The sequence below is a fragment of the Nostoc sp. genome (assembly GCF_036917755.1).
Classification (GTDB): Bacteria; Cyanobacteriota; Cyanobacteriia; order Cyanobacteriales; family Nostocaceae; genus Nostoc.
In genome coordinates, this window is sequence record NZ_JBALFC010000089.1 from 56,473 (window position 1) to 105,044 (window position 48,572).

The window sequence follows — 48,572 nt, forward strand, 5'->3', positions numbered from 1 at the left end:
TTATGAAAATTTTGTTGGTAGAGGATGACGTATTACTGAGTACAGCACTAACAGATTTGTTGAGTGCAAATCGTTATACTATCGACATAGCAAGCAATGGACAAGCTGGATTAGAACTAGCGATATCGGCTGAATATGAGTTGATTTTACTGGACTGGCTAATTCCGAAACTGGATGGTATTAGCTTGTGTCGGCAACTACGATCGCAAGGCTACCATAAACCCATTCTGTTGCTAACAGAGAAAAATTCCAATGCAGATATTATTGCGGGGTTAGATGCCGGAGCGGATGATTACGTTATCAAACCATTTGACCCCAAAGCATTACTAGCAAGAATTCGCTCTTTATTACGACGCAATGCACCAATCTCATCATCCAGGTTAACTTGGGGAAATCTTAGTTTAGATGCAAGTGCCGGCAGAGTAACTTGTAATAAGCAGGAAATTCCCCTCACAGCAACAGAATACAAACTGCTGGAATTGTTTTTGCAAAATCGAGATCGGATCTTTAGTCGTGCAGTGATTCTAGATCGGCTTTGGGGATTTGATGATGCACCGACTGAAAATGCAGTGACGACTCATATTAAAGACTTGCGAAAGAAACTGAAAACAGCAGGTCTAGCAGAAGAATTTCTAGAAACCGTATATGGTATGGGCTATCGCATCAAGCCTGCACCTAATCGCTCCATCTCTGCTGGGGAAAGGAATCAAGATGGTAAGAAAAAACCCGGCCCCAAAGATATGACTTCTGTAAATCGGGTGCTGGAGAGATTCCGTAATTCGTTTGTTGGACAGGTTGGAGTATTGGAGCAGGCAAAAACTGCACTCTTAGCAGGGAATTTAAATCAAGATTTACAGCAGCAGGCATTGCATGAAGCCCATAAGCTAGCAGGCTCGATGGGGTCGTTCGGTTATCCAGAGGGTTCCCGGCTAGCAGGGAAAATAGAGTATTTGCTGCTTGAAAATTCCTCGCTATCTCTAGATCAAATCTCTGATTTGTCGCAACTGGTAACAGCATTACAGCAAGAGTTAACTAAGCCTACTGTCACTGACACCGCTCCAAGCGTCCTGATAAACCAAACTTATCGTTTGTTGGTTATCGATGATGATGCGATGCTGACGGAGCAGTTGCAGGTAGAAGCCGACTCATGGGGAATCAGGATGAAGGTTGCACCAAACTTAGCAACAGCCCGATCGCTTTTTTCTTTAGCAACTCCTGATGCTGTTTTACTGGATTTAAGTTTTCCTGGAACAGAGGAAGACGGATTAATATTATTGAGCGAGATCGTAGAGCGATCGCCAAATATCCCAGTGATTGTTTTTACAGGACGAGATACCCTTGCAGATCGACTGGCAGTATCGCGTTTAGGAGCTAAACAATTTTTGCATAAGCCTGCCACAACCGAGCAGATTTTTCAAGCGATCGCTCGTGTCCTACTTCAACCTCAAACTTCAGAAGCCAAAGTTTTAATCGTAGACGATGACCCTGTAATGCTGGCTGGATTATCAGCGTTGCTAACTCCTTGGGGGCTGGAAGTAACAACCCTCTCCCAATCACAACAATTTTGGAAGGTGCTGATTGCAACGTCTCCAAACTTAGTAGTACTAGATTTAGAAATGCCAATAGTTAACGGCTTAGAGTTGTGCCAAGTCGTGCGCCAGGATGCCCAGTGGGGAGATTTACCTATTTTAGTAGTTACAGCCCATACTGATGCAGAATCCCTTCAGCAAGCTTTTGCTGCCGGAGCGGATGATTTTATCAGCAAGCCAGTGCTAGGGCCAGAACTTGTGACACGGGTACTGAGCCGGATTCAAAGAACGCGCTGGCGCTCTCAGGCAGGGAAAAACAAAGCATGATCAGAAATTATCAGCAATTATTAGCCTACGGTGTTGCTATTGGCTCAAGTGCGATCGCCCTGCTACTATCACTCTGGCTAGAACCGTTTATATCTCTAACCATTGGTGCATTTTTCTACATAGCTATCATTGTGAGTACTTGGTATGGAGGCTTTCGACCAGGGATCGTTACAGTTGTCCTTTCGACACTGGCAATTGATTATTTGTTTATGCTGCCGCGATATGAATTCTGGATCAATCAACCACAAAAATTATTGCGGCTCAGTATCTTCTTACTGGTTGCCTTGGTGATTAACCTGGTTACTAGTAATCTTCAGCACAGCAGACAAAAGATTAAACAACTTAGCCAAAAATTGGCTCAGGAAAATGCCGAGCAACTGCGGATAACTCTTGACGAACGCAAACAAGTACAAGGAACGGTGCAACAGCAATTTGAGCAACAGCGCTTAGTGATGGAGATGACCCAGCGCATTCGGCGATCGCTCAACTTACAAGATATCTTGCAAACCACTGTCGATGAAGTACGGCAGTTTCTGGAGTGCGATCGCGTGACTATCTTCCAATTTTATCCAGGTTGGGGTGGAACAATTGTTGTTGAGTCTGTTGTACCAGAATGGATGGCTCTTTTACCACTCCAGATTCATGACCCTTGCATTGGTGAAGAGAACGTCGAACCCTTCAAACAAGGCTTAGTCACTGCGAAAACTGATATTTATACTGCTGGAATTAGTCCCTGTCACGTTGAATTTTTAGAAAGTCTCCAGGTGAGGGCAAATCTGGTTGTTCCCGTTTCATTAGGAGATGAATTATGGGGATTATTGGCAGCTCATCAATGTGCGGCTCCTCGTGAGTGGCAATCTTCAGAAATTGCTCTGTTGCGGCAGTTAGGGGCGCAGGTAAGCATTGCTATCCAGCAAGCAGCTTTGTTTGAACAGGTACATACTGAACTGACAGAGCGCAAACAGGCAGAAATTGCCCTGCAACAACTAAATGCCGAACTTGAGCAACGGGTGCAAGAACGCACTGCACAACTGACAGAGACGAATGATCGCCTGCGAAAAACAGTGATCGAGCAGCAACAAACCCAACTCACACTTTTAGAACAAGCGCATCAGTTGGAGCTTCAGGCTATAATCACCCGAAATATGGCGGAAGGTATTTGCTTAGTCAGAGCTGATAATGGAGTTATTGTCTATGCCAATCCTAAATTTGAGCAGATGTTTGGCTATGATTCTGGTGAACTCAATGGTCAGCACGTTTCGATTGTGAACTATGCCAGCGAATCGTTAACTGCTGAAAATGTAAATCAAGCCATTGTGTCTGCCGTCTTACAAAATAGTGAAGCCACATATCAAGTGCAGAATGTTAAAAAAGATGGTACACCATTTTGGTGTAGTGCGACGACTTCTGTATTAAGACACCCCGACTACGGCGACGTTCTGGTTGCGGTTCACCAAGATATCACTCTCGCCAAAGGCATCGAAGACGCTTTACGCCAGAGCGAAGAAAAGTTTCGTCAATTGGCCGAAAACATCCAAGCAGTATTTTGGATCAAAGATATTTGCAATCAGCAAGTTCTATATGTGAGCAATGCCTATGAAACCATCTGGCAAAGAAGTTGTGAGAGCTTATATCATAACTATTCAAATTGGTTAGATGCAATTCACCCAGAAGATCGCCAGCGCGTCGAAATTGAATTCATTGAAAAGTTCAGAACAGGGCAATACGATAAAAAATATCGCATTATCCGCCCTGATGGTTCAATCCGTTGGATTCGCGATCGCGCCTTTCCGATCAAAAATGAACTAGGAAAGTTAGTTCGGATTGCTGGTATTGCCGAAGACATCACTGAACTACAGCAGATTGATCTAATCAAGAATGAGTTTATTGGCATCGTTAGTCACGAACTCCGCACTCCCTTAACTGCAATTCGCGCCGCACTGGGCTTACTACAAACTGGTATCTACGACAAAAAACCAGACAAATTCAAGCGGATGATTGAGATTGCAGCCATCGACAGCGATCGCTTAGTGCGTCTTGTCAATGATATTCTTGATTTGGAACGCTTAGAATCGGATCGAACTGTCTTAGAAAAAACCATCTGCAAGGCGGCTGATTTAATTCAACAAGCAGTAGCGGGAGTGCAAGCGATCGCCAATCAGCAAAATATTACCTTTAAGATCCACCCTAGCAATGCTCAAGTTTGGGCGGCTGCTGATGCCATTGTTCAAACACTCACCAATTTATTAGGTAATGCGATTAAATTCTCACCTGCCGATTCTACTATTACTCTGAGTGTCCAACAGCAAACAGATCGCGTACTGTTCCAGATTACGGATCAAGGACGAGGTATCCCAGCAGAGAAGTTAGAAGCAATCTTTGGACGATTTCAGCAAGTAGATGTCTCTGATTCTCGCACCAAAGGCGGCACGGGCTTGGGATTGGCAATCTGTCGTAGTATTATTAATCAGCACGGTGGGCAAATCTGGGCTGAAAGTACCGTTAGTGTCGGCAGCACGTTTTTCTTCACTCTGCCATTGCCACCAGAGGAAATAAAATGACTACCAGACTAGTATTAATTGTGGATGATGAAGAACGAATCCGCGAATTAGTACAAGCTTGTTTAGAAGACTTGGGAGGATGGGACACCCTGACAGCTGCATCAGGGTCAGAAGGATTAAAAATCGCCCAGACAGAACCCATTGATGCCATTCTGCTTGATGTGTCTATGCCTGACATGGATGGCTTTGCAGTATACGAAAAACTTCAGGCAAATTCCGTAACCCAAGCAATACCAGTAATTATGTTAACAGCGAAAGTCCAAGGGAGCGATCGCGCCCGTTTCGCCCAGATGGGAATTGCCGGAGTGATTACCAAACCCTTTGAACCCACCTCTATTTGCGAGGAAGTTACTCACATTCTGGGGTGGGACGATTAATTTTGAAGTTTTGTGACAAAATCTATATCTTTAGGACTTACTATTGACATAAAAGACTAAGTATAAGCTTTTTGAAAAACCAGATCATTCGTAGGGGCAATTCATGAATTGCCCCTACCATGCGGGTCTATTTACCATCAATGAATGATTTCTAATAAGCCTGAAACGACATATAGGAATCCACTTTGATTTTTGTTCGCTCAGCGTGGCGTAGCCATACTTACTTGCGTAGGAAGGCGATAGGCAAGAAGGCTTTTTAACTCATCCCCCGGCTTGAAGCCGGGGGGAAATCGAAGTCATTAGTCATTAGTCATTAGTACCAATGACCAATGACTAATGACTAAATCGGCGGGCGGCTATTCCTCCCACCCAAGAATGTTGGGATGGGATTCCCGCCGATTTTCGTTGAGTTGTACGGAGTTTTTTCAAAAATCAAATATGAGTCCTATATTTACGTTAATTAACAACATGATTTTTTTGGACAGTGTCTAAGTCCTAATGTTTATTAGTTTTTTCTTTAAGTCAGCGAGAAATATGCGTTCTGAAAACGATTGATATTGCTAAAAAACTATATTTGTTCAGGTTCACATTTTTAACTTCAAACCTTTTGATCCAGTTACCCTCCCTGCTCAGGTTGTTACACTGCTGGGTTTGTATCTTACTTCACTAATGGATTAGTGAACGCGGTCTAAATACGCTTGGGTTAAGATCCCCCCGCCTGCGGCGACCCCCTTAAAAAGGGGGTAAAAGAGGGTTAAAAGCCCTCCTTTTTAAGGGGGGTTTGGAGGATCTTCAAAAGATTAAAACGTGAACCGAACCGTATTGAACGTGGTCTTCCCTAATTATTTTTTCTTTGTAAAAAACTAGAATCCTCACCAAATCTTTAGATTTAGCGATTATTTTTTGAAAGTCTCAATTTAATTGTGACTAGCGCTTAAAGAATCTCACAGGTGTAAGAAGATGAACAAGAGAAGTTTTGCAACTATAGACGGCAATGAGGCTGTTGCCCAAGTCGTCTATCGACTGAATGAAGTCATTGTTTACTCGATTACTTCTTCTTCACCAATGGCTGAGTGGGCGGACACTTGGGCTAATGAAGGTAAACGTAATATTTGGGGTAGTGTTCCCTCGGTGGTACAGATGCAGAGTGAAGGAGGTGTTGCTGGTAATGTACATGATGCTTTGCAAACTGGTTCACTGACAACCACATTTACAGCATCGCAGGGGTTATTGTTGATGCTCCCCAATATGTACAAAATTGCCAGAGAATTCACACCTACAGTTTTTCATATAGCAGTGCGATCGCTAGCCGCGCAAGCTTTCTCTATTTTCGGCGACCACAGTGATCTTATGGCAGCACGTGATACTGGTTTTGCCATGTTGTGTGCCGCATCAGTACAAGAAGCACAAGACTTTGCTTTAATCGCAACACGGGCAACTTTAGAATCACGATTACCCTTTCTGCATTTTTTTGATGGCTTTCGTACCTCCCTTGAAATTAACCAAGTAGAGACTTTAACAGATGATGACTTGCGAGAATTCACTCCTAATGAATTAGTATTCGCACATCGGTCACGCGCCCTCACTTCCAATAAATCTGTTTTGCGCGGTAGAACAAAAAACCTTGATGTTTACTACCAAGCCAGGAAAATTGTCAATCCTTACTATTTAGCTTGTCCAGACATCACCCAGAAAGTCATGGATGAATTTGCTGCAATGACTGGGCGACAGTACCAACTATTTGAATACCACGGCGACCCAGAAGCAGAACAAGTTATTGTGCTGATGGGTTCCGGTTGCGAAGCTGTACATGAAATAGTAAATTACCTAAACACCAGTGATCAGAAAGTGGGCGTTTTGAAAGTCAAACTATATCGCCCTTATGATGCCAAACGCTTTGTCGCTGCTTTGCCAGAAACTACCCGTAGCATCGCAGTTTTAGATTGCATCAAAGAACCAGGCGCATCTGGTGAACCATTGTATTTAGATGTAGTCGCTGCTATCCATGAGTCATGGGGAGTCGGGGAGCAGAGGAGCAAAGGAGCAGAGGTAAAATTAGGGTTAGATTCTCTCTTACCTCTGCGCTCCTCTCCCCCTAAAATTATTGGTGGTCGTTACGGTTTATCTTCTAAAGAATTCACGCCAGCTATGATTAAAGCGATCTTTGAAAACCTAGCTGCTACTCAACGAAAAAAGAGAGTAACGCAGGGCAAACGCATCTAAATATTGACGAGTCCTGTGTTTAGTAGTTCACCAACCCAAAATTGCCGGGTGGAGGCAGGCTTTTGAACAGCGAAGCAGAGGAGCAGAAAAGAGGCAAATATCCAGTCTTTTTTCCTCTGCTCCTCTGCTGACAACCAAGCAAAGTTGACTTGACAGACTACTAGAGTGCGTTGATGATGTAGTCAATGTAGGAGTTGATCTCAAGTCCAGGATCACCTGTTAAACCATGATTAGCCTTGATATACTTGAGCGCTTCAACATACCAACTGGGAACCAATTCAAAGCTGCTGTGCATTTCAGCTAGACCTGCCAACATGTAATCATCAGCAGGACCCGTACCCCCTGCAATCAGACAGTATTGAATTATCCGCACATAATAGCCGATGTCGCGTAAGCACTTAGCTTTGCCCCGACCATCAGAGGCATAGTTGTTGCCTTGCATAGTGGTGGTATATGGGAACTTTTGGTAGACTGCATTCGCAGCACCTTCAGCCAACTGTTGAGCTTTCAAACCCAGATCCTTTGCTGCTTCCAGGTCTGCGGTAGCCAAGCGCAGGCGACCAAATGCAACTTGAAGTTCGACGTTGCCTAAGTAACGACCTTGAGAATCAGCAGATCCAACCGCTTCAGTCAATTGTGTTTTCATTTAAATGATATTTTCCTAGTGTTTCAGAAAAGTTTTAATTGGACAAAGCTTTAGCGCCAAAGAGCTTTAGCTGGAACGTCTGCTTGAAAAGGTGACAAGCACTTGAGAATTTTGTCTGAAAAAATGTGTGTGAGCCTACAGACTGTTAGCCTACTGCTGCTGCCGCCCGATCAAAGTAGCTGGATAATTCAGCCATCAAAGAGCTACAGTCACCTGGTTGGATATTGTTACGATCATTGGCGATCGCAATGGCAGCTTCCTTCATTTTGATGATGCTGATTCCTGTGGAAGGCCCAGGAACACCCAAAGCCAAATAAGTTTCACGCAGACCATTCAAACAGCGATCGTCCAGAACGCTGGAATCTCCCAGGAACATCGCATAGGTGACATAGCGCAGGATGATGTCCATATCGCGCATACAGGCAGAAACCCGACGGTTGGTGTAAGCATTTCCACCAGGAGCAATCAACTGGGGCTGCTCTGCAAACAATGCACGAGCTGCATTGGTGACGATCGCTGAAGAGTTACTTGTAATACGGTTCACAACATCGGTGCGCTTCGCACCATCTTTAACCACAGCCAACAAAGCATCAATTTGCTCGTTACTGACTAACTGACCCCGAGTATCCGCCTGGGAAACAACCTTGGTAAAGGCATCTAACATTAATCCAGTCTCCTAAATTTGTTCAATTGAGTAAAGTTATGTCTCAAAACTGAGAGGTTCAGTCTTTGTAATCTGTTTGTACAATGCAGTAAGAAGCATTTTTATGAAAAATTATTGATACCTTTCGCATCAATGAGAGTTTAAGGTAATTGCACTAATGTCTGCGAAGGTGCAGAAAAAGGAAACAAATTCAGCTTGGAAACTGGGTTTCGGACAGAGAACTCAGCAGTTCATCTCCTACCCTTAGCTACAATTTTTGTTTCATTGATACTATTCTTTACACTCGAATTATTTCAAAAATGTTACGTTTGCCATCAATTTCTGGCTGACTCTGGCGATCGCGCCCGTTTCGCCCAGATGGGAATTGCCGGAGTGATTACCAAACCCTTTGAACCCACCTCTATTTGCGAGGAAGTTACTCACATTCTGGGGTGGGACGATTAAAGTAATTCGTAATTCGTAATTCGTAATTCAGTTTTGCAACAGGGATTTAGCGACACCGGAGCTAAACCCCCAGAATTTGTTAATTTTTAAGATTTGTAACAAAATCTCTATCTTTATTAGTTTTTTATTTTTGTAATTTATCTTTTTTGGTTATAGATAAAAATCTTTTATACCACAGGAATGGTATATGAAATGAAATGAATATGCTAGAGGAGGTAAATATAACCGACAAAACGATATTGCTCATTGATGATGAACTGAATGTACGTGAGATAGTAAAATTTTGCCTCCAAGATTTAGCTGGTTGGAATGTGGTGACAGCAGATTCTCCATTAGAAGGATTGCAGAATGCAATACGCCATAGTCCTGATGCAATTGTATTAGATATCTCAATCCGTGATGTGGATAGTTTTGAGTTGATGAATAAACTAAAAAATAATCCAGAAACTCAAATTATTCCTGTAGTCCTGCTCAGTGCTAAAGCGCGGTGGTTAGATTCGCAAATTCTGCGACAGTATCAAGTTGCAGGTGTAATCCTCAAACCCTTTAATCCAGTTACCCTACCTGCTCAAGTTGCTCAATTGCTGGGTTGGGATTTTACTTCACTAATGGATTAGACAACAAGAGCGATGCCTGCGGTTCTTGCTAGCCTACGCTAATTAAGTTTTGTTAACTACTTTCATATCTTTATTAGTTCTTTATTTTATGTTTATAAATTAAAGCTGTTGATAGTGAAGCCAAGAGCAAATTACCTGTTTGTGTTTAACTTTTTTAATAAAACAACAATTCTATGACAAACTGCCCTTGCTGTTCAAACCAAATGCTTCGTCACATTCGCTTACAACAAACCTACTGGTTCTGTCGCCACTGCTGGCAAGAGATGCCTAACCTGATTCTGAAAGAAAACAATCTGAAACACGATAAATTGCAAGTATTTAGCCAGTTAGAATTGAGAATTCACAGCGTCATGACATCATCAAGTTACCAAAAAGCACGCTTTCAAAATTAACCAAACCTTTCAATCAGTTACAGTTAGCTAGATAAGTCGCAGAAGCTGCCACAAGTTGCCCAAGAAGGATTCAAGTCAGTACTTAACCTGCGATCGCCCGATGAGCAAGGCTTTCTGAGTAGTGAACAAGCTGGAGATGTCTAGTACAAGTAGGGCTTGCAAAATTAGGTAGTGGGGTAGTGGTAAATATATATTGTCATTTCGAGTTTAAGAAAGCGAAACGTACTCTTGTAAATCAAGTTTAATTAATCATTGGTATCCGTGATGAATTTATTTCAATCTAATCAGTTAGAGTTTGCCTGGTGGGTAGAAATTAACACCAATGTTCCGCGCTGTATTTATTACTTTGGCCCTTTTGATAGTGAAAAAGAGGCACAACTTTATAAAAGTGGCTACATTGAAGACTTATATCAGGAACAAGCCAGGGATATCGTTGCACTAGTCAAACAATGTCAGCCTGATGTCCTGACGATTTTTCAGGAGAAACTAGAAGTCTTACCAGGCATGTGCGATTAACCTAAGAAGAGGAATTTTAAAAATGTTTCATAAAATCTTGGTAGCAATAAATGATACTGAAATTGGTCAGCAGGTGTTTAAAGAAACCTTGTCTTTAGCAACAGCAACTAATGCTGAGTTGTTGTTGCTACATATTATCTCACCTGTCGAGGATGGAGAACTAAATCTTTTCAGCCTACAAACAGATAGTATTTATGGAAGTTTTCATACTCGTGGTGTGGAATACTATGTCAGGCAATGGGAAGCTTTAAAGAAACATGGAATTGAGTTTTTGACATTGCTAACTAATCAAGCGATCGCCCAAAATGTCAATGCGGAATTTGTTCAGGAAATTGGCGCTCCTGGTCCCTTGATTTGTGAAATTGCTCAGACTTGGAAAGCTGACTTAATTATCATTGGTCGTCGTGGTCTAAGTGGAATAAATGAGTTTTTGCTGGGTAGTGTTAGTAATTACGTCCTGCATCATGCCTCATGCTCAGTCTTAACAATACAAAGAAAAATTCCTGTTACTAAAAACGTAACTTCTCAATAAGTACTGGTAAAGCTAATAAAGAACTTACTCGTTCATGAAATACTTTCTTTGAGACGAGCAAGCAAATCTAACTACTCGTAGCATTGTTTATCAGGAAGGTCAGGCAATTTTTGACAAATGGCGATCGCATATTCAACGTCCAACTTTTATGGACAGCAGTTTGAATTTAGCTTACTATTTAGCTCTGCGCCGCCATGATTTACGCCTCCTGCAAACAGCTTTGATGCCTTGGGGCATATCCTCTTTAGGTCGGATTGAAGCACGAGTTTTACCTAACTTAGATGCTGTAATTGCGACATTGGCAGCAATTTGTCAGGCACCAGATGGAGGGTTGTGGAATGGTCGAAAAGTGGCAGATTGCAAATTGACGCAGTGCTTCCATGTAAAACAGATGCCAACAAGAAAAAGTATTCTCTAGGTCATATTTCCACAGGGAACTATTGAATTATCCTGATATTAGGCAAGTAGTGTAAATTTAATCATGACCACAAGCATAGCCATTGCAGAAAAAATTACCACCCTTCGCCAAGTTGAGGAAAAACTGGGATTAAGACTAAGTGGTGATAGTCAATTTTTTACCGAATGGATGGCAGATTTACCAGCATTAAGTGAAGCAGAGCAGACAAGATTGGAGCAAGTTAGACAAAACTATCTGTACCAAATCTCAGATGGAAGTCTTTTAGAAGAAACTGTCAAAATGGTCGTGCTGTCACCATTACTTGAACTTGCAGGCTTCTATCAAGCACCCTACAGATTTAAAACCGAGGTATCCGTCGATATTGTTGCACAAGGAGATAATGATGAGATTTTACGGGGCAGAATTGATGTTTTAGTTTTGCAAGGTAAATTATGGATTATCCTAATTGAGTCAAAAAAGACGACTTTTGATTTAGAATTAGCGATTCCCCAGACATTAGCTTACATGGCGATTCATCCCAACCCAGAACAACCTCTGTATGGCATGATAGCCAATGGTAGCAGCTATTTGTTTGTCAAAACCTTGGGTAAACAGTATGGTATTTCCGATCTATTTGCAACCCGATCCCAATATCTTAACAATTTATCTGGAGTTTTAAGAATCCTCAAGCATTTGGGTAGAATTATTACAGAATCTTAAGTTACTGCCAGCAGAGTTACATTAATGTAACGCCTAAGATTAGTAGTACTCCGACAACACTTGATGGAAGTGAGTAATTCCATATTCAATGTCTGCAAGCTGAAGTACACCATAAGCTTTGGAATCAACACTCGCTTGTAGTGAGCGCACCACCCTAAAGTCTTCATTTAGCACCCGCTCAAATTCAGGTCGAAAGTCATCGTGGTTGTAAGTAAATGTTTCAATCTGTGCTTTTGTTTGATAAATAAAAACCTCAAACTTAGTTATTGATACTATTTTTAACAAGGAGATTTTAAATATACAAAGGACGCAAATATTATGGATGTAAAAGAACGAAATTGGAATTACTTGACTAACCATTTGCTCAATTGGCATGGAATTTGGACGCGATATACACCAGAAGGTGATGTCAAAGAATCGTTTCAAAGTCTGAGAAGTTTTAAAAGCAATCCAGAAAAGACTAAGATCGCTCATACTAATACTTATATTTATGCAAATGGCGAAAATAAGCAAGAGAGTTGGGAATTTAATTTTCTGTCAAATAGCTTATCTAATGGACTTTTTCACCCATCACGCGAGACGATGCGAGGATATTTCTTTGCTGACGGTCATGCTAGTTGGGCAACAGTGAAGTTAAAACCCAACTCGGTTTTTGGTATAGAATTATTCTTTCGATACGAAGATTTACGTCATAGTGTAGGTATTGTTTACGACGAGAGGGTAAATTTATTTCATACAGCAAATATTCGTGAAGATTGTAATGGATTACCTAGTAAATATTGGTCAGATGAATTAAATCAATTACCAGAACGGGATTTTAGTGGTAATTGGCAAGGGATATCTATGACTATTACTCCAAATCTAAAGATTTCCGAACCAATAGTAACTCAATTTAATTGGCATAGATCAGGGCATAAATATTACTATTTACCTGACGGTGTTTCTGTTAATTGTCCTAGTTCAATCAGTATAGGCACTCCCTTTTCTCTAATCGCCAATTGGTTGATTAATAATTACGAAATGTATCAACTAATTGCTAATTATGATGAATTGGGAGTATTTTCTTCGCTGACCCTTGAAACATTCCTGATATCCAATGTTTAATATTTTGCTCCACTAACATCTAATCAGTAGAGCTTAGGTGATTTCTCAAAATAATTTTACCGATTAGGAGGGTGAACAGCCATTTTGCCCTACGGTGGAATGATTTTGTCTGGTAATTTTTATTCTGGAAATCACCTAATTTCCTATTGGCTCAGGACTTACGCAACTGGCACACTGCGATCGCCCACATCCTCTGCTTTGAGACGAAAGCTTCTCAAGATTCCTCGAATAGACGATCGCCTTTATCTAACCGATAAGCGATTTGATAGGTTTGTGCTTGCGATCGCATTGTGGGAGAATGGGCTGCTAAATACCGAGCAGCAGCAACTAATACATGAATCCCAGCAGGAGTGTCACCTAATAGGGAATACTGACGAAAAGCCGCTTCTATTTCTTGAATTACATGAAAATCACGGTTTTCTCTGAGCATCATTTTCCCTAGCATCGCCATCAGTTTTTCAGGCTTGCCACCACTATATAAATAATTCGCCACTAATTGACCTGTCTGGTTAACTTGCTGTTGACGATTTAATAAATCGGGTAGCTGCTGGAGTAATTCTTCGGGATTTGAAACGGAGTTTTTGGGTTCTGTCAGTCGTGCTGGTGGTACATTCAAAAAACGATTCAAATAGACACTCATCGCCGCATCAAACACACCTCTGAGTAGTTCGACTGTTGGGACTCGTCGTAATCCTTGATTCACGGCGTTAGCAAAAGTAAATGGATGATGTGCTGAATTCCAATCTCCAAAGTCATTGTTAGTATGAAAACGAGCTACACGCAGTGCTGCTGTATAAGTAACTACACTTGACAACTGTTCTTCTGTACAACCAGCTTGTAGGGCATTCAGTAGCGAGTCGGCGATCGCTTGTGGGTCTTCACCTAATAAAATTGGTACTAATTGATCCGAATTTGACCAAGTTCCTCGTTGAGATTTTCCCGCACTTAAAACAGTAGGTAATTGCTTAAAAGCCGACTCCAATATTGCCACCAAGTCTACAGGGTAGCGCCAGGAATTAGATTCTTCCATACGCGATGCACTAGCTAAACCCGAAACTAAGCTAGCCAGAACAGATTCTGCTGCTTGCCAACCGACAACATCAAGTGCTTCTAGTGCTTTGTTAATAAAATCAAGGGTATGCCCAATGTCGAGATAACGATGATCTGTAGCCGATGAAAACAGCATATCTGCAACTTGCTTTAAATTAGCCCCTGAGCGAATCGCAGATACGAGACATCTTTGTGCGGCTTCACTATCTCGTACCTCAATAAACTGGCAAAACCAGCTTTTAAGAGTCGGAAAATCAACTGTCGAGTTAGGTAATGGCTGAACGACAAACAGAGGCGGCGCACCGGCACTATCATTAGCTACTGCCGAAAGTCCGTGGAATAAAGCACGGGGTTTGTCTTCTTCATCCAAATAAGGTAGTAGATTGATCATGCAGGTATGGATAGTTAAACCTGTACTCCAACCTGTTTTGTTGTAACGAGTGCCAAACTTTAGCCCGATTTGAAATGGTTCAGCCGGATTTACTCCTATATCTAACAGTGCGATCGTTGATTTAGCAATCACTAAGGAAATACTCTGCTCTAAACCATCTTCAAGGCGTTGGCGTTGGTGAGCATCAAGATTAACTGGTGGCGCTAAATTCACCCAAACTTCACCATCACGGATTTCCACAGGAAATGCCGGGACATCATCTGCCCAAGAGTCGAAGGTTCCACCACTAGCAATATCGAAGCGGGCATAATGCCAAGGACAGGTAACAATACCATCTTTGCAAGTGCTACCTTGTAGCGGAAAACCCATGTGGGGACAACGGTTATCAATTGCATAAACTTTATTATCTGAGTAAAACAAAACAATAGTATGTTTTTCCCTGTGGACTAACAAACTGCCTGCTGCCTGAACATCTGTAAGTTGAGCAACACGGGTATAATTGCCTTTATCGGTTGTTTCTTTAAATATTTGAGTCATTTTATTTACACACGAGTAAATATCAAAAGCCTTACTTCTACTCTGGCAAAATTTTTCTTTCTTAGACCATTTGTACAATACTAATTTTTGTTAATAATATCTGAAGCTACTGAGTACTATTAGGACTATAAAGTGCATGACCGAATACTGACGAGTGATGTCGGGGGTTTTCGGGTGTAGTACTGTTGTTCACCCAAAGGCAGGGGGGAGAGCGTTGGTTGCTGTTGGGAGTTGTCAGGGGGATTTCTACAAAGCTTTGAGCAATAGCACTTAGATTAGTCATCTTTTGCGATCGCTGATATTACTTTAAAGGCGTAACGACATATCGGAGTAATTTAGAATAAATCCTAAGTATCCGATTGTCCATAAGTTTCGCAGTCTGATTGACGGTAGCAACCGATTACTGGTCAAGTAATTCAGTTGTCTGAGGACACCGTATCTAGACCCTGCCGCCTACGACGTGACGACTTACCTTGCAGGAGATGCTTTTGGTCTAACCATCCCATTGAAACGGCTGACTCCAAGCTATGACCTAACTCTGCAAGGAATGACCGAGTTCTTTCTACCAATATTCGATGCACTTCTTCCTTTTTCATAAACCGAGTTATGACAGAATCATCACCCCGATATTTGATACAGTTCCCGGCGTTGTAATCTGCTTGTAATACCACCCCATCAAAAGTGAAGAATTGATCTCCCAGACGTTTTCCTAGTAACGTACCATTGCGATGATCAACCTGTAAGGTATAAGCAGCATTTACTAACGTAACTTTTCCACCTTTACGGATAGAAATTTCATCCAAGGCTTTTTTTCGGATGCTCTTGATGATTGTATTTTTGTCAACACCCCAGGCTTGCAGCGAACCATATTTGTTCCATAACTCTGAACGCAACTCACCCAATACAGTAGCTAACTTAACCAATTCCAATGGAGTTTCACCAACAGAGTAAGCAATTCTAGTAACTGTGTATTCAGAAGTCTTGTTTGCTTTTCTTGGTGACATTAGTTTAAGTTATCGTGGGGGAGTATTCACTCCAAAGTAATTTTCCACAACCCGTCTAGCGGATTTGACTGTTGGAATTGACTATCACTGCTGCCGAGCCAATTATTGTCATACACCAACCCAACACTGAATATACTATTTACAGGATATTGCCCTAGTTTTCCAAAACCTTCAATATTCTTTGAGTCAGTAATTACCTGCTGGTTCAACTGTATGGTTGTTTGGTTGCCGTCGTCAAAGTAAATTGTGGCTCGTCTGTTGTGAAAGCGCACTTGAACTTTGTAGACACCACCAGTTGCATAATAGTAAGCTTTGGCAGGCAGCTTTTGACCATCAATATTTTGTCCTTTGAACTCAACTGCCACAGCAGGCGTGCCTAGCAGTAACAGGACTGGCAGGACTAAGCCTAAAACTTTCATTGCTAGTAACAAACACTTTCAATCAAACTACTTTCTACTTTAAAACATAAAACTAATTTGTGGGTTATTAGCCAATACGCTTGGTGTTAAGGCTAAAACTCTTTGTGAAAGTCAATTTTTTTAACGAACCACAGAGGCGCAGAGAACACAGAGAGAAGGAAGAAATGCTTAACTGAACTGTATTGGGTTATTAGCGATCGCTTGGCTTAAATTGCGAATTATAATAGCAACGCTGTTTTTTTGAGCCAGGAGTTGGGGTATCTACAACTGTAGTACTAGCTCCTGACACCTAACATTTGTCTTTTAACAAGAGTATGGCCAGATTGAACATCAAACCAGTGAATATCCTCAAGGGGCAATGCTAATGTAATATCCTCGCCACTCCAATTTTGGTCTGTTGGCAACAAAGCACGTACCGTAATCGCTTCGGTTTGTGAATCCTCGATTCTAACACTAACCAAATAGTGCATACCCAAGTTTTCCACTAAAAACACTCGCCCTTGGATAGTCTGGGTATCACCTGGTTGAGCAATGCGGACATCTTCTGGGCGGATTCCCAGAACAATCTGGGGTGGTACAGTTGGTATATCTGGGAGAAGCACTTGGAAGTTACCCAGGAGCGCATATTGTCCGCTACAAGGTAAAGTCAGCAAATTCATTTGCGGACTACCAACAAATCCAGCCACAAATAGATTAGCTGGATGGTTATAGATGCGCTCAGGTGGGTCAAGTTGCTGAACATAACCATCGTTGAGCAATGCAACTTTTGTGGAGAGCGTCATCGCTTCTGTTTGGTCGTGAGTGACGTAGACAACTGGCACTTTTTGGGCTGCAAAAATTTGCTTGATATCGGCTCGGACTCTTTCCCGCAGTAGTGCATCCAGGTTACTTAAAGGTTCATCCAGCAGGTACACATCGGCATTACGCACCAAAGCACGTCCGACAGCAACCCTCTGCCGTTGACCTCCAGACATTTGTCCAGGCTTGCGGTTCATTAACTCTGCTAATCCTAAAACTTCTGCCACTTCTGCCACTCGCTGTTTAATTTCTGTAGGTGGTACTTTTTTCAGCTTGAGTCCAGAAGCGAGGTTTTCGTACACCGTCATGTGAGGATAGAGTGCATAGCTTTGAAATACCATTGCAATGTTGCGATCGGCTGCTCGCTTATAGGTGACATCCACATCTCCAATCTTGATCTGACCGCGAGTAGGTTCTTCAAGTCCCGCAATCATTCGGAGGACGGTGGATTTGCCACAGCCAGAAGGGCCAAGTAAAGTGAGAAACTCATCGTTATCTACAGTTAAGCTAACGTCTTTGACAGGGACAACTTTCGGATTATAGGTTTTGTTTAAGTTTTTGAGTTCGAGTTTAGCCATTTTGATTTTTATCCTTTGACAGCACCAGCAGTAAGACCTTGAACAATCCGGCGCTGGAAAAACAAAACTAATAAAATCAGGGGTAACGTCCCGACGACAGTAGCAGCCGCGATCGGCCCGTAGGGAATTTCATATATTGTCGCACCACCCAACTGAGCAGCAGCAACGGGAATTGTCTTCAACTCTTCACGGGTCATAAAGGTGAGAGCGAAAATAAACTCGTTCCAAGCAAAAATAAAGGTGAGAATTCCAGTAGTCACCAAGGCGGGAAGAGTCATGGGTAGTACGATTTGCCATAGTAGTTGAAATGTGTTGTAACCATCGACCCTAGCAGAATCTTCCAAATCTTTTGGTAATTGTTGGAAAAAGCTTTTAAGTACTAAAATTGTTAGCGGCAAATTGATTGCAGTATAGGGTATAATCAGCGCCAAATAATTGTTACCCAATCTCAGCGCCTGGATAATTTCTAATAGTCCTAAGAACAACAGAATTCCCGGAAATAAGGTAACGACTAGAATGCTGGCAAGGATAACTCGTTCACCCCAAGGGCGTAACCGTGCCAGAGCATAAGCCGCAGGTGCGCCGATCGCTAAGGCTACAGCTGTGGAAGTAATCGACACAAAGGCACTGTTGAAGATGTAGCGCCAAAATGGACGACGGGTAAATAACTCAATGTAGTGATTGAAAGTGAATCGTGTGGGGAAATAGACAGTCGGAACGGCGGCAATATCATCATTCACTTTAAAGGAGGTCAGCAATTGCCATAAGGCTGGCGCTAGGCTGAATAGTACTATTAATGTAACTATTATGGGCAGCAAGATTTTTAAGAGAGAAAACTTGGTTCCCCCTGTTCGTCTTGGAGTCGTTGGAACTACTTGTGGAGTTAGACTCATGGGTTAAATGGTTCCTGATGTTTTGGCACGGTATTTGTTCAGCAAGAAACTAGCGATCGCTACCGCAGCAATCAATATTAAAAATGTCACTACTACAAGAGCTGCTCCATAACCAAAATCTAAGTAGCGCATCACCGTGGAGTAAATGTACAATGACACCACTTCCGTAGCGCCACCAGGTCCACCCCCAGTCATCACAGCAATCAAGTCGAAAATCCCGAAAGCTTGAGCAAACCGAAATAGCACTGCAATTAAGATTTGCGGCAGCAGCAGTGGTAGGGTAATATTGCGGAAGCTTTGCCAAGCAGTTGCCCCATCGACCGAGTAAGCTTCATAGAGGTCTTGTGATATCGATTGCAACCCAGCTAGCAACAGGATACTGATAAAGGGCGTAGTTTTCCAAACATCAGCAAAAACCAGTGCGCTCATCGCCAGCGTTGGATCTCCTAACCAGTTAATCCCAGTCTCAATCAGCCCCAACCGCCGTAGAATATCGTTCACAACCCCAAACTGATCGTTAAAAATCCAAGCCCACGCCAGACCAATCAGAGAGGTAGGCAAAGCCCAAGGTATAATCGCGATTGTACGTACTATACCTCGCCCAAAAAACGCCTGATTGAGAACTAGCGCAACCCCCAGTCCTAGCAGCAGTTCTGAGATTACTGATGCTGTTGTGAACACGCTCGTCGCCCACAAACTCTGCCAAAAACGACCATCCCCCGCCATCCGCACATAATTGTCCAAACCAGAGAATACGGGTTGTAGCTCTGTTCCCAGATTTCTAGTAAATACGCTTAACCAAAAGGCTCGTAAAATCGGGTAGGCAAATACAAACAACAGCAGCAGCAATGCAGGTGTTAGTAAGATCCAGGCTGTCTGTTGTTCCCGACTTCTGAGTGTATATAAATTAGTCATTAGTCATTTGTTATGGGGCATTGGGCATTGGGCATGGGGCATGGGGCATTGGGCATTGGGCATTGGGCATTGGGCATGGGGCATGGGGCATGGGGCATTGGGCATTGGGCATGGGGCATTGGGCGTTGGGCATTGGGCATGGGGCATGGGGCATGGGGCATTTATCTTAGTTATTTCCCCCTCATCTCCCTCATCTCCCTCATCTCCTTGCCCCCAAAAGTCGGCGCGTTTCAGCAGCAGCAGCTTGCATTGCTCGTTCAGAATTCATCCGACCGGATAATGCGGCGCTGAGATAACGCTGTAAAATATCTGATGTCTGAGCATATTGGGCGATCGGCGGACGTAAAACTGCATTGTCCACAACCTCCAATAACTGCGGATAGTGAGGGTATTTAGCAACAATCTCTGGGTCTGTAAACAAATCCCGCCGACTGGGCACATAGCCTGCACTGAAAATGAATCGGCGCTGTGCTTCCCGACTGGTGAAATATTGAATTGCTTTCCAAGCTTCTTCAGGATGCTGAGAAGATTTAGCAATCCCTAAACCCCAACCCCCAAGACAAGCCGCTCCCGTCTTCCCAGGAGCATGAACCATCGGTTTAATCGCAATTTTGCCCCGGATTGGCGAATTTTCTGCCTGGGCTAAAGGCCACGCATAAGGCCAACTGCGTAAAAATGCTACTTGACCACTTTGAAACAAGCGCCGGGTGTCTTCTTCTTGGTACGTCGTGACTCCAGGAGGAGAAATGCCTTCCCTAACCGTACTACGCAGAAACTCAATGGCTCGTAATGTTTCTGGTCGATCTAGTCCAACTTCGAGGGTGTCGGGATTAACCCAGAAGCCACCAAAGCCACCGAGAACTTCCGCAAACATGGCCACAAGTCCTTCATATTGGCGACCCTGCCAAACATAGCCCCACTTCACCTCGTTTTTCTTCTGCAATACTTGGGAAATTTGGATCAAATCATCAAAGGTTTCTGGCGGTTTGAATCCTGCTTGTTTGATTAAATCTTCTCGGTAGTAGAGCATTCCCACGTCAGAACGCACTGGAATGCGGTACAGTTTGTCTTGGTAACGTCCGCCTTCTATATCCTGGGATGAAAATGCTGCCAACTCCTCTTTAGAAACGCGATCGTCTAAGGGTAGCAACCATCCAGCAGCAGCAAACTTGGATGTCCAGATGACATCCATATTGATTAGGTCATAAGGGGATTCACCCAAGATAAAAGATGAGGTATACAGGTCTTCAAGCAAATTTGTGGCATTCGGTCCTTCAACCAGATTAATGCGAATACCTGGGTTCTCAGCCTCGAAGTCTCTAATCAAACCCTGCCTCCAAGGTTGGGCATCAGGGGCAGTCATTAACAGATTGAGGGTAACTGGTTGCTGCGAGAGTGCTACCCAACTGAACAATATGATGCTCAATAGAGTTCCCAGGAAAACCCCTATATGTAAATAACTTTGTTTTTGGATAAATTTTTGTAACTTGTTTATTGGCTTTCGGTACAACATTATCAATATCAATGTAGCGATCGCTAGCGGTAATTATTAGGAAATAAAAACATAAAATATTTGAAAAAGGTTACTTTATATTATTTTTTATCAAAATGTTTGAGTAATGAACAAGCAAGTCAATAAACTTAACATCGATCTGGCTTAAAATAATTGAGAGGGTGTAGGGGATAGGGTTGCAGGGTGATTTTGTTTAATATTTTAAAAGATAGTATGAATTTCTCCTCGCTATGTTACGACTAACAGAAGTAAAGCTCCCGCTTGATCATCCTGAAGATGAGATCAAGGCTGCCATCCTCAAAAAGCTGCAAATCACAGACGAAGAATTGATCAGCTATTCCATCTTCAAGCGTAGCTACGATGCCCGTAAGAAAGGAGAAATCACCCTTGTTTATATTCTGGATGTAGAAACGACTCAGGAGACTCATCTACTCAAGCGCCTGAAAAAAGATCCCCATGTGATTGCCACGCCAGACATGAGTTATCGCCCAGTGGCACAAGCACCCAACAATTTGGCGATTCGCCCCATTATCATTGGTACAGGGCCTTGTGGCTTGTTTGCGGGTTTGATGCTCGCGCAAATGGGCTTTTGTCCAATCATTTTAGAACGTGGGAAAAAAGTTCGCGATCGCACCGTTGATACTTTTGGCTTTTGGAAGAAAAAATCAGACTTCAACCCGGAATCTAATGCCCAGTTTGGCGAAGGTGGGGCGGGTACATTCTCCGATGGCAAACTCTACAGTCAGGTGAAAGATCCTCAGCATTATGGACGCAAAGTACTGACTGAATTAGTGAATGCGGGAGCCTCACCGGAAATTCTCTATATCAACAAACCGCACATCGGCACATTCAAACTGGTCGGAATCGTTCAAAGTATGCGTGCCAAAATCGAATCCCTCGGCGGCGAAATTCGCTTTGAAAGTCGGGTGGAAGATATCAATATCGAAAATGGACAGGTGCGGGGAGTCACCCTCGCCAGTGGGGAATATATCGCCAGCGATTATGTAGTTCTGGCGGTAGGTCACAGCGCCCGCGATACCTTCCAAATGCTATTTAATCGCGGGGTTTACATCGAGGCTAAACCATTTTCCATCGGCTTTCGGGTCGAACATCCCCAGTCTCTCATCGACCAATGTCGTTTTGGCGCTCAGGCTGGTCATAAGCTTTTAGGTGCTGCCGATTACAAACTGGTTCACCACTGCCAAAATGGTCGTTCCGTCTATAGTTTCTGTATGTGTCCGGGGGGCTTGGTGGTTGCAGCCGCATCAGAACCGGGGCGACTTGTCACTAATGGGATGAGCCAATACTCTCGTAATGAGCGTAATGCCAATAGTGCGATTGTTGTGGGCATCACCCCCGAAGATTATCCGGGAAATGCCTTGGCCGGAATTGACTTGCAACGGCGTTTGGAAGAACGGGCTTTTGAGTTGGGCGGTGGAACTTATGAAGCTCCAGGGCAGTTGGTGGGAGACTTTCTCAACCATCGCCCCTCTACGGCATTGGGCACTGTTAAGCCGTCTTATACACCTGGGGTACATTTAGGTGATTTGAGCCAGAGTTTACCAGATTATGCGATCGCAGCCATCCGTGAAGCACTTCCCGCTTTTGACAAACAAATTAAAGGATTTGCGATGGACGATGCCGTGTTAACTGGGGTGGAAACCCGCACGTCGTCACCGATTCGGATTAAACGCAATGAGGATTATCAGAGTTTGAATACAGTCGGACTTTATCCGGCTGGTGAAGGAGCGGGATACGCAGGGGGAATCCTCTCGGCTGGTATCGATGGTATCAAGGTGGCGGAGGCAGTGGCTTTAAGTATTTTGAAGAATTGAATGCGATTTTGGGTTGAGAGCGATCGGCTTAAATATTTTGCGAAATTAATTGTGAGCAAATCTAGCCAATACAAAAGTATAGACATCAACCTATTCATTAGCTGTCATTAAAACTTCTGCATACAGTTGACTGCTTACCCGAAAATTTGCCTTGACAACCAAATCATCCATCACAGGTTTAATTGCTGCGATTAACCCTTGTCGCTTTGCCGTCAGCAGAACACCAAATATCCCAGTAATTCTTAATCTCCGATCTGTCGCTGCTTGTCTACCTAAACGCTCATCGATTAGTAATCGGGCTGCATTCACCTCAATAGCAAGAGCGATCGCCTCAGCCTCTCCCAAATTTATCAGATTTCGCAACTCACTGACTAATTCTTGGTTCTGCACTACTTGTATTTTTAGCCAAATTGCTGATTTAACTGCTGTAATAACATCCTCTCCAGCCCTCTCATCCAGCAGTTCTTCATAAACCGCAGTTGGAATCAAAACTGTTTCATACAGTAGTTGTAAAAGATTAATCTGCCCAACTTTTGCTAAGTTCGAGATTGGCGAAGTGTTACTAACGATGGTCATCGTCAGCCTGATTCCTGCAATGTTTTGAGGTCTTCCTGAAATTCTGCTACGTCGTAATGAACACAAATGCCTCGATCAGCCAGTAATTTTTGAAACTGCATCCGATGCATTCCGATCAATTCACTAGCCTTTCCCAGGCTTATTTTGTCCCGTTGGAACAGCATAATCACAATTTCTAACAAAAATTCGCGTTCTGGTAAGCCACTGGCTTCGATGATATCGTCCAACACTGCCAGACTCATGGCTTTTCCTCTAGCTTTGTTTCTTGCATTTTAGCAGTTAGATAAGGCTATTGAGAGTGATCGCCTTCATCTAAATTGCAAAATTAGTACAGTTCATATTTCATTAACTGACAAGGCAGCGCTCCGTTGTACACCGCAATCCGCCGGGATGATTTTAGCCCAATCGATTGAGACAGTTCCTTATTCCCACTCAGCACAAATGCAGTCCAGCCTTTGAAGCGTTGTTTCAACACATCGCCCAAAAGTTTATAGAACGCCCCTAAATCGCTATCTCGCCCCAGCCGTTCGCCATAGGGTGGATTGCAGAATAAAACTCCACTGTCTGCGGGGGCGACAACATCGGCAAGCTCCATTTGAGAAAACCAGACATGGTTATCAACACCGCAGTTTTGAGCATTGTTAATCGCTTGCTCAATTATATTTTCATCGCGATCGCTTCCCCAAATAGGTGCGGTCAGGGTATCCAGTTGGCTATCCTTAGCTTCTTGGAGCAGCTTTTCTAAAAGGGGCAGGTCAAAATCGAGCCAATTTTCAAATCCAAAGCAATCACGAAACAGCCCTGGTGCGATGTTAAGTGCCTTTAAGCTAGCTTCCAGGGGTAAAGTGCCAGATCCACAAAGAGGATCGTAGAACATCTGGTCTGGCTGCCAGCCCGAAAGCTGAATGAGGGCAGCAGCCAGAGATTCTTTGAGAGGGGCTGATCCAACCGCAGGGCGGTAGCCTCGGCGGTGTAGACTATTTCCAGAACTGTCGAGTTTGACGGTACAAAAGTCGCGTTCAATATGAACATTAATCCGCACGTCTGGGTCATGAAGCTCTACATTTGAACGTTCGCCCAGATTTTCCTGCTGCTGGTCAACGATCGCATTTTTGATCTGGAGCGATGTGAAGTGGGTGTGGTTCAGATGATCGTTTTTGCCTGTGGTATTCACCGCCAGCGTCATGTCTGGCGTCAAATAGTTTACCCAATCGATGCTCTGGATGCCGCGATAGAGATCCTTAGCATCAAGGCATGGAAACTCATGGATATTCACCAAGATTCGGAACGGCAGCCTAGCCCAGAGGTTGACGCGATAAAGTAGGGTGCGATCGCCCTCAAAGGCTACACCGCAAAACCCTGGCTCCACGGAATGGGCACCTAGTTGCTCTAACTCCTGAGCCGCGAGGGTTTCTAATCCGCGAGCAACCGTTGCAAAATACTGATTCATCCTCTAATCCAAAGCATTGTCTTCACTGCTGACCCATTCACGCACTTTAGCTTAACTCATATCTTGTGACATTCTCTCTTGTTAAGTCTGCAACCATGACCTTAGTAGGGTACAACGAAATTAAGTAACTCAGCATAACTTGCCCCAGACAAACGTAATCAAGGCTGAGTCAGGACACAGCAAATATTTTTTGAAAAAGATTATATTTCTTCAGTTCAAGTACTATCTTAAATAAATTAATCCTGCTAGTATCAAGCTGAAATATGTTCCTGCACTTGGCAATGCAACCCATTAAGTAAAATACTCTGAGGGATAAACTATGGCTCCAGTATCTGATATTATTCTGCTACAAGACTTAACAGCGTCAAATAATAACGAATTGGTCGAGCTAAAAGCCGTACTTCCTGCAACGGTAAATCGGTTAACCAATCCGATTTTAGCGAGTATCTTTGGTGATGACCTGAAATTTGGTATTGCCTCTTTTAAAGATAAGCCAATTCCGCCTTTTGGAGGTTACGATGACTATGTATATCAAGCAGAAGTCCCTTTGACAAATGATGTCACAACAGTTAAAGACAAAATCTTTGGCTTTGAAGCTTTTGGTGGCAATGATGAGCCTGAATCACAATTAGACGCACTCTTATATACAGCTTTAGATAGCGGTGGCAGTCTCGGTTACAGAGTAGGTTCATTTCGCATTGTTTTCCTAGCCACCGATAGTATTTATCACGTTGCCGGAGATCGTGCAGCAGTTAGTCCAAGTGATACTATTCCTAATAATGGAGATAGTGTAATTGATCCTCATGAAGATTATCCAAAGATTGGACAAGTAAAAACTGCGCTAGAAGCAAATAACATTATTCCAATTTTTCTAACTACGAGTGATGTTGCAGTCGATTACCAGGGACTAGTTACCAAGCTTGGTCGAGGTGGTGTAGTGACTCTTGATTCTCAAAGTGAGAATCTTGCTGATGTCATAAAAGAGGCAATTGCTCAATCCAGAAATGTGATCAGTACTGATGTTACTACGACAAATGGAGATGATACCTTTAGTCGGCGGGATTTTTCGCCTGGGGATCAGGTTATTTTTGCTGGGGGTGGTGATGACAGTATTTCGCTTTCTGGTGTTGCTGGCAACCATTACATCGATGGTGGGAGCGGTGATGACATCCTTTTTGGTGGATCTGGTGCGGACAGAATAGATGGGGGTAGTGATGACGACACCCTTGTAGGGGGCAGGGGTGATGATACTCTCTTTGGTAGTAGTGGAAAAGATATTCTGAGCGGGGGTAAAGGCAACGATTACCTACAAGGGGATAGCGGGGATGACATCTTAACAGGAGGTGCAGGTTCAGATAAGTTTGTATTTGCAACCGGATCAAAGTTTGATATTAGGGAACTCGGAGTTGATATTATTAATGACTTCACTCCTGATCAAGACAAGATCCAACTATCGAAATCTACCTTTACCGCTCTGACTAACTCGGTTTTCCCAACTAGATTAAATTCCGCAGACTTTGCCACAGTGACAAACGATAGTTTCGCAGCAGGTAGTAGTGCGTTCATTGTTTATAATAGCGAAAATGGTAGTCTCTTTTATAACCCCAATGGTACGGCGGATGGTTTTGCTGATACTGATATTAATTCGGGGGGTAAATTTGCACAATTGGGTGTTACCTCCTTTCCGGCTCTAACTACCGCTAGTTTTGAGGTAGTTTTATGATTGATTTAGTTTTCTTTTCAACTTCACACAAAGCTCATCCCTCTGCTTACCTGAATAGATTACTGTCTGCTTGAGCCACCTTAAAAAGTGAGATGCTCCAGACAAACGAATTGAACTGAAATTAATCTAAAGTAAGTCGGCGTTAAGATTTCAAGCCATATTAAAAAATTTCAATATAGGATGCGTTAGTCTACGGCATAACGCATCCTAGATTTAAATTTCTATTTCTTCATATACATTGAATTTTTCTCGCCGACTTACTTATCGAAACAATCTAAAAGTGCCTAAAGTCACAGCGAAAAACTTTTCAAACAACCTCTTGATTACGGTTCGATTAAGAGCCGGCTCTTGGGGTTGGGGTGGGATTCTTTTATAATCGGTAATTTGGCAGACATCATATCAGAATTCAGAATGAATTTTGTACGACTGCTGTAAGCGTTGCGGTAGCGAGTCCGCCAGCATCTTGATTCTGACTCCTGAATTCTGAATTCTGACGAATGTATTCTTCTTCAAAATTTTCTAAAATCAATCATTGTCTGACGATAGGCATCTGGCAATCCTGTATCAAAACACTTGCCTTTAACAACATATCCGGTCATTCCCTCTTGCTGATGCAATCTCTCAAGAGAGGATGTTAACTGAAATTCACCTCCTTCTCGGAAATTTTCATTGATATGTTCTTCGAGAAAGTCAAAAATTTTCGGCGTAAGTAAATACAAGCCAAATATACCTAAAAACTCATTTTCTGCCATTCCCTCTACACGCAAATGCTGTTGTGCATATTCAATGGTAGGTTTTTCATAGAGTTGTGTAACTGACAAAATCGAGTTTAAATCTTGCCAAACTCCTGTTACACACCCAGCTTTATGAATAATCTCTACTGACATTGTAGTTAAGCCAATAACGCTTTGATTAACTTGTTCGTAAATATCTAAAACTTGACTAGCACAAGATTTTCCAATGTCAGATGTATAAATGTGGTCGCCCAACAATAGCAAAAATGGCTCATCTTGCACCCAATCTTTGGCACAAAATACTGCATGCCCATAGCCTAATTGCTCCTCTTGCAATAAGATGGTAATTCTGCTACCTAAATCTTGCAAATATTGGCTATATTCTTGATTTTGCGGTGAAAGTTTTTCTAAAAGTTCTTTTTTGGGTGGATTTTTTAATAAATTTTCAAATATTTCTTGATCATCCGGCTGCGCCACGATCGCTACTTCTGTAATTCCAGCACTAATTGCCTCTTCAATAATTGCAAGAATGACAGGTTTTGCCCTACCATCTCCATCAATAATCGGGAAAAGTTCTTTTTTCACAACTTTAGTAGCTGGAAACAACCGAGTACCAAAACCAGCTACCGGAATCACAGCTTTTCTAACTTGATTTTTATGCATAAGCAATTCATCACCCCAACTTCTCAAACAACTCCGCCAACACCACATTAGAAAACAAAAACCCTTGGGGATCAATCAAACGCAATCTTCCCTCTGCAACTTGTACCCAACCTTTTTCAAAATACACTTGCAAACATCTGCAAATTTCTTCTACCTTTTCTTCCCCAAATGCTTCCGCCAACGCCGCCAAACTCACACCCTCCGCCAAACGCAACCCCAACATTAACGTTTCTAACAATACTTCCTTTGGGGGAGTCAGATCACAATCAATCACACCGCCAGCTTGTACCCACTGGTAATACTCCCTAGTTTTACGCGGACGACTAAAGCGTTTCCCCTCAACATAACTCGCCGCACCCATACCAAAGCCATAATAAGGGCGGTTTTCCCAATAAACTCGATTATGCCGACACTGATGGCCAGGTTGGGCATAATTGGAAATTTCATAATGCTCATAACCTGCACTAGTTAAAACTTGTTGCGCCATCTGGTACATTTTGACTGTGGCTTTATCCGTCGGCAAAGGAGTATCACCAGGTTTGTAGTAACGACCAAAGGCTGTACCTGGCTCAATGGTAAGATCATAGATGGAAATGTGAGTAGGTACAAGCGCCACCGCTTTTTCTAAGGAATCCTGCCATTGATCCAAAGACTGATGCGGCAACCCGGAAATTAAGTCTAAACTAAATTCGGGAATCTCGACTTGGTGGATTAGTTCCACAGCTGCAAAGATATCTTCAACTGAGTGCGATCGCCCCGCCGTTTGCAATAATTCTGATTGAAAGGCTTGTACACCCAAACTTACCCGGTTCACGCCTGCACTGCGATAGCCTGCTATATGTGCTAAATCAAAGGTGCCTGGGTCTACTTCCATAGAAATTTCTGCCCTAGAAGCAATACCAAAATGCTTCTCTAGCTCTGCTACTATACGTTGTAACTGCTCTATTGATAGCAGCGAAGGAGTACCACCACCAAAGAAAATTGTCTTCAGGGGTTGACCAAATGCTGGTGTCATGGCAATTTCTTGGCATAGCACCTCAACATATTGGGAGATAGTACCAGATGTTTCGCCCCGCAAGCGATCGCCCACAACAGACACCGGGAAATCACAATAAAAACACCGCCGCCTGCAAAAGGGTATATGCACATAAGCAGAACTCGCAATTCCAGAAATACTAAATTTTTGACTCATTTTGAGAAAAGTTTTAAGTTAACCCAACTGCGAATTAGAGACAATGAATAAGAATTCAGGAGTCAGGAGCCAGAATCCAGAATAATTGGAAAGTCAACGGTGCTATAACTTCTTGATTTTATTAAAATTATTAAGTTTGGGTATCAAAGTCTTCTTAATTCTGACTTCTTAATTCTGACTTCTGGATTCTGACTTCTGAAGTCTGACAAAATGAGTGGTTTCTTTACAAGTTTTTGTCGTTTTACAACGAAACAATGAAAAATATTAAGATAAAGCCTTTCGTTATAATAATTGCAGATATTGCCCTACTAAACCCTTAGTGTAAGTCAATATTGATTAGTTTATCTTACCGATGAAATAAAAAATACTTAACTTTATCGGTTAACACAGTTGCAGGAAAACAAGACAACCATGCTTGACGCCATTATTATTTTCTCATTTATCCTCGCAGCGTCGGGAATAGGGTTCTACAGCATTGAACTACTACCCAATGGGGCACTAGATCAGGTAACAAATCTTGAAGCTTTACGCTTAGTTGTTGCCGTCTTTGGCGCTATTATTGGTGGTGCGATCGGGCTGAGTTTCCAGACGACATATCGTCGCCTAGAATCACAAATCAAAGAAATGCCTCTGGAAGTGATCTTAACTCGTGCCATTGGCTTAGTGATTGGGCTATTGCTAGCTAACCTCATGCTAGCCCCACTCTTTTTGCTACCTATACCCGCAGATTTTGGATTTATTAAGCCACTGGTGGCAGTTGTCGGCAGTATTATCCTTTCCGTCACTGGTATGAATTTGGCAGACACCCACGGGCGAGGCTTATTGCGGTTCATTAATCCCAACACCGTCGAATCAATGGTAGTGGAAGGAACACTAAAACCAGCCAATACCAAAGTTTTAGATACTAGCTGTATTATAGATGGTCGTATTGAAGCCTTACTAGAAACAGGGTTTCTGGAAGGACAAATTCTCGTACCGCAGTTTGTCTTGCAAGAACTCCAACAAGTAGCGGATGCTAGCAAAGACCAAAAGCGGGTGCGAGGAAGGCGAGGACTAGAAATTCTCAACCGCATTAAGGAAGATTATCCCGATCGCATCCTGATTAATACAATTGACTACGACGATATTCCCACAGTGGATGCCAAGTTAGTGCGCTTCGCCCAAGAGATTAGCGGTACACTGCTAACCAACGACTACAACTTGTCTAAAGTTGCCAGTGTTCAGAAAGTACCTGTTTTGAATGTGAATGATTTAGTGAATGCCGTGCGTCCCAGTTATTTACCTGGTGACAACCTTGATTTGAAAATTCTCAAGGAAGGCAAAGAACCCAGTCAAGGTATTGGCTACTTAGATGACGGCACAATGGTAGTCGTTGAAGAAGGTAGTAATTATGTGGGTGGTGAACTGCGAGTAGTTGTTACCAGTGCTTTGCAAACTACAGCAGGAAGAATGATTTTTGCCAAACCCCAAGCTTCAGCATTGGCGTGAGGGAAATGTCAGGTGCAATTAGAGTTAAATTGTGCGATCGCGCAGCGTCGGCGCAGCCATCGGTGCAGTCAACCTGCACCGATTATTTATTGGACTGACGCAACTCTGTTAAGTATGTATTTAATCAGACCTTATTGATGTCCGTCGCCTTCTACTTGTGCTTGTAAATGCTGTAACTGCTCAATTGATAACCCTGTAACTCTTGCTACCTGTTCTAATGGCATACCAGTATTAACTAGATTTATTGCCACTTCAAGTAAAGCTTCAGCTTTGCCTTCAGCTTTGCCTTCAGCTTTACCTTCAGCTTTGCCTTCAGCTTTGCCTTCAGCTTTGCCTTCTTCTAAAATATCTTGATAAATCACTGACTCGCGCATAATATCTGACCTCAAAACTCGTCTGATAACCTCTTTGTCTAATACTAAACCAGCTAAAATCGCTGTGGAAGCAGCAATATTACTTTGAGTCCTTGGTTCTGTCATACTATTAATTTCCCGTGCCACTTGGTTAAGCACGGCTTCTCGATCAATTGTACTACTTAGAACCGCAAAGGGTAACAGTCCAGCCGTTCTCATAAATACTTCAGTTGGTTCTTCCCAAAGTCTGATAACTGCAAATTCATGGCGTGTCCCAGAAATTGTAAATGTATTTTGTTGCACCAAATCGGAATTTGTCTGCTTGAGGTAAATCACAACTTGATGCATTGCTTTGTGTGGAAAGCGGCGATATACTCGCAACCGATAGTCAATCATCCGAAAAGGAATTTCAGCATCAGGTTGGGTTTGAAATTCCAAATGTAATATGCTTTGCTCCGACTGTAGCAGAATTAGGGCATCGGCCCGAATCGGTTCTAGAGATAATTCTTTTGGACTTAATTCGGTTAAAGTGATGGGTTCGCCTAATAACCAAGTGGCGAAGTCACTGGAGAAGTTTTCAGCTAAAAATTTGCAGATATTGTCAAAATTCACAGGTATTTTTCCATTACATAGTTTTGAAGCCAAACTCCCCGCCGTTCTACTTGCTGTTCCCTGACTATGCTAAATCCCTTGTTTTGAAAAAATGGCTTTGCAGTAATACTCGCTTCTGTATATAGCCGTTTAATTCCTTGAAATTTGGCAGTATTTTCTATATGAGTTAAGAGTTTTGAGCCAATACCCTTTCTTTGGTATTTGCTATGACAATAAAAACAATCAATGTGACCATCGGGTTCTAATTCTCCAAACCCAATTATCTCACCATTATTTTCTGCAATGTAGGGAAGCTTGGCTTGTAATCTTTTCTGCCAAACTTCATAATCCATACTTTCTGGTGCCCAAGCATTGACTTGTTCCTGAGTATAATCGCAAATATTGATTTCATGAACTGTATCATAAAACAGTTTCATTATTATCTTAGTATCAGATTGTTTATATTCCCTAATGAGCATATTAAAGCCTAATGTTCATAAATCTCTAACGGCAAATTATCTGGGTCTTTAAAAAAAGTAAATTTTTTACCTGTAATTTCATCAACTCTGATATTCTCTACTTCTAACCCTTTTGATTTTAAATAAAAAACAGTTTGCTCAAGATCATCAACTTGAAAAGCAATATGCCTTAAACCACAAGCCTCTGGTTTACTAGACCGTTCTGGAGGATTGGGGAATGAGAATAACTCTATTTGAGCATTTTCTCCAACTCGCAAATCTAATTTATAAGAATTTCTCTCGGCGCGAAAAGTTTCTTGAATAATCGAAAAGCCTAAAACTTCTACATAAAAATTTTTTGAGCGATCGTAGTCAGAACAAATAATAGCTACATGATGAATACCAGTGGTTTTCATGTGTACTTCTCAAGCTACCAACTATTTACCTGTAGCACATTTATCAGAACTTTACTAGTACACTGTGGCGGAAATTTGCCTAGCTTCGTTCACCTTTAAACTAAAATTAAGCTTGACATTTGTATTACCTTTTTGGCAACGTTTATTAATGAAACTAAAATAAATTTTCAGTATCTTAAGTGAATGTTACCGAATTAATCAAGATTTCAATTATTCTCCTACTCGTTGCCACTGGTGTAGCCTTGCTATCCCGTCGGTTACGCGTCCCTTATGTCACGGGTTTAGTGTTGGCTGGTCTGCCAATCACAGAGTTATTGTCTCGTCGCATTGGTTTAGACCCATCCCTGGTTTTGAATCTTTTCCTGCCAATTCTACTCTTTGAAGCTGGCATCAATACAGATGTCAGCCGCCTACGCAGCACGTTTAAACCAATTGCTCTCTTGGCTGGCCCTGGAGCTGTGCTTTCCAGTGCTATTATTGCCGTTCTGTTGAAATTTTTGCTGGGGCTGACTTGGATACCTGCTTTATTTATAGGAGTAATGCTGGCAAATACTGATACAGTTTCAATGATTGCCATATTTAAGGAAATACCAGTACCCTCCCGACTTTCCACCATCGTTGAAGGAGAAACCCTATTCAACGATGGCGCTGCCCTAGTTGCATTCAACCTGATTTTGCAAGTATATTCGACAGGTTCGCTGACGTTACTAGATGGAATTCAACAACTGCTATTGATAGCTCTCGGAGGCTGCGTCGTAGGGTTAGTCTTGGGTTACTTGAGCATACCTGTATTCGCCCGTTTAGATGATCCCCTTAGCAGTCTCTTACTGACGGTCGCAGTTGCATTAGCAACTTTTCAGGTTGGGGAATTTCTAGATGTATCAGGCGCTGTAGCTGTAGTTGTAGCTGGATTAATTTTTGGGAATTTGGGGCTGTCTCGCAATACTTCTGCTTCTAGTCGCATCACCTTGTTGAGTTTCTGGGAATATGCCAGTTTTACTGTCAACACCTTTATTTTTCTGCTGATTGGTGCAGAAATAAACCCAGTGACGCTCTGGAGGACTTTACCTGCTGTTCTTCTTGCAGTTGTGGCGTATCAAGTCGGGCGAATTCTTACGGTCTATCCTCTGCTGGCAGTGGTTCGTTGGTTTGACCGCCCAATTCCGCTGCGCTGGCAACATTTACTTTTTTTAGGTAATATCAAGGGTTCGCTCTCGATGGCTCTGGCTTTGAGTTTACCCACCACATTGCCAGGGCGAGAATTCCTGATTACTTTAGTCTTTGGCAGTGTGCTGATGTCATTAGTAGGACAAGGTTTAAACTTGCCTTGGTTGGTAAAACGCTTAAAATTATCTCAATTTTCAGAGACTCAGCACCAGGTTGAAGAATTGCAAGCTCAACTGATGACAGGTAAAGCAGCACAGGATGAATTAGATAGCTTGTTGAAGTCAGGGGTATTACCAAGAGCTATCTATGAAGAAATGCGCTCAACTTATCAGGTACGAATAGCAGGAGCAGAAAAGGCGCTACGAGAATTTTATAATCGCCGTCCCGATGAGTTTGAAGCTAAAAGTGGTGGGCGCATTAAACTTGATGCTATTCGCCGTCGTTTACTGTTAGCCGAAAAAGGAGCGCTCAACGAAGCAATGCGTAAACGAATCCTCTCGGAAGATATTGTACGAGGGCGGATACAAATCATTGATGAACAGTTGCTCCAACTTGATGATGATTAATAGCTGTTCAAGACCCTTGTTTCGGCAATGAACGTTTGTTGTTTTGACTTTTAATCACCTTACCAGGACTGGTAAAAGAAATTCCTTGCTGAAAGTCAGTACCAATCATGATTGCCTCTACTATCGGTTCAGTTATTTCTGTTTGAGATACCCACTCTACAATAAAGTTTGCGCCTAAGCCACCAGTGGTATCATTCGTATTAATAAAAAAATCTGTGGAAGCTAGCGCATCAAGTTGAATAGGATGCTCTAAATACTGCTTAACTAACTTCCCAGCCGAGTCATAGTAGCGCACAGAACTAATAATGATCGGATTGACCAAATCTGTGTTCCGAATACTGAGCGTAACTGCTAAATTAAAAATCTGCTGTCGATTATAATGATAAATATGAGAATAGACAGGTACATAAATGGTTTGACCCATTGCTATCTTGAAGTTACTATCTAAAGTCACTATCTTGTTAGATGGGGTTGCCTGACTAGTAACTGTTTGTGACTTTGGTGAATTTGGAATTGGTTTACAAGATGCAAGCAGAATAACTGCAATTACTAAATAAAGATGTGGATACAGCTTCATCAAAACTATTTACAACCTTCAATAAAATCAATAACTTGATGTAAAGACCCTGGTTTGGTCACAATCAGTAGAGTCGAACCCGGTTTTATGACTGTACTGCCATTAGGAATCATTAAATCCTCGTGAGGGTGAGGTTGATAGCCGATAATCAGAGAACCACTGGGAAACCGAGAATCTTGAGCAATTTCGGCAACGCTACGATTGGCTACATAGCAACTGTTGGGAATAGAAATTTTCAAAACCTCAATCTGTCCCTGCTCAAAATGCATGATTGATTCTACTTGCGGATACTCAATGGCATTCACCATTGTGGAAACTGCGAGTTCAACGGTACTAATAATATGGTTGGCTCCTGCTATACGCAGTGGCTCGGCAAAATCGGGGTGGCGCATTCGACTCAGAGTATGGCTAACACCGTAGTGTTTAGCGAGAGTTACCATTGCTAAGTTGAGGGCATCACTTCTGAGGACAGCTGCTAGAGCGTTGGCTTTACGAATCCCAGCTTCTAATAATACTTCTGTACTCACAGCACTGCCTTCAAAAGCCATCGCGCCGACTTGTTCACGGGCATATCGGCAAGCGGTAGGATCAATATCAATGACGGCAACCGTATGCCCTAGTTCTACCAATTTTTGAGCCAAAGTCAGTCCCACTAAGCCTGCTCCACCAATTAGCACGTACATGGCTGCTCCTAATACTCAAAGAATTCCTATTTTATCGAAAAAGTGGGTTTAGAGCTACGCACTTCCAGGACGGCTTTAGTTTTATTCTGAAGGGCTAATATTAGTAATTCTAACTTTTCTTGCGTTGCCTAGGAATAAGTTCTCTTCATACCTCGGTTTGGTTTCTTGCTTCCTGTTCGCAATATTCTTTAAACAAATCTTTCTCATGCTGCGTAAGACGAAACGTAATATATATTTCTGGTTTGGACATTAACGGATACCTCAGCAAATGGTATTTAAATTAGAGTGGCAAGGGTATTTAAATGTGATAGTAAACGCTATAAGTAATTTCATCATTATTACTTGATCGCCATTGATTAAAATGTCAGACGATCGCCTATTTGCGCCAGGAGAAAAAACCACAGTGGCTTAATTCCCCCAATTGCGATCGCTACGCCGGCCGTAGGCATAGCATATTTAACTGAAATTCATATTCAATCAACCAATACCTTTGCCAAAAAGATAGGTAGTCTAACTATAATGCCTAAATGCTTGCTGTGGCTTGGCTTTTGATTGTGAGCGATCGCTTTATATTGAAATAATCTGGATTTCCCTTAGCTAAAATCCCCAGATATACAGCAGTTTTCTTTTGCAAGCTTGATTATCTGCCTGCTGGTCAACGACTATAAGACTATCTATTCCTAAAGAGGTTACAGGTGTCAAGCAAAAAAATAGGTTTTTGGTCTGTGTGGGCATTGGGTGTAGGAGGCATTGTCGGTGGACTTTTTCCAGCGCTGGGAGTTGCAATCCAAATAGCTGGTGCAGGCGCACCACTAGCATTTGTTATAGCAGGGACAATAGCTTTGATAACTACTTATGCTTATGCCAAACTTTCAGTAGCTCATCCATGTCGAGGCGGGACAGTAACCTTCTTAAACCAGGCTTTTGGTCTAGGGCTGTTTAGTGGGACACTGAATCTTCTACTATGGTTTAGCTATATAGTCATGCTTTCGTTTTACTTGCAGGCTTTTGGTAGTTATGGAGTTAGCCTGTTTACAGAGCCTACTCAACCTATTTGGAAGCACTTACTGATTAGCTTGGCAATTTTAGGGACGACTGGACTAAATCTACTAACTGCTAATTATATTGGGAAATCTCAAATCTGGATTGTCAGCTTCAAACTGGGAATTTTGATACTGTTTATTACTATGGGGATCAGTCATATCGACATTTCCCGTCTAGAACCAGTCTCAGTGTCGTCGCTACAGTCAATTTTCGCAGGAGCAATGGTGATCTTCTTGTCTTATGAAGGCTTTGAGCTAATCGCCAATACAGCCGAGGATCTTGTCAATCCCAAGTACACTTTGCCACGGGTTTATTACTCTGTAATTGGGTTCGTTATTTTGCTTTACGTTTTAATAGCACTCGTCACATTGGGAGCAGAACCAATAGAACAGATTTTGACAGTAAAAGATTATGCTTTAGCTGAAGTTGCCAAACCAATTATCGGGCAATTGGGATCTGTTTTGATTACTATCGCTGCTCTGTTATCAACTATCTCGGCTAGTAACGCAACACTCTACGGTTCAGCTCGTTTTAGCTCTGTTATTGCTAAAACTAGGGGGTTTGACTCTGGCAGCCAAATAAATGGCTATAACCAATCTTCAATTGGCTTATTTATTACTAGTGGTATTACTCTAATAATTGCCAATATCTTTGACATAAATCGGATATCAACGATGGGTAGTGCCGGGTTTCTCCTGATATTTGCTGCGGTTAATTTAGCTAATGCTCGTATGCATCATTATACGAAAAGCAAGCAGTGGATTTCACTTCTAGGTGCTGGAATATGTTTGGTAGCACTAGGAATGTTAATTTGCTTTGCTTTGCAAACAGATCCACAAACCGTCTGGGTTTTAATATTCATGGTAGGAGTAGCCATAGGTATCGAAGTAATCTACTACCTGTCAAACAACCGAAAGATGCACCTTTGAAGAAGCTTTGTTCAACTCTAAGACGCATTTGTGGTAGTCCACGTTTGCATTAATTTACAACCAGGTAACGTTGTTAGGTAGTTGTGGCTGATGGATAATCATCCATCAGTCGCAGAAAAACAACCTCTGCCATCTGGCTTCAACAAAGGTAAATTTATTTATGGAGTTGCAATCCAGCAGCGATCGCTCGTTGTCGGATTGACCATAATTTCTTGGCTAAGGGTGTTTGTGGTACAAAATCAGATTCGCGGGGTGTTGTTTCTGACTCAGACTTAAGTAGTTCAACAAACTCCAAAACTTTTTGTTGCTTTTGGGGTGTGAGTTGTCGCCAGTGTTGAAGTAGTTCAACTTCATTACCCATAAGTACAACGCTCGTGAATGATTTTTCTATTTTAGTGGCAGAAGTCTTATTTAATGTTCCTTGCTATAAAATTTTGCTTGGAGTACAATCGTTTCTCATTAACTTGCCATAAAGCAATATACATTGACAATGATTTTCATAAGAAGCTAGGGTTATTTCCATGAAATTAGATCGCATCACCAGCAATCCCAATCGGATGAATGGACAACCTTCTATTCGTAATCTTCGCCTTACCGTTCGTCGGGTGATTGAGTTATTAGCTACCTACCCTAATCGTGAAGAACTGCGCCAGGAGTTTCCCGAATTAGAAGATGAAGATATTCAGCAAGCCTTAATTTTTGCATCGTCCTACTTGAGCGATCGCATCATTGAACTACCTAACAGCTATGAAACTGTTGCTTGATCAGGGATTACCACTCTCTGCGGCAGCATTGCTACGTGATGCAGGTATCGACACCATCGTTTACCGTTGTTGTCTGATATCTAACCCTTCGCATATTTAACTTAAATTTATATTCAATCAGCAAAAAGGTATATTACTTTCTTAAAACTTCATATTTAATAACCAAAAAGCCATATTGCTTACTCAAAATGGCATTTGACTTTCTCAAATCCCAGTTTGCTTTCTCATTTTAGTGTTTTCCGCATTCATTTTGGTGTATCGTTGAGCCGAAAGCTTGCGATCGCGATCAGTTCATTCAGCAAAAATCTTTCAACGGCTTACTGGTGATGCTGGCTTGTTGGTTAAATATAGTTGATTGACAAGGGTTTGAAGCGATGAACCAGACATTGAAAACCTCTATGGTTTTTGACTACTAGTCAATTTATTTAATAATTCAATAACTTTATTAGCATTTTTCAAAGTTTGCTTTGCCTTACTAGTGAGAAGATTAGAAGCTATATAATCTTCATAATCAACTTCATTCCTCAATCCACGTAGACGAGATAAACATTGTCCTAAATATCTTCTATCTGCATTATTTCTACTACTTTCTAACTCTTTGATTACGTATTCATGTATACCAACTTTATCAGTCTTTAATTTACCGTCTCCTTCAATATCACGTAAGTAGTTTCTAGCGAGGCAAAAAGCTGAATAATACGCTCTACTGATAGAAGAGCGTATCTTTGCTTCATCCATTGATGAACTATTTGCCTGTCTTGAGGAATTAGTTACTTCATCAAATAGAGTTTCTGCAAGCTTTAAATAACTTGACCAGTCGAATTTCATTCAAATTCCAAATTGATATAAAGATTTATAGCAACTCCTAATGAAGCTTTTATCCACCATTTTTGATCGAACTCGTCTAATTTATTTAAGGCTTCATCAACATATTCTGGACTAGAATAGATAGAAAGCAATAGTTTCTCCCATTGAGGAGATTCAGGATCAACAGACAACTTTAATCGTAATTTTTCAGATGGGAAATACTTTCTAATTTCTCGATGAGCTTTGAGTAGAATATCTACGAGGTTTTGATGCTTTCGCAAAAATCTCAGTGTATCAACAACATTATCTATGGTGTATAATTGAAATATTTTGCTGAAATTATAAGATAATTCATGATTTTCTTGGTGTCCTTGTATCAGCCAAGTTTTTTGTTGTCCGATTCTATTATCGTCAATCAACCAATCATTTGTTGATGACTTTTCACTTTTAATAGATACATTCAAAAATTCCGTATTTGGTAATTTATTTTTTCTTACTTCTGGATTTTCTAGGAGCATTTTTCCACCTTATTTGGAGTTATAGTTAGGATCTAAATACAGAATATCTGCTTTATTCAGAATAGAATGTATAACTTCTGTTTTTACTAGAGATTCAGATAGCTGCTCTTGTAAATTCCTTACATCATTTGAATCTAATGCTACATAAAACTCTCTTAAGCCACTTGCATCTTGGTAGTCGATTTTTAATGTGTGAACTATTAAAGCTCCAGCTATTCCTTCCTGAGTTTCTGATTTGAAAACAGGTCTAATATCCGTAATAATACGCGAATTCAACAATATACGATCATACTCTTGTAGCAAGTCTACAGCTTTGGAAGAAATACTGATTGAACCATCGACTGCCAACACCAATAATTGAGTCAGCCTTTGTTCAAAACGTTTTAATTCTTCATCTGATAAATCTGAAAATGTATTGTCAATTGATACAGCATTACTCAAACCTGTCACTATTTCACTATTTTTAAGATTTTCTTGAGTACGGAGAGCGAAAATTGAACGAATAGCTCTTAAAATTTCTTGTAAATCATTGACAGCAATTTCTTCTAATTTCGGAGCAATCTCCAAGACTAAGCTCTCTATACTTACGAAGGGATGGACTTCTGTAATAGCATTCAGTAATCTCTGGAATAGATTTTCATCAATTTTTATAATTAATGTAATACCTAATTGATAGTGTGGTGGAATTTTTAGATTCTTCATGTGAGTTAACGTTAATATATTCAATTCCCAAGTTACAAATTTAACCCTATTCCATATACTAATTAATTTTAAAATTTAATTAGTTTCTTAATATACACATCATTAGGCTTGGATAAATATTATAGAGTAGTACAATTTTGAATTAGCAAGGAAATACAAGCACAGAGGAATTTCTCCTTACTAATAACAGTTATACCTATAGATTAGCATGAAAATACCTTCGTTTTTTTGTTTGAAATATTTTTGAGCGTTCATAGTATAGACAAGGATGCATTGAACCTGTAAGGATTCAGGTCATACCAAAATGTCTACAATCGTTTCCTGATAATACTTTCCGGGGATTAACTACAAATTTATATTCTCAATAATAATTACGTAACGCCTATATTTCCGTGCATTATTGCGACTCAAGGTATGTTAATAAGCCAAAGTCAATTTTGAAACTATCTCTGTGACTGGGTTTCAAACACCTGAATCCTTACTTGAACCTTAGCAAAATTAAGAGCTTGAAACCTGAATTAATTGTAAATTATGAGTTAACTATTCCTGTAAAATCGTTTTTGATACAATCCTAGTTTTCTTGAGGTCTGCTTCCGAAAGTTCTTCTCCAGCTTGCAGGCGAGTTGCTGAAGTTTGCAACACTGTCGCTGCACCTTTATCTCCGATTTGTAAAGCGGTTTTAGCAGCTGTTTGTAGCATCGTGGCTGCACCAATGCGATCGCCTTGTTGCAATTTCGCCTCAGCTAACTGGGTTTGGCGATACTTCGCTAATGCTAAAATAGATTGTTGCACCTGGGGATTGGAATCTGGTTGATACGCCCGCACTACATCTGCATACACTGGCACGAGGGGCGAAAGTAAACCTTGTTCGTTAACCAACGGGTCATCATAACGGATTTGCAGATGCGCGATCGCTTGTTTTCCTTCTGGCAATTGTCCCAGATAAATGTTCGCCAAAACTACCCGTTCTACATCCTGCATCAAATCTCCCAAACGTACAGCAAAGCTACCATCAGCTTCGGGTTCCACTGGTAACTCGATTGTGTCTGGGGCAACTTGGGCAATGGGTTTAAATTCTGCTAGTCGGACATTGGGCACTAGAGATAACAGCAAGTAGGCATTAGTTAACCCAATCGACTGAATCCGTCCAAATAGTCGGCTAAATTGCTCCACAGCTTGTTCAGGACGCTCAATATGGGCTAGAGTCCCACCACCGACATCAGCGATTTTTTCCAGCAAATCCTGATTCCAGCTATTGCCAAATCCGAAAGTGTTGATAGTTAGGTTCAGCTTGGCAGCCTTTTGCGCCAGTTGAACACAGCGCTTATTGTCATCTCGCCCAATATCCCACTTCCAAATTCGCAAACCGCTATCACCATGCCCATCTGTCAGCAGAAACGCCTGAGAAACAGCGCCTCTTGTACCCTTCATCAGTTCTGTAATTCCCAGTTCTAAACCCTCAGCGATGACTGTACCGCCGCTAGCACTGAGTTTGCTTTTAATTTGAGATTTGATGCTTTCGGGGTCTTCGATCGCTTGGTTGGGGATAATGACTGACGCAGAACCGGAAAAAGCCACAACTGAGATGCGATCGCCTACTTTCAACCGATCGATTAATCCTTCCACTGCCTGAATCACGGTTTTAATTGGTTGTCCATGCATGGAACCGCTTTTATCTAAAATCAAACAGAGATTAATGGGGAGATTTTGGTCAAACTCACCAGCAATCGCAAAAATCTTCATTGCTAGTTGACGTTGGCTACTTGTTTGAGCCAGATCAACATTATTGTCATTTAACGCCGATAGCAATTTAACTTTCATGTAGGAGGGGTATCTTGCAAAACTGTTTTAGAGACCATCCTGGTTTTCTTGCGATCGCTTTCAGATAAATCTTGTCCAGCTTGCAACTGAGTAGCAGAAGTTTGTAACACCGTCGCCGCACTTTTATCTCCCATTTGTAGGGCAGTTTTAGCAGCCGTTTGTAACATCGTCGCTGCACCACTGCGATCGCCCTGTTGCAATTTCGTCTCGGCTAACTGAGTTTGACGATACTTCGCTAATGCTAAAATAGAGTGTTGCACCTGGGGATTCGGGTCTGCTTGGTAATTTTTCACTACATGGGCATAAACTGGGGTATTTGGTGTAAATAAACCTACCTGGTTAGCGGCTGGGTCATCGTAGCGGACTTGCACATTAGCGATCGCTTGTTCACCTGCTGGCAATTGTCCCAAATAAATATTAGCTAAAATCACCCGTTCTGCATCTTTCATTAAATCTCCCAACCGCACAGCGAAACGTCCATCAGCTTCTTGTTGCAGTGGTAACTCAATAGTGTCTGGGGAAACTTGGGCAATAGGTTTAAGTTCCGCTAACCGGACATTGGGCATTAGAGACAATAACAGATAAGCATTAGTCAATCCCACTGTTTGAATGCGGCTGAACAGGCGATTAAACTCATCCACTGCATCTTCGGGTTTTTGAATGTAAGATAAACTACCCAAACCCGCATCAGCAATTTTTTCTAAAACATCTTGGTTCCAATTGTCACCAAATCCCAAAGTGTTCAAAGTCAAATTATAGCTAGCCGCTAATTGGGCGAATTTCAAACAGCGATTATTATCACCGTGTTCATTTTCGCCATCTGTTAATAGGAAGGCTTGGGAAACAGTATCTTTTTTGCCCTTTGCCAATTCCTCAATCCCCAAGCGCAGTCCTTCATCAATTGCAGTTCCACCATCCGCAGTTAGGCGGTTAATTTGCTGTTTAATTTTCTCTGGATTTTCGAGACTTTGACTGGGTACTAAGACTTTGGCACGGTGATCGAAAACTACAACACTGAGGCGATCGCCACTCTTGAGTCTATCTACCAGACGAATCGCTGCTTTTTTGACCGTTTCTAGCGATCGCCCATTCATGGAACCACTATGATCGAGAATTAAACATAAATTCAGTGGCACATTCCGGTCTAGAGACTCTGCGATCGCTGAAATCGAAATTCCCAACTGACGTTGACTATTCAGTTGATTCGCGTCCAAATTACCATCATTCAAGGCAGGCTGCAAACTAACCTTCATAACTCAAAGTCCCTATTCAGGATATACATACATATTAAAAAATAACTTCAAAGCACTACTTTAGCTGTACGGAAAACCTATCCAACACAAATACATTAATATAATCAGAATATCTTAGAAGCGAAGCATTCGCAGATGCGAAGCCGCCTTGAGCATTAGGGAGAAATCCGCACCTTAAGGAAAGCTAGCATCGCGCTAGGATGTATTACAGTTAACGGCATAGTTTCAGGCGATCAGTTGTTATGGACACTTCCCCAATTAAGGCTGTTCAAGCCCCTTATTACGGCGATAACTTCTACCGGACACCGCCGCCAGATTTACCTTCCCTCTTGTTGAAGGAGCGAATTGTCTATATTGGGATGCCACTGGTGCCTGCTGTCACCGAATTAATCGTGGCCGAGTTGTTGTTTTTGCAGTCCGACGACCCCGAAAAGCCGATTAAAATCTATATCAACTCAACCGGCACTTCCGGTTACAGTGGCGAACCCATTGGCTTTGAAACCGAAGCCTTCGCCATCTTTGACACCATGAAATATATCAAGCCTCCGATCCACACCATCTGCGTTGGTTCCGCGATGGGCATGGCAGCGATGCTTCTCAGTGCTGGTACAAAAGGTTGCCGCGCTAGTTTGCCTCACTCCTCGATTATCCTGCATCAGCCCAAAAGCTACGCCCAAGGTCAAGCAACGGATATTCAAATTCGCGCTAGGGAAGTTTTGGTAAATAAAGGGGCGTTAGTTGATATCTTGCATCGCACCACCGGACAGCCTCCAGAAAAAATAATTAAAGATATGGATCGGCTGTTATATCTGACACCCTACCAAGCAAAAGAATACGGGCTGATTGACCGAGTTTTTGAGAAAGAAGAACTCGCAAATCCCCCACTTCCTGCCAGTGTCCTCTAAATTTAGTTAGGAGTTATGAGTTATGAGTTATTTAATACTGCTCATTCCTAACTCTTCTACCGCCCTCAAATTATTAAAAACGGAGTAACGAAAATGCCTATAGGCGTTCCTAAAGTTCCTTACCGGATGCCCGGAGGACAATATACAGATTGGATTAGCATCTACGATCGCCTTTACCGGGAACGGATTATATTCTTGGGGCGAGATATTGATGATGAAATTGCCAATCAAATCATCGCTGTAATGCTGTATCTGGACTCAGATGATCCAGGTAAAGATATTTATATATACATCAATTCTCCAGGTGGGATGGTTACATCTGGCATGGCTATTTTTGATACCATGCAACATATCAAATCAGATGTAGTGACTATTTGCGTGGGTTTAGCGGCTTCAATGGGGTCTTTTCTGCTGGCAGCTGGCACCAAAGGCAAACGGCTAGCATTGCCTCACTCACGGATTATGATTCACCAGCCTTCAGGTGGAACCCGTGGACAAGCAAGCGATATCGAAATTGAAGCTAGAGAGATTCTGCGGATTCGTCACCAGCTCAACGGGATTTATGCTGAGAAAACAGGTCAAACCATAGCAAAGATTGAAAAAGATATGGATCGCGACTTTTTCATGTCTGCCGAAGAAGCAAAAGAATACGGTTTAATAGACCGTGTGATTGAAGAAAGAACTTCCGTAGTATTAGGGGAGTAGGGAATAGGGAGTAGGGGGGATGAGGGAGATGAGGGGGATGAGGGAGATGAGGGAGAAATAACTCCTAACTTTTAACTCTCCACTCCCCACTCCCTTCCCCCCACTCCCCACTCCCCACTCTCCACTCCCCACTCCCCACTCTCCAAACAAACTGTCAACATTGAACTTTAAAATCGCAAATTAGCCCTTATTATTAATAGTTCAGGCTTGAAGCAGATAGCTGATAGCCCCAAGCTGGATATTCGATAGCTCATAGCTCAAGATGGATCTTGGAGATTGCTACCGTTTATTGGGTTTAAGGTCGGGAGCTTCTTTTGCTGACATCAAAGCGTCTTATCGACGACTGGCACAGCAATATCATCCCGATATCAACCCAGATGACAACAAAGCCAAAGATAAGTTTATTGCCTTGACAGAGGCTTATAAACTCCTGCTGACGGTAGTACTGCCAGAGGAAACAGCTGCACATTCAAGTCAGGTGTCAATTGGGCGTGATCATGCCAAGGCAACGCAGTGGCAGAAAACACCAGTAACAACGGTGACAAGCGAACAACCAGGGAAACTAAAGCCGCCTAATCTGTTGGAAATAGAAGAACGGCTGAAGTGGAAGACTTATGAGCAATTGCAGCGATTTTTGCAAGAAAGACGATTTCCTCAAGCGATCGCCCTAGCGGAAGCTTTAGCAGATCGTTTATCAACAGATGCAGAAGTCCGTCAATGGCTAGCGATCGCCTATCAAATTTGGGGACGGGCACTAATTACCGAAAATCAGCTGCTCAAAGCCAGAATTTATCTCAAAAAAGCTCTGAAGACAGACCCCCATAATAAAAGTCTCTGGTATGAAGTGCAGCGCGATTTCCAACGCTTAGAACAAATTTTTTAAAGATTATTACGACTCGTGATGCGTAAAGCCCCTGTCATTCATGCAGGGGATATAAGCGAGTAACCGAATAAATTGGTCATGGTATGAAACAATTAACTGGGCATGGCCACAAGTCCATTGGGCTAGATGATATCAGACGGGTTATAGCTGCAATCATTGTTTGACCCCAGAATCCCTCGTTTTCTAAACGGGGGAGTGTGTCAAAAACCATTTGTAAGGGCACAGCAATGCTCATTGGTGTCAACTTTAAGAAGATTTTGCCCAAATTTGTTGGGTGTAAGCGTCAATCTCTCGATGGCGCTTACGCCTGTTTTTGACTAATCCAAAGAGCTTTTGACGTTCCACCCATAACAATCCCTCTTGTGACAATACCCTTTGTACTTCTCTTAAGCCTGGAATTTGGCGATATACTAAACTCACAACGATCGCCATCATCATCGGTAGCGTTAATATTCTGTCTCGGAATTTTTTCTTCTGTTTATCTTCATACAATCTCAGGGGTTTAAAGCTCACCGGAGATAGCAATGAAAAGATTTCTTTCTCGATTTTCTCAATCGGCGGTGCTGGTACATGTTTTTGCTGCCGCAGATCTGGGTTTTCTTTTCGCGCTGGACGTTTTCTACTCATGATGTATCACTAAGAACATCAAACTAGATATTCTTAGATTAGATCTTTTGCCTCCTTTTTGCTTAAGTTGACACCAATGAGCATTGCTGTACCCCTACCGTCTATTGCATCCAAGCAATAACCAGTTTAACAATTTAACAATCCAAAATCCAAAATTAGTGACGCCATCCGCGCAACACTGCTCCTAATGTAGCGATTCCCTCAACAATCTTCTGTGTTGGTTGAAAGCTAAAAGCTAACCTGATGGCATCATCCCCCTGTCCATTGGCGTAGCAGCGAGTCCCTGGCAGAAAACTGATGCCGTGTTCACTGGCAGCCATTAGGAGTGCTTTGGCGCTGATATCTGGCGGCAATTTACACCAAACGAAGAAGCCCCCGCCTGGTCGCAAAGCAACTATATCAGTGGGAAACTCTTGAGCGATCGCTTCTAACAACAAATTACACTTATGCTTGTAGCAGGCGATTAACTCCTGAATGTGATGATCTAGTTTGCCTGTAGCACAGTAGCGAGCGACCACATGGCTGACAAATGGCCCCACAGTCCCTTCACTTTTGAACATTGCCAGCCGCTCAACAATCGCTGGATCGCCACAAGCCCAGCCTAGCCGGATACCAGGCGCAATAATTTTCGAGAAGGTGTTCACATATAACACCCACCCCTCCTTGTCGAGGGTTGCCAAGGGAGGCACAACTTCACCTTGGAAGCGCAAATCGCTGTAAGCATCGTCTTCTACTACCAGCACGCCATACTCAGCCGCTAACGCTACCAGTTTTTGGCGGCGAAATAACGGCATAGTCGCGCCTGTGGGATTATGAAAGGTGGGGATGGTGTAAATAAACCGGGGTCGAATGCCCTGTTTCTTCAAATCGCTCAATGTTACTTCTAACACATCGACATCCATCCCCAACTCATCCACAGGAATAGTAATCAGGCGTGCGCCAGCGTGGACAAATCTACTAACTACTCCCATGAAGGTTGGGCTTTCCACAATTACCACATCACCAGGTTCGACAAACACATCTGGTAGCAAGCCGAGAATCTGACTAGAACCGTAGCCAATGATCAGACGATCGCGATCGGCTGCAATTCCTTTAGCCTGCAAACGGAGGATAATTTGCTCATATAGTTGAGATGAAGGTGGCCCGTAATTGAGGGCGATCGGAGCTTCTTCTGTCAGCACAGTCGCACTTGCAGCAGCCAAGTCAGCGTGGGGAAAGAGAATTGGGTCAGCTAGACCATAGGCAAAGCTAACATTTAGAATTTTGGTTAACTCAGTGCCGTAAGTTGGTGGTGTCAGATTTCTAGCTCTTTTGGCGAATAAATCAGTAATTCGGTAAGCAGAAGTCGTAGAAGCCATAAGATAGTTACAAAATTGGGAGTCCGAATACAGAACACACAAGAAGGCAATTAGCTAAAAGTCAGAGCGGAGGAAGCTTCTGATCTGTTAGCGATACCGAGGAACGAGCGTCACTTTTCAAGGGAGTGGGGGTCTTAAACTTTCGTTAGTCGATCAGAATCCACCATGAATTCTGATCGACTAACGAATGTATTCTTTCTTATAGAAGCACACGGTAAGCGTAAAACTCAGTCCCTTTAGGGCTGAGATACAAGCGAAGGAGTGCAACTTTAGTTGCAGTCATCTTTTTTCAATTGTTTTGGTTCTGGCAAAGTATCCAACAACTCTTCAATAACTTGAGTCATTGTTTTGTCTGCCTGTGCTGCATAAAGTTGTAACTTTGAAAACCTTCTATCTGAGAGCCTGAATCTTAGTTGTTTAGTTTTCACAATGGTTACACAAGCGAGATACGTTTATGTTAGTATAAATAGAGGTCGGAAGCAAATATATTTTTTATGATAGTTCTGGAATACAAGGTCAAAGGCAGACAAACTCAATACAATTCTGGCTCTCCAAGAGTAGTTATGTTAAAATAACATGAATAAATAAAGCAACCATCAATAAAACTACAGAAGTTAGTGCCATAAGCCTAGTGTTT

General features: G+C 42.2%; 49 protein-coding genes and 3 pseudogenes. 22 read left to right on the forward strand and 30 right to left on the reverse strand.

Annotated elements, in window-relative coordinates:
• Window positions 1-2: 2 nt before the first annotated feature.
• The 4 genes and pseudogenes from V7L05_RS18985 to V7L05_RS19000 form a co-directional block, all read left to right on the forward strand.
• On the forward strand, window positions 3-1,856 hold the full coding sequence (locus tag V7L05_RS18985; protein ID WP_335166233.1) for a response regulator: 1,854 nt from the start codon (window positions 3-5) through the stop codon (window positions 1,854-1,856).
• Entirely contained in the window at window positions 1,853-4,417 is a 2,565-nt protein-coding gene (locus V7L05_RS18990) for an ATP-binding protein (protein ID WP_335166234.1), read from the forward strand. The genes V7L05_RS18985 and V7L05_RS18990 overlap by 4 nt, the downstream gene beginning before the upstream one ends.
• A complete protein-coding gene (locus V7L05_RS18995; protein ID WP_335166235.1) occupies window positions 4,414-4,794 on the forward strand; it encodes a response regulator in 381 nt (126 codons plus the stop codon). The genes V7L05_RS18990 and V7L05_RS18995 overlap by 4 nt, the downstream gene beginning before the upstream one ends.
• Window positions 4,795-5,754: 960 nt before the next feature.
• A pseudogene (locus tag V7L05_RS19000) lies at window positions 5,755-7,005 on the forward strand (pyruvate:ferredoxin (flavodoxin) oxidoreductase); the annotation flags it as partial.
• Window positions 7,006-7,177: 172 nt separating this feature from the next.
• On the opposite strand, the gene V7L05_RS19005 reads toward V7L05_RS19000, so the two are convergent.
• Both V7L05_RS19005 and V7L05_RS19010 read right to left on the reverse strand, forming a co-directional pair.
• Window positions 7,178-7,663: a phycocyanin subunit alpha gene (locus V7L05_RS19005; protein WP_335166236.1), complete on the reverse strand. Its 486-nt coding sequence runs from the start codon at window positions 7,661-7,663 to the stop codon at window positions 7,178-7,180.
• A 145-nt stretch (window positions 7,664-7,808) separates the two neighbouring features.
• Window positions 7,809-8,327, reverse strand: coding sequence for a phycocyanin subunit beta (locus V7L05_RS19010; protein ID WP_335166237.1), 519 nt, complete (start codon window positions 8,325-8,327; stop codon window positions 7,809-7,811).
• Between the two features lie 195 nt (window positions 8,328-8,522).
• Between V7L05_RS19010 and V7L05_RS19015 the strand changes: the two genes are divergently transcribed.
• The 8 genes and pseudogenes from V7L05_RS19015 (at window position 8,523) to V7L05_RS19050 (ending at window position 11,945) form a co-directional block, all read left to right on the forward strand.
• Complete coding sequence (locus V7L05_RS19015; RefSeq protein WP_335166238.1) at window positions 8,523-8,771, forward strand: hypothetical protein; 249 nt, start codon at window positions 8,523-8,525, stop codon at window positions 8,769-8,771.
• 197 nt (window positions 8,772-8,968) lie between these two features.
• Complete coding sequence (locus V7L05_RS19020; protein WP_335166239.1) at window positions 8,969-9,388, forward strand: response regulator; 420 nt, start codon at window positions 8,969-8,971, stop codon at window positions 9,386-9,388.
• 203 nt (window positions 9,389-9,591) lie between these two features.
• Window positions 9,592-9,780: a hypothetical protein gene (locus V7L05_RS19025; RefSeq protein WP_335166240.1), complete on the forward strand. Its 189-nt coding sequence runs from the start codon at window positions 9,592-9,594 to the stop codon at window positions 9,778-9,780.
• 45 nt (window positions 9,781-9,825) lie between these two features.
• Window positions 9,826-9,909: pseudogene (locus V7L05_RS19030) on the forward strand (phosphatase); the annotation flags it as partial.
• A gap of 135 nt (window positions 9,910-10,044) precedes the next feature.
• Window positions 10,045-10,296: a DUF1816 domain-containing protein gene (locus V7L05_RS19035; RefSeq protein ID WP_335166241.1), complete on the forward strand. Its 252-nt coding sequence runs from the start codon at window positions 10,045-10,047 to the stop codon at window positions 10,294-10,296.
• 22 nt (window positions 10,297-10,318) lie between these two features.
• Entirely contained in the window at window positions 10,319-10,828 is a 510-nt protein-coding gene (locus tag V7L05_RS19040) for a universal stress protein (RefSeq protein ID WP_335166242.1), read from the forward strand.
• A 148-nt stretch (window positions 10,829-10,976) separates the two neighbouring features.
• Window positions 10,977-11,246: a hypothetical protein gene (locus V7L05_RS19045; protein WP_335166243.1), complete on the forward strand. Its 270-nt coding sequence runs from the start codon at window positions 10,977-10,979 to the stop codon at window positions 11,244-11,246.
• Between the two features lie 63 nt (window positions 11,247-11,309).
• Window positions 11,310-11,945 carry a type I restriction enzyme HsdR N-terminal domain-containing protein gene (locus V7L05_RS19050; RefSeq protein ID WP_335166244.1) on the forward strand — a complete coding sequence of 212 codons (636 nt, stop codon included), beginning with the start codon at window positions 11,310-11,312 and terminating at the stop codon, window positions 11,943-11,945.
• A gap of 39 nt (window positions 11,946-11,984) precedes the next feature.
• Here the strand turns inward: V7L05_RS19050 and V7L05_RS19055 are convergent, their stop codons facing one another.
• Window positions 11,985-12,230, reverse strand: a complete 246-nt coding sequence (locus V7L05_RS19055; protein WP_335166246.1) for a hypothetical protein — start codon at window positions 12,228-12,230, stop codon at window positions 11,985-11,987.
• A gap of 33 nt (window positions 12,231-12,263) precedes the next feature.
• Here V7L05_RS19055 and V7L05_RS19060 point away from each other — a divergent pair, with 33 nt between their 5' ends.
• Entirely contained in the window at window positions 12,264-13,049 is a 786-nt protein-coding gene (locus V7L05_RS19060) for a DUF3598 family protein (RefSeq protein ID WP_335166248.1), read from the forward strand.
• 214 nt (window positions 13,050-13,263) lie between these two features.
• On the opposite strand, the gene V7L05_RS19065 is transcribed toward V7L05_RS19060, so the two are convergent.
• From V7L05_RS19065 to V7L05_RS19105, 9 genes are all read right to left on the reverse strand, one after another.
• Complete coding sequence (locus V7L05_RS19065) at window positions 13,264-15,027, reverse strand: Rieske (2Fe-2S) protein (RefSeq protein ID WP_335166250.1); 1,764 nt, start codon at window positions 15,025-15,027, stop codon at window positions 13,264-13,266.
• A gap of 106 nt (window positions 15,028-15,133) precedes the next feature.
• The gene (locus tag V7L05_RS19070; protein ID WP_335166251.1) at window positions 15,134-15,310 is read right to left on the reverse strand and encodes a hypothetical protein; all 177 of its coding nucleotides are present in this window, start codon (window positions 15,308-15,310) and stop codon (window positions 15,134-15,136) included.
• A gap of 133 nt (window positions 15,311-15,443) precedes the next feature.
• The gene (locus V7L05_RS19075; RefSeq protein ID WP_335166253.1) at window positions 15,444-16,031 is read right to left on the reverse strand and encodes a hypothetical protein; all 588 of its coding nucleotides are present in this window, start codon (window positions 16,029-16,031) and stop codon (window positions 15,444-15,446) included.
• A 26-nt stretch (window positions 16,032-16,057) separates the two neighbouring features.
• A complete protein-coding gene (locus V7L05_RS19080) occupies window positions 16,058-16,450 on the reverse strand; it encodes a hypothetical protein (protein WP_335166254.1) in 393 nt (130 codons plus the stop codon).
• Between the two features lie 275 nt (window positions 16,451-16,725).
• Window positions 16,726-17,826, reverse strand: coding sequence for an ABC transporter ATP-binding protein (locus V7L05_RS19085; RefSeq protein ID WP_335166256.1), 1,101 nt, complete (start codon window positions 17,824-17,826; stop codon window positions 16,726-16,728).
• An 8-nt stretch (window positions 17,827-17,834) separates the two neighbouring features.
• Window positions 17,835-18,719, reverse strand: a complete 885-nt coding sequence (locus tag V7L05_RS19090; RefSeq protein WP_335166258.1) for a carbohydrate ABC transporter permease — start codon at window positions 18,717-18,719, stop codon at window positions 17,835-17,837.
• Between the two features lie 3 nt (window positions 18,720-18,722).
• On the reverse strand, window positions 18,723-19,634 hold the full coding sequence (locus V7L05_RS19095) for a carbohydrate ABC transporter permease (protein ID WP_335166260.1): 912 nt from the start codon (window positions 19,632-19,634) through the stop codon (window positions 18,723-18,725).
• Window positions 19,634-19,795, reverse strand: coding sequence for a hypothetical protein (locus tag V7L05_RS19100; RefSeq protein WP_335166261.1), 162 nt, complete (start codon window positions 19,793-19,795; stop codon window positions 19,634-19,636). The genes V7L05_RS19095 and V7L05_RS19100 overlap by 1 nt, the downstream gene beginning before the upstream one ends.
• 38 nt (window positions 19,796-19,833) lie before the next feature.
• Window positions 19,834-21,147 (reverse strand): ABC transporter substrate-binding protein, encoded by a 1,314-nt coding sequence (locus tag V7L05_RS19105; protein ID WP_335166263.1) that lies wholly within the window; start codon window positions 21,145-21,147, stop codon window positions 19,834-19,836.
• Between the two features lie 230 nt (window positions 21,148-21,377).
• On the opposite strand from V7L05_RS19105, the gene V7L05_RS19110 reads away from it, so the two are divergent.
• Window positions 21,378-22,982, forward strand: coding sequence for an NAD(P)/FAD-dependent oxidoreductase (locus tag V7L05_RS19110; RefSeq protein WP_335166264.1), 1,605 nt, complete (start codon window positions 21,378-21,380; stop codon window positions 22,980-22,982).
• A gap of 90 nt (window positions 22,983-23,072) precedes the next feature.
• On the opposite strand, the gene V7L05_RS19115 is transcribed toward V7L05_RS19110, so the two are convergent.
• From V7L05_RS19115 to V7L05_RS19125, 3 genes are all read right to left on the reverse strand, one after another.
• The gene (locus V7L05_RS19115; protein WP_335166266.1) at window positions 23,073-23,558 is read right to left on the reverse strand and encodes a DUF3368 domain-containing protein; all 486 of its coding nucleotides are present in this window, start codon (window positions 23,556-23,558) and stop codon (window positions 23,073-23,075) included.
• A 2-nt stretch (window positions 23,559-23,560) separates the two neighbouring features.
• Window positions 23,561-23,800, reverse strand: coding sequence for a UPF0175 family protein (locus V7L05_RS19120; protein ID WP_335166268.1), 240 nt, complete (start codon window positions 23,798-23,800; stop codon window positions 23,561-23,563).
• An 83-nt stretch (window positions 23,801-23,883) separates the two neighbouring features.
• Window positions 23,884-25,008, reverse strand: a complete 1,125-nt coding sequence (locus V7L05_RS19125) for a THUMP domain-containing class I SAM-dependent RNA methyltransferase (RefSeq protein WP_335166270.1) — start codon at window positions 25,006-25,008, stop codon at window positions 23,884-23,886.
• Window positions 25,009-25,327: 319 nt separating this feature from the next.
• Between V7L05_RS19125 and V7L05_RS19130 the strand changes: the two genes are divergently transcribed.
• On the forward strand, window positions 25,328-26,731 hold the full coding sequence (locus V7L05_RS19130; protein ID WP_335166272.1) for a hypothetical protein: 1,404 nt from the start codon (window positions 25,328-25,330) through the stop codon (window positions 26,729-26,731).
• Between the two features lie 509 nt (window positions 26,732-27,240).
• On the opposite strand, the gene V7L05_RS19135 is transcribed toward V7L05_RS19130, so the two are convergent.
• Together V7L05_RS19135 and hemW are read right to left on the reverse strand one after the other, a co-directional pair.
• Window positions 27,241-28,128, reverse strand: coding sequence for a UTP--glucose-1-phosphate uridylyltransferase (locus tag V7L05_RS19135; RefSeq protein WP_335166274.1), 888 nt, complete (start codon window positions 28,126-28,128; stop codon window positions 27,241-27,243).
• Between the two features lie 10 nt (window positions 28,129-28,138).
• Window positions 28,139-29,320 (reverse strand): radical SAM family heme chaperone HemW, encoded by a 1,182-nt coding sequence (hemW, locus tag V7L05_RS19140; protein WP_335166276.1) that lies wholly within the window; start codon window positions 29,318-29,320, stop codon window positions 28,139-28,141.
• Window positions 29,321-29,731: 411 nt separating this feature from the next.
• On the opposite strand from hemW, the gene V7L05_RS19145 reads away from it, so the two are divergent.
• Window positions 29,732-30,808, forward strand: coding sequence for a PIN/TRAM domain-containing protein (locus tag V7L05_RS19145; protein ID WP_335166277.1), 1,077 nt, complete (start codon window positions 29,732-29,734; stop codon window positions 30,806-30,808).
• Between the two features lie 131 nt (window positions 30,809-30,939).
• Here V7L05_RS19145 and V7L05_RS19150 read toward each other — a convergent pair whose 3' ends face one another.
• Genes V7L05_RS19150 through gloA2 form a run of 3 tightly spaced genes read right to left on the reverse strand, consistent with a single transcriptional unit; the run spans window position 30,940 to window position 32,626 of the window.
• Complete coding sequence (locus V7L05_RS19150; protein WP_335166279.1) at window positions 30,940-31,773, reverse strand: Rpn family recombination-promoting nuclease/putative transposase; 834 nt, start codon at window positions 31,771-31,773, stop codon at window positions 30,940-30,942.
• Window positions 31,770-32,231 carry a GNAT family N-acetyltransferase gene (locus tag V7L05_RS19155; protein ID WP_335166280.1) on the reverse strand — a complete coding sequence of 154 codons (462 nt, stop codon included), beginning with the start codon at window positions 32,229-32,231 and terminating at the stop codon, window positions 31,770-31,772. Before V7L05_RS19155 ends, V7L05_RS19150 begins: the two co-directional genes overlap by 4 nt.
• A gap of 8 nt (window positions 32,232-32,239) precedes the next feature.
• Window positions 32,240-32,626 (reverse strand): SMU1112c/YaeR family gloxylase I-like metalloprotein, encoded by a 387-nt coding sequence (gloA2, locus tag V7L05_RS19160; protein ID WP_335166281.1) that lies wholly within the window; start codon window positions 32,624-32,626, stop codon window positions 32,240-32,242.
• A gap of 179 nt (window positions 32,627-32,805) precedes the next feature.
• Here gloA2 and V7L05_RS19165 point away from each other — a divergent pair, with 179 nt between their 5' ends.
• The gene (locus tag V7L05_RS19165; protein WP_335166283.1) at window positions 32,806-34,359 is read left to right on the forward strand and encodes a cation:proton antiporter; all 1,554 of its coding nucleotides are present in this window, start codon (window positions 32,806-32,808) and stop codon (window positions 34,357-34,359) included.
• Window positions 34,360-34,366: 7 nt separating this feature from the next.
• On the opposite strand, the gene V7L05_RS19170 is transcribed toward V7L05_RS19165, so the two are convergent.
• Together V7L05_RS19170 and V7L05_RS19175 are read right to left on the reverse strand one after the other, a co-directional pair.
• Complete coding sequence (locus V7L05_RS19170; protein ID WP_335166285.1) at window positions 34,367-34,936, reverse strand: DUF3124 domain-containing protein; 570 nt, start codon at window positions 34,934-34,936, stop codon at window positions 34,367-34,369.
• Window positions 34,937-34,941: 5 nt separating this feature from the next.
• Window positions 34,942-35,619 carry a potassium channel family protein gene (locus V7L05_RS19175; protein WP_292800566.1) on the reverse strand — a complete coding sequence of 226 codons (678 nt, stop codon included), beginning with the start codon at window positions 35,617-35,619 and terminating at the stop codon, window positions 34,942-34,944.
• 695 nt (window positions 35,620-36,314) lie between these two features.
• Here V7L05_RS19175 and V7L05_RS19180 point away from each other — a divergent pair.
• Complete coding sequence (locus V7L05_RS19180) at window positions 36,315-37,592, forward strand: APC family permease (protein ID WP_335166287.1); 1,278 nt, start codon at window positions 36,315-36,317, stop codon at window positions 37,590-37,592.
• Between the two features lie 154 nt (window positions 37,593-37,746).
• On the opposite strand, the gene V7L05_RS19185 is transcribed toward V7L05_RS19180, so the two are convergent.
• On the reverse strand, window positions 37,747-37,953 hold the full coding sequence (locus tag V7L05_RS19185) for a hypothetical protein (RefSeq protein ID WP_335166289.1): 207 nt from the start codon (window positions 37,951-37,953) through the stop codon (window positions 37,747-37,749).
• 160 nt (window positions 37,954-38,113) lie between these two features.
• Between V7L05_RS19185 and V7L05_RS19190 the strand changes: the two genes are divergently transcribed.
• The gene (locus V7L05_RS19190; protein WP_292765164.1) at window positions 38,114-38,356 is read left to right on the forward strand and encodes a DUF433 domain-containing protein; all 243 of its coding nucleotides are present in this window, start codon (window positions 38,114-38,116) and stop codon (window positions 38,354-38,356) included.
• 396 nt (window positions 38,357-38,752) lie between these two features.
• Here V7L05_RS19190 and V7L05_RS19195 read toward each other — a convergent pair whose 3' ends face one another.
• The 5 genes from V7L05_RS19195 to V7L05_RS19215 all read right to left on the reverse strand — a co-directional run bounded on the left by V7L05_RS19195 (window position 38,753) and on the right by V7L05_RS19215 (window position 43,457).
• Window positions 38,753-39,184 carry a HEPN domain-containing protein gene (locus tag V7L05_RS19195; RefSeq protein ID WP_335166292.1) on the reverse strand — a complete coding sequence of 144 codons (432 nt, stop codon included), beginning with the start codon at window positions 39,182-39,184 and terminating at the stop codon, window positions 38,753-38,755.
• Window positions 39,181-39,681 (reverse strand): hypothetical protein, encoded by a 501-nt coding sequence (locus V7L05_RS19200; RefSeq protein ID WP_335166294.1) that lies wholly within the window; start codon window positions 39,679-39,681, stop codon window positions 39,181-39,183. The genes V7L05_RS19195 and V7L05_RS19200 overlap by 4 nt, the downstream gene beginning before the upstream one ends.
• Window positions 39,682-39,690: 9 nt before the next feature.
• A complete protein-coding gene (locus V7L05_RS19205) occupies window positions 39,691-40,383 on the reverse strand; it encodes a hypothetical protein (RefSeq protein WP_335166296.1) in 693 nt (230 codons plus the stop codon).
• A gap of 540 nt (window positions 40,384-40,923) precedes the next feature.
• Window positions 40,924-42,204 (reverse strand): vWA domain-containing protein, encoded by a 1,281-nt coding sequence (locus V7L05_RS19210; protein WP_335166298.1) that lies wholly within the window; start codon window positions 42,202-42,204, stop codon window positions 40,924-40,926.
• A complete protein-coding gene (locus V7L05_RS19215; protein WP_335166300.1) occupies window positions 42,201-43,457 on the reverse strand; it encodes a vWA domain-containing protein in 1,257 nt (418 codons plus the stop codon). The genes V7L05_RS19210 and V7L05_RS19215 overlap by 4 nt, the downstream gene beginning before the upstream one ends.
• A gap of 242 nt (window positions 43,458-43,699) precedes the next feature.
• On the opposite strand from V7L05_RS19215, the gene V7L05_RS19220 reads away from it, so the two are divergent.
• The 3 genes from V7L05_RS19220 to V7L05_RS19230 all read left to right on the forward strand — a co-directional run bounded on the left by V7L05_RS19220 (window position 43,700) and on the right by V7L05_RS19230 (window position 45,950).
• Entirely contained in the window at window positions 43,700-44,362 is a 663-nt protein-coding gene (locus tag V7L05_RS19220; protein ID WP_292798361.1) for an ATP-dependent Clp protease proteolytic subunit, read from the forward strand.
• A gap of 93 nt (window positions 44,363-44,455) precedes the next feature.
• A complete protein-coding gene (locus V7L05_RS19225; protein WP_334943575.1) occupies window positions 44,456-45,067 on the forward strand; it encodes an ATP-dependent Clp protease proteolytic subunit in 612 nt (203 codons plus the stop codon).
• Between the two features lie 262 nt (window positions 45,068-45,329).
• Window positions 45,330-45,950: a J domain-containing protein gene (locus V7L05_RS19230; RefSeq protein ID WP_335166302.1), complete on the forward strand. Its 621-nt coding sequence runs from the start codon at window positions 45,330-45,332 to the stop codon at window positions 45,948-45,950.
• Window positions 45,951-46,285: 335 nt separating this feature from the next.
• On the opposite strand, the pseudogene V7L05_RS19235 reads toward V7L05_RS19230, so the two are convergent.
• Both V7L05_RS19235 and V7L05_RS19240 read right to left on the reverse strand, forming a co-directional pair.
• Window positions 46,286-46,577: pseudogene (locus V7L05_RS19235) on the reverse strand (IS4 family transposase); the annotation flags it as partial.
• Window positions 46,578-46,732: 155 nt separating this feature from the next.
• On the reverse strand, window positions 46,733-47,935 hold the full coding sequence (locus tag V7L05_RS19240; RefSeq protein WP_335166304.1) for an aminotransferase-like domain-containing protein: 1,203 nt from the start codon (window positions 47,933-47,935) through the stop codon (window positions 46,733-46,735).
• Window positions 47,936-48,572: the final 637 nt, after the last annotated feature.

Excerpts from the sequence above, each read along its gene's own strand:
- V7L05_RS18985 (WP_335166233.1), top strand. The coding sequence starts at position 3 with ATGAAAATTTTGTTGGTAGAGGATGACGTATTACTGAGTACAGCACTA.
- V7L05_RS18990 (WP_335166234.1), top strand. The coding sequence starts at position 1,853 with ATGATCAGAAATTATCAGCAATTATTAGCCTACGGTGTTGCTATTGGC.
- V7L05_RS18995 (WP_335166235.1), top strand. The coding sequence starts at position 4,414 with ATGACTACCAGACTAGTATTAATTGTGGATGATGAAGAACGAATCCGC.
- V7L05_RS19005 (WP_335166236.1), bottom strand. The coding sequence starts at position 7,663 with ATGAAAACACAATTGACTGAAGCGGTTGGATCTGCTGATTCTCAAGGT.
- V7L05_RS19010 (WP_335166237.1), bottom strand. The coding sequence starts at position 8,327 with ATGTTAGATGCCTTTACCAAGGTTGTTTCCCAGGCGGATACTCGGGGT.
- V7L05_RS19020 (WP_335166239.1), top strand. The coding sequence starts at position 8,969 with ATGAATATGCTAGAGGAGGTAAATATAACCGACAAAACGATATTGCTC.
- V7L05_RS19025 (WP_335166240.1), top strand. The coding sequence starts at position 9,592 with ATGCTTCGTCACATTCGCTTACAACAAACCTACTGGTTCTGTCGCCAC.
- V7L05_RS19035 (WP_335166241.1), top strand. The coding sequence starts at position 10,045 with ATGAATTTATTTCAATCTAATCAGTTAGAGTTTGCCTGGTGGGTAGAA.
- V7L05_RS19040 (WP_335166242.1), top strand. The coding sequence starts at position 10,319 with ATGTTTCATAAAATCTTGGTAGCAATAAATGATACTGAAATTGGTCAG.
- V7L05_RS19045 (WP_335166243.1), top strand. The coding sequence starts at position 10,977 with ATGGACAGCAGTTTGAATTTAGCTTACTATTTAGCTCTGCGCCGCCAT.
- V7L05_RS19050 (WP_335166244.1), top strand. The coding sequence starts at position 11,310 with ATGACCACAAGCATAGCCATTGCAGAAAAAATTACCACCCTTCGCCAA.
- V7L05_RS19060 (WP_335166248.1), top strand. The coding sequence starts at position 12,264 with ATGGATGTAAAAGAACGAAATTGGAATTACTTGACTAACCATTTGCTC.
- V7L05_RS19065 (WP_335166250.1), bottom strand. The coding sequence starts at position 15,027 with ATGACTCAAATATTTAAAGAAACAACCGATAAAGGCAATTATACCCGT.
- V7L05_RS19070 (WP_335166251.1), bottom strand. The coding sequence starts at position 15,310 with ATGACTAATCTAAGTGCTATTGCTCAAAGCTTTGTAGAAATCCCCCTG.
- V7L05_RS19075 (WP_335166253.1), bottom strand. The coding sequence starts at position 16,031 with ATGTCACCAAGAAAAGCAAACAAGACTTCTGAATACACAGTTACTAGA.
- V7L05_RS19080 (WP_335166254.1), bottom strand. The coding sequence starts at position 16,450 with ATGAAAGTTTTAGGCTTAGTCCTGCCAGTCCTGTTACTGCTAGGCACG.
- V7L05_RS19085 (WP_335166256.1), bottom strand. The coding sequence starts at position 17,826 with ATGGCTAAACTCGAACTCAAAAACTTAAACAAAACCTATAATCCGAAA.
- V7L05_RS19090 (WP_335166258.1), bottom strand. The coding sequence starts at position 18,719 with ATGAGTCTAACTCCACAAGTAGTTCCAACGACTCCAAGACGAACAGGG.
- V7L05_RS19095 (WP_335166260.1), bottom strand. The coding sequence starts at position 19,634 with ATGACTAATTTATATACACTCAGAAGTCGGGAACAACAGACAGCCTGG.
- V7L05_RS19100 (WP_335166261.1), bottom strand. The coding sequence starts at position 19,795 with ATGCCCCATGCCCCATGCCCCATGCCCAATGCCCAACGCCCAATGCCC.
- V7L05_RS19105 (WP_335166263.1), bottom strand. The coding sequence starts at position 21,147 with ATGTTGTACCGAAAGCCAATAAACAAGTTACAAAAATTTATCCAAAAA.
- V7L05_RS19110 (WP_335166264.1), top strand. The coding sequence starts at position 21,378 with ATGTTACGACTAACAGAAGTAAAGCTCCCGCTTGATCATCCTGAAGAT.
- V7L05_RS19115 (WP_335166266.1), bottom strand. The coding sequence starts at position 23,558 with ATGACCATCGTTAGTAACACTTCGCCAATCTCGAACTTAGCAAAAGTT.
- V7L05_RS19120 (WP_335166268.1), bottom strand. The coding sequence starts at position 23,800 with ATGAGTCTGGCAGTGTTGGACGATATCATCGAAGCCAGTGGCTTACCA.
- V7L05_RS19125 (WP_335166270.1), bottom strand. The coding sequence starts at position 25,008 with ATGAATCAGTATTTTGCAACGGTTGCTCGCGGATTAGAAACCCTCGCG.
- V7L05_RS19130 (WP_335166272.1), top strand. The coding sequence starts at position 25,328 with ATGGCTCCAGTATCTGATATTATTCTGCTACAAGACTTAACAGCGTCA.
- V7L05_RS19135 (WP_335166274.1), bottom strand. The coding sequence starts at position 28,128 with ATGCATAAAAATCAAGTTAGAAAAGCTGTGATTCCGGTAGCTGGTTTT.
- hemW (WP_335166276.1), bottom strand. The coding sequence starts at position 29,320 with ATGAGTCAAAAATTTAGTATTTCTGGAATTGCGAGTTCTGCTTATGTG.
- V7L05_RS19145 (WP_335166277.1), top strand. The coding sequence starts at position 29,732 with ATGCTTGACGCCATTATTATTTTCTCATTTATCCTCGCAGCGTCGGGA.
- V7L05_RS19155 (WP_335166280.1), bottom strand. The coding sequence starts at position 32,231 with ATGCTCATTAGGGAATATAAACAATCTGATACTAAGATAATAATGAAA.
- gloA2 (WP_335166281.1), bottom strand. The coding sequence starts at position 32,626 with ATGAAAACCACTGGTATTCATCATGTAGCTATTATTTGTTCTGACTAC.
- V7L05_RS19170 (WP_335166285.1), bottom strand. The coding sequence starts at position 34,936 with ATGAAGCTGTATCCACATCTTTATTTAGTAATTGCAGTTATTCTGCTT.
- V7L05_RS19175 (WP_292800566.1), bottom strand. The coding sequence starts at position 35,619 with ATGTACGTGCTAATTGGTGGAGCAGGCTTAGTGGGACTGACTTTGGCT.
- V7L05_RS19185 (WP_335166289.1), bottom strand. The coding sequence starts at position 37,953 with ATGGGTAATGAAGTTGAACTACTTCAACACTGGCGACAACTCACACCC.
- V7L05_RS19190 (WP_292765164.1), top strand. The coding sequence starts at position 38,114 with ATGAAATTAGATCGCATCACCAGCAATCCCAATCGGATGAATGGACAA.
- V7L05_RS19195 (WP_335166292.1), bottom strand. The coding sequence starts at position 39,184 with ATGAAATTCGACTGGTCAAGTTATTTAAAGCTTGCAGAAACTCTATTT.
- V7L05_RS19200 (WP_335166294.1), bottom strand. The coding sequence starts at position 39,681 with ATGCTCCTAGAAAATCCAGAAGTAAGAAAAAATAAATTACCAAATACG.
- V7L05_RS19205 (WP_335166296.1), bottom strand. The coding sequence starts at position 40,383 with ATGAAGAATCTAAAAATTCCACCACACTATCAATTAGGTATTACATTA.
- V7L05_RS19210 (WP_335166298.1), bottom strand. The coding sequence starts at position 42,204 with ATGAAAGTTAAATTGCTATCGGCGTTAAATGACAATAATGTTGATCTG.
- V7L05_RS19215 (WP_335166300.1), bottom strand. The coding sequence starts at position 43,457 with ATGAAGGTTAGTTTGCAGCCTGCCTTGAATGATGGTAATTTGGACGCG.
- V7L05_RS19220 (WP_292798361.1), top strand. The coding sequence starts at position 43,700 with ATGGACACTTCCCCAATTAAGGCTGTTCAAGCCCCTTATTACGGCGAT.
- V7L05_RS19225 (WP_334943575.1), top strand. The coding sequence starts at position 44,456 with ATGCCTATAGGCGTTCCTAAAGTTCCTTACCGGATGCCCGGAGGACAA.
- V7L05_RS19230 (WP_335166302.1), top strand. The coding sequence starts at position 45,330 with ATGGATCTTGGAGATTGCTACCGTTTATTGGGTTTAAGGTCGGGAGCT.
- V7L05_RS19240 (WP_335166304.1), bottom strand. The coding sequence starts at position 47,935 with ATGGCTTCTACGACTTCTGCTTACCGAATTACTGATTTATTCGCCAAA.